Source organism: Mycobacterium sp. NGS24 (assembly GCF_059813065.1).
In genome coordinates this window covers 1-57,671 of the sequence record NZ_JCALDW010000014.1, presented here as the reverse complement: position 1 = coordinate 57,671, position 57,671 = coordinate 1, and the positions used below count along the sequence as shown (strand labels likewise).

The following is a 57,671-nucleotide window of genomic DNA, read 5'->3' as shown; positions in this document are numbered from 1 at the left end:
CCACCGGATCTGGCCCAAGGACCACCCCAAGAAACTGGTGCGCAGTAAGGTCCCGATCACCGCGGCGATCGGCCCGCCGCTGTGGCCAATGGGCAGTGTCGATGAATACAACGCCACGCTGCGGCAGGCGATGGAGTCGATGCTGTACTGGGTGCAAGAGCAGTATCCGCACCCCGAAGGCGAGTACTGGGTGCCGCGGCGCCTCGGCGGCAGTGCGCCGACCCCGGACGAATCGAAAGAATTCCGCATCGCCGAACTGGCCGAGCGCGCACAGAAGCGCGAACAGAGCGGTGCGGCGTCGAAGAAGCGCAAAGAAGGCGGACCACGCTGACGACACCCGGATCCCCTTGCTGAACCCACCCCGGCTCATCGGGTGCGACGTCGACGGCACCCTGTTCAACGAGGACGAGACCCTCACCCCCCGCACCCGTGCCGCGGTGCAGGCCGCAGTTGCCGGCGGCGCCCACTTCGTGTTGGCGACAGGTCGTCCCCCGCGCTGGATCAGGCCGGTCGTCGAGGCCCTCGGTTTCGCGCCGACCGCCGTGTGCGCCAACGGCGCCGTCATCTACGACCCCGAACACGATCGGGTTATCTCGGCACGCACGCTGTCCGTCGAGACGCTGGCGGCGCTGGCCGACATCACCCGACGGGTGATACCCGGAGCCGGGCTCGCGGTCGAGCGGATCGGCGAACGCGCACACGACTCCGCGACCCCGCAGTTCATCAGCTCACCGGGTTACGAGCACGCGTGGCTCAACCCGGACAACACCGAGGTCTCGTTCGAGGACCTGCTCAGCGCGCCCGCGGTCAAGCTGCTGATCCGCAAGGCCGGCGCGTCCAGCGCGGAGATGGCGGCCGCGCTGGCCGGGCACGTCGGCGACGAAGGTGACCTGACGTATTCCACCAACAACGGTCTGCTCGAGGTGGTGCCGCGCGGCATCAGCAAGGCCACCGGCCTGGCCGCGGTGGCCGAGCCGCTGGGAATCAGCGTCGCGGACGCGATCGCCTTCGGCGACATGCCCAACGACGTACCGATGCTGCTGCGGGCAGGCCGGGGTATCGCCATGGGAAACGCGCATCCGGAAGCGCTGGCCGCGGCCGACGAAGTCACCGCGCCCAACACCGACGACGGTGTCGCCCGCGTGCTGGAACGTTGGTGGTCTTGATTTCCGCTGCGATGTGGGAGACTGCCCGCGTGGTCGCGATTCGGGGACCGGAGGGCAGCTAGTGGGGTCAGAGGCAGACCCACCGGACGGCGGTGGGTCCGAAGAACGCGAATCCGGTCCGCTCGGACCCGACGAGCCGAACCCGCAGCCGCCGCCAAAGCTGCTGCCGCACGGGAAGATTGATCCGCCTGCGGCGGGTAAGCCGCCAGGGCCGCCGAAGTTGATGCCGAATACCCCGCCGAGCCCCCCGGACGGGCCGCGCAAGAGCGCCTTCGGTGCGAACCGTCCGGCCAAGCCGCCGCGGGAGCGGCCCGCCATGCCGCCGAAACCCGTCGGCGGCATGCACTTCCAGGACGCGGCCACCGCGAAGCCCCGACCACCGACCCCGGCGGAACTGCGGGCCCGCCAGAAATACGAAGACCAGCAGCGCGACGCGGAACAGGCACGGCTGGCGGCCGAGGCTAAGCGCAAGCGGCAGAAGCGCATTCTGATGGGTTCCGCGGCCGCCGTCGGGGTGGTGGGACTCGTCGCGGGTGTCGGTTACTGGCTACTGACGCCGGATCACGTTACAGCTCAATGTGTTCAGGACGATCCGAGCGGTCAGCCCGTGATCGTCCCGGACAGTTATTGCACCGGTCACACCGCCGGCCTGAACGGCTTCTTCTTCTGGGGTGGCCACCAGTACCGCTACTACTACGGCAGCTCGGGTTCGGTCGGCCAGCGGCCCACCGGTGGGACCACCAGCATTCCGAAGGGGGCGCACGTCACCACCAAGTCGGGCAGCACAATTCAGCGTGGCGGAATCGGTGGCAGCGGCGGCAAGGCCGGGAGCGGTGGTTCGTGAAGCGCGGCAGGACGCAGCCGCGCCCGAACTGGCAGCAGACCGTGCAATCGCAGGGCCTGGTCTATGGGACGCCGGCGCGGGACGCGGGAGGTGCCGACCGGCCGTACTGGGACGAGTCGGTCTACTACGAATTCGAGATGGACGAGATCCTGGCACTGGAAGCCGATGTCGAACTGCTGCATTCGATGTGCCTGAATGCCGTCGAGCAAGTGGTGCTGATGGAGCGGTACTCGGATTTCGGCCTGCCGGAATGGAGTTGGCCGCATGTGGCCGAGTCGTGGCGTCGTTCCGACCCACATGTCTACGGCCGCTTCGATTTACGATACGACGGACGACGGCCGGCGGTGCTGCTCGAATACAACGCCGATACGCCCACCACGCTGCTCGAAGCGGCGATCGTGCAATGGTATTGGCTCAAAGACAAATTCCCCCAGGATGACCAGTGGAATTCCTTGCATGAACAACTGGTCGACCGCTGGAAGACAGTCCGGGATCTGTTGCCCAGCAACGAATTACACTTCGCCTGGTCCGGTGTCGAGGCCACCGGAGAGGACCAGATCACCACAACCTACATGATGGAGACAGCGGCCGAAGCCGGCTTCCAGGCGGTCGGGCTGCTGGTTGAGGACGTGGGCTGGGATTCGGCGCTGGAACGGTTCGTGGACTTGGCGGAGGATCCGATCCGGGCCATCTTCAAGCTGCATCCCTGGGAGTGGGTGCTCGACGACCAATTCGGCAAGCACGTGGTGTCCAGCCTGCCGCAGACGATGTGGATAGAGCCGTTGTGGAAGACCCTGTTGTCGAACAAGGCGATTCTGGCGGTGCTGTGGGAAATGTATCCGGGGCACCCGAACCTGTTGCCCGCCTACCTCGATGATCCGCACGAGCTCACCGAGTATGTGCGCAAGCCCAAGCTGGGTCGGGAGGGCGCCAACGTCACCGTCGTCGGCGCCGGGATGGAGACCGCCACCGGCGGCTTCTACGGCGAAGAGGGCTTCGTCTACCAGTTGCTGGACCCGCTACCGGAATTCGACGACATGCGGCCCGCGCTGGGCGCGTGGGTCGTCGGTGACACCTCGGCGGGGCTCGGCATCCGGGAGACCGCCGGCCTGATCACCGACGACGGCGCGGCCTTCGTCCCCCACCGAATCCCTCTGAAGTGAACGGAGATCACCGATGACGACAAGCGTTGTGGCGTTGCCGCATTCGGACTACTGGAGCTGGCTCGGTAGTGGTGCCGCGGCCATCATCCTGTACTCGATCCTCGGGTTGGTGCTGATGATCATCGGGTTCTACGCGATCGATCTGACCACGCCGGGGCCGCTGCGCAAGATGGTCAATGCGGGAAAGCCCAACGCGATCATCGTGTCGGCGGCCGGCATGGTCAGCATGGCATTCATTGTGGTGGTGGCGATCTACTCGTCGTCGGGCAATCTGGCGGGAGGTCTGCTCGCCTCGGCGGTCTTCGGGCTCGTCGGAATCACGGCGCAGGTGGTGATGATGCGCATCGCGGCCCTGGTGATCGGCATCGACATGCACGGCTTGTTCTACGACGACGCGTTCAGTTACGACGCGTTGATGGTCGCCGCCGCGCAGTTCGCACTCGGCATTGTGGTGTCGGTGGCGATTATCTAGGACGGTGTGATGGCCAGGGCGAGTTGCTGGGGCGCGTAGTTCACCAGCAGCGGTATGAGGCCGGAGAACGGTGTGCCGAAAATGGTGACTGGAATGGTGGTCCCCGGAATGGTCAGCAGAGGCGTCGGGATATCGGGCACATTGATGGACGCAGTGACCGGATGGGGCGGAACGAGTAGCCCGTCGGACGGCAAGTGCAGCACGACGCTCACGTCGATGCCGAGCAGCGGTATCGGGACGTTGATCGTTGTATCAATAGCCGTGTGGCCGTTGAGGAAGCCGTTCAAGGCCGTTGCCGGCGCATCGAACAGCGTGGCTGCCGCCCCGAGATAATCGCCCGCTGCCAGTGCCTGCGCGAAAGTCTCTGCGCTGGTCGCTACCGCATTCAGCGTCGCCAGCGGTGCACCTGCCGCGGCGTAGGTAGCGACGAGCGGCAATCCGAAGAATGCTTCAAGCGTTGATGCGGGCAGGTTCAGTAGATGCAACTCCGCTTCGGCCGAGATGCTCGGGACGGTCAGCGTATTGATCACGTTGGTGATGTTCTGCGCCACTTGCCGCGGAATGGACGGCGGGATCAGATCGGTCAGGTACTGCGCCTCTTGTCCGGGAATGTTCATGATGGTGAACAGATCCCCGAGCGGACCGAGCAGCGTGGGATGCAACGTCGCAGTGATGTCGGGAACAGTGCCGCCGATCACGACCTGGCCGGGGGCGACACCCGTGACCAGTAGCCCCAAGGCGGCCTTGCCGAAGTCGCTCACCGCACCGGTGAAGTTGCCTGCCAACAAACTCTGCGTCGCAACCCCCAAGCCCGATACGAAGTTCGGCAAGCCCGTGACGAGCCCGGTGATCCCGCTGATGCCCGCACTGACGAACGTCTGAGCGAACCCGGTCTGTACCGCGATGAACTGCTGGAGGAAGGCCGCCGGGTTGAACGACAGTGCCTGCCGAATGGCGGCCTCGATGGCCGCCGGCAGATTCGGCAGGTTGGCCGGGAAGTTCGCAATGGCAGCCGCGATCTGCTGGGCATAGCCCTGCTGGTTGGCGAGGAACTGCCGCAGGAACGGGAACGGGTTCGCGGCCCATGCACTACCCAGGGACTGCAGGTTGGTGACCGTATTGGTGAACAGTTGCGCATAGGCCCCGCCCGGAGCTGCAGCGGCACCACCGGCCAGCAGCGACTGGAACGGCACATTGACCGCACCGGCCAAAGTCTGTTCGGCATTGGCGATTTCGGCGCTGAGGTATGCGGCCGAGCTGGTGTTCAGCAACCGCACGAAGTCCGCATGGAAGGCCGCCGCCTGGCTGTGGACGGCCTGGAACTCTTGGCCGAAGCTGCCGAACAGGGCCGAGACGGCGGCCGAAATCTCGTCGGACGCCGCGGCGGCAACCTCGGCAGTGGGGCCGGCGGCGGCCGCGGTTGCTGCCTGCAGACTGGAGCGGAGGTCAGCAAGACTGTCGGACGCTGCGACCATCAAGTCCGGCACTGTGTACACGACTGACATCAGGCTTCCTCCCGCAGACCACTCGCGCTCGTTGAACGGAGCCTATGTCGCGGCGCCTGCCTACGGTGCGAATTCGCGATACCTCAGCGTTGTAGGCGCAACGGCACCGACACCGGACCTCGAAGCGACGGGGTGGTGCACCACCGCACCGGTCCGGCCAACTCCAGCCCGTCGACCTCGTCGAGCAGGCAGTCGATGGCGGTGACGGCTTCGAGCCGGGCGAGATGTGCGCCCAGGCAGAAGTGCAGACCGTGGCCGAATGCCAGATGCCCCGTCGTGTTGCGATGAAGGTCGAATCGGTCGGGGTCCGCGAACTTCTCCGGATCCCGATTGGCTGAAGCGTAGAACAGCAATGTCCTTGCGCCTCTGGGTATTAACGTGTCGCCCACCTGATAGTCGACGGTGGCGGTTCTGGTCACCCACTGCACCGGCGATCCCCACCGCGCTGTCTCCTCCACGGCGGCTGGTAGCAGGCTGCGATCTGCTTTCAATTCGGCGAACAGGTCTGGTTCTTCGGCCAGCCTCACGAGCAGCATGCCGAGCAGGTTGGTCGTCGTTTCGTTGCCGGCCACCAGCAGGACCAGCACGTAGAGGAACGCCTCCTGTTCGGACAGCTGACCGGCGGCCGTCGCCGCCTGCAGGAGGGTCATCAAATCTTCAGCGGGTTGCGTTGCCCGACTGCGCATTTCGGTGGCAGAGAAGCAGCGCAGCCGCAGATAGGCCTGCATCGCCGATCCCATCAAGCGCACGATCTCCGACAGACTCTGGGGACCGAAGATCTGTGCGAACTTTTCCGAGACCGCCCGAAATCCGGGCCATTGCTCCCGCGGGATGCCCAGGATTCTGGCGATCACGTTGATCGGCATCGGAACCGTCAGTGCCGGAACCAGATTGACGGTTCGTCCCGCATTCAGGCCGGCGACCGCCTCATTCGCCAACGCACGGATCTCGGCCGTCCAGGTCTGAACGGCACGTTTGCTGAATAAGGGCGCGACGACGTGCCGCAGTCGGGTGTGATCCGGGGGGTTGCTGAAGATCACCATGTTGGCTACGAACGAGCGCAACATGATGCCATCCCGCGACGAGAAGATGTCACTGCGCCGCACCGCGGAGTGCACGTCGTCATAACGCCCGAGCATCCAGACGCCGAGCCGCTCGTTGACGACAACAGGATGCTCGCGCAGACGCGCCAGTGCAGGGTACGGGTCGGCGATGTTCGCCGGCAGGGTTGGATCGAACGAGGTGCGCGGCACCGCGGCAGGCGCTGAATTCGGCCGCGGTCGCCGCAGGTCCCGGTATCCACCGGTGGCGACGGGACGCCACAGATCGCCGACGGAACTGTACGCAGCCGACACGAGGGCGCGCGGGCTAGGTCTGAGGAGATCGGTTGCCACAACGACGACGTTATGCCCAGCTCAACAGTGCGGGAAGGCCCGAACCGGACAAGTATTTGATATTTTCAGACACGTGGCGACCTCGTCGGCGAACTGGGATGTCGCCCTGGCCTCCGCTACGGGGCGGCACGTTCTGGAAACCGCACGACGGCACGGACTTGTCCCGGCCGTCTGTCTGGCGGGTACCGGACTCACCGCTGCGGACCTCGCCGATCCGGCAGCCGAGGTGTACGCCTCCCAGGAGCTGACGATGATCCGCAATCTGATTGCGCGATTGGGTGACCAACCCGGTCTCGGCATGGAAACCGGAATGCAGTACAACTTGGCCGACACCGGCATCTTCGGCTTTGCGTTGATGGCCAGTCCGACCTTCGGGGACGCGATCGACGTCGCGTGCCGCTACGCCGCCCTCACGGATACCTATCTGCGCCTGGTTGCCCCGGCGGTCGATGACGTCGAGGCGGTCCTCGTCTTCGATGACGCGCGGGTGCCCCGGGACGTTCGGCGATTCATGCTGGAGCGGGACTTCGCGATCATGTTGCGGCTGTTGCCACTTCTGCTGGGCGTCAACCACCCGCCCTTCACCGTGCGAGTGGAGTTCGCGGACCTGCAGTTGCCGGTCGAGACGGTGCAACTCGACAAGCTGACCGTAATGGTGGAGAACACCTCGCGCAGTGCCTTGGTGATGCCGGCGGCCCTCATCGATCTGCCGATGCCAGCGGCCGACGCGCAGACCGCGGCGATCTGCATCCGGCAGTGTGAGGACCTGCTGAACCGGCGTCGTGTCCGCACCGGGGTTTCCGCGGCCGTCCGCACGCGAATCATTCAGGACTCCAGGGCAATTCCGCCGATGAGTGCCGTCGCGAAGGATCTGTGCATCACCGAGCGAACCCTGCATCGTCGGTTGGCCGCGGAAGGTACGAGTTACCGCGCGCTGCTCGACGAGGTCCGTGCCGCGTTGTCGACTGAATTGCTCCGGTCTGGGCTGACGGTCGGGGAGACCGCACGCCGCCTCGGCTATGCCGAGACGGCCGCATTCACCCGCGCCCATACCCGGTGGTGTGGGCATCCGCCTAGTCGGCATAGGTGAAATCGGCTGCGCTGCTTGCTCTTGGCCAGTTGTTGTCGGTGCCCCTCCATAGAATGCGGGGTATGTCGGGCAGTACGTGTACGGAGATCGTCGAGGCTCTCGACGGTCTCGAATCGTTCGCGGATCGACTGTGTGAGTTGACCTTTGAGGCGCCAGGTACCACGGAGCTGTTGGTGACCCGGGAGCGCCTGGAGCGCATCACCCGAAAGTTGCGGGTGCCCGGGCATGCCGTCATCAACCAGTTGGCGGTGGTGGCCACCAACGCTGAACTCGGCGGCACGCTGGGTCAGGCGTTGTCCAACCGGCTGCGGGTCAGCAAGTCTGAAGCCAATCGGATGATCAACCAAGCTGCGGATCTGGGTCCGCGCCGGGCGCTGACCGGTGAACCCTTGGGGCCGGCGCTGCCCGAGGTTGCCACCGCCGAACGTAAAGGGCTGATCGGGACCGAACAGGTGGAGATCATTCAGAAGTTCTTCACCAAACTGCCCACTAGCGTCGATGCCGCCGCGCGCACCGAAGCCGAATACAAACTGGTGGTGATCGCCACGGGGTTTCGCCCCGACCAACTGACCGACTACGCCCGCGTCTACAAAGACTGCCTCAAACCCGACGGCGACTTCATGCCCGACGAGCCCGAACGCGCTCGCAAACGCGGCATCACTCTCGGCCGCCAACAAGCCGATGGAATGTCGAAGATCAGCGGCATGATCACCCCGGAATGCCGTGCCACCCTGGAACCGGTTTTGGCCAAACTCGGCGCTCCGGGAATGTGCAACCCCGACGACGCGTCCCCGATCATCGAAGGCCGAGCCTCTGAAGAGGCGGTGGGCCGCGACGCCCGCAACCGCGACCAGCGCTACCACGACGCCCTGCAGACCGCGGCGCGGATCTTGCTGGAGTCCAAGACCTTAGGTCAACATCACGGTCTGCCGACCAGCATCGTGATCACCACCACGCTGGCCGAGTTGGAGGCCGGCGCCGGACGCGCCCTGACCGCCGGGGGCACCCTGCTACCGATGGCCGACGTGATCCGCTTGGCCTCGCACGCACACAACTATCTCGCGGTGTTCGATAAGGACAAGACCCTGGCGCTCTACCACGGCAAGCGCCTGGCCTCCCCGGAACAACGCCTGGTGCTGCTCGCTAAAGACCGCGGCTGCACCGCACCCGGCTGCACCGTGCCCGGATATTGGACCCAAGTCCACCATGTCGAATCATGGCTGGAAACCCGACGCACCGAAATCGACAATCTCACGCTGGCCTGTGGGCCGCACAACAGGATGGTCGAACTACTCAACTACTACACCTGCAAAAACAAACTCGGCGACACCGAATGGCACCCACCCGAACACCTCGACTACGGCCAACCCCGCACCAACTGCATGCATCATGCCGAACGAAAACCTGACCCTGAAGACGCGGAAAAACCTACCCGCGCAGAGACTTCGGCGGAATCGTGGAAGTCACCAAGGAGGCTGCATCGATGGTAAGCGGTCGGTAACCCAGCGTCGGCAACCGCGCTGTCATCGTCGCGACAAGATCGTCCTGAACGGGCCCGGACAAGCCGGTCAGGAATGCCCACTCGTGTTCGACGCTGCCGAAATAGACCACTGTGCCGAACGTTTCGTGGAACCGCCGCCAGGACTGCCGCAGCGTCTCGTCGCGCCACAGCGTCGGACAGCCGGCCTGACCGACGACGACACGGCCGATCTCGCGACACCGCTGCAGGAAGCTCTGCTCGTACAACCGATTGTGCTGGGCGGGTTCGGCGTGCTCGTCCGGAAGGTCGATCACCACAATGTCGTACGGCTCGGTGACGTGCTCCACGAAGTCCCAGCCGTCCCGGTAGTAAACGGCGATCGGGCCCAGTCCTCGCTCTGCCCTGCGCAATTCGTCCACCGAGTAGCCGTAGGGTAGGTGCTGCGCGCATAGCCGGACCGCCGCACGGTCGATATCGACGTGGTCGACCTGGGTAGCACCGGCGGCGACGGCCAGCTGGCTCACCACCCCCTCGCCGGAACCCACGACAAGCACCCGATCGATCTTGTCGGCCAGCAACAGCGCCGGCACCAGGAGCGCCTCGTGATAGACCAGCTGACTGAATTCGGTGCTCTGCCGGTCACCGTCGCTGAACAACGCGATGCCCTGCCGGGTGCGGCCGATCACCAGATGCTGATAGTCGGTGTGTACGTCGCAGACGACGCCGGACAGCTGCCAGTGGCGAGTCAGCCCGGGCGCCAGTGGCTCCACGATCGTCTGGCCCACCTCAGTAGCGGCGCCGAAATAGGTTGGCAACGGCGAGAATCCGTTGAAGTTCACCGATGCATAACTGGCGGTGTACGCACCGGCGTGCTCGATGCGGACCCGATCACCCGGCTCGAGCGTGACCGGTAGCGGACAGCGCTGGTAGAGCACGTCGTCGCCGTCGCACGTCGGGCCCGCGACCACGGCATCCTCGACCGGGTCGCCGTCACGCACGGTGCGGAACCGGTAGCGGATGTACTCGTTCTCGGTTTCGGCGAGTCCGCCGTAGCGGCCGACGTCCAGATACACCCAGCGCCGTCCGTCGGTACCGGTGCGCACCGACACCACCTCGCATTCGAGGGTGCCGGCGGTGCCGACGATTCCACGCCCCGGTTCCACGACGAGTTGTACTGCACGCGAACCGAAGTGTCGTTGCACCGCCGATCTGATGCCGAGCGCGACAGCCTCGAGCGAGGGTGCCTGCGCCAGGTAACCGATGGGAAACCCGCCGCCCACATTGATTGTCGTGAGACCGGGGACTTCATCGAATAACTGAGCAGCACAAGCAATCCCAAGTTCCCACGCGCCGACGTCGAGTTGTTGTGAACCAACATGGAAGCAGACACCCCGAGCCGCCAACCCCAGTTCACCGGCGCGATGCAGCAAGTCAGACGCGGCATCCGGCGCACACCCGAACTTGTCACCGAATGGCGTCACTGACGGCGGAAAGACCGGCGCGATACGGCATTCCACCTCCGCGCCGGGCGCGTGCTCGGCGATCGTCACCAGATCGGTTGCGGTGTCGAACGCGAACCGACGGACCCCGCGCGCGTGTGCGCGGGCCACCGCGGCCGACTTCTTGATCGTGTTCCCGAACGCCAGCCGCGCACCCTCGATTCCGGCTGTGATGCAGGCGTCGATCTCCCCCGTGGAGGCGACGTCGAACCCGGCGCCCTGGCCGGCCAGTGCCCGCAGAATCGGTGCGGCGGGATTGGCTTTGACGGCGTAGCGAATCTGCGCATCGGGCAACGCCACCCGAAGCGCCCGGAAGTTGTCGCGTACCCGATCCAGATCGATCGTCAGGTACGGGGTCTCGGGCACCCGGTCAGACTAGTTGGGCGGATGGGCGGGCAGGGAGAAGTGTTCCGGTGGAACGTTCGGACCGCTCGGCGGTTGCGTCGAGAGCGGCGTGGTGATCCCGTCCATCACTTGGGTGATGTTGCCGGTGAGGCGCTCGAAGTTGAGCGTTCCGTGCTGGAAGTTCTGCGTGATCTGCAGCGGTTCGTGAATCTCGGCGCTGGTGGGCAGACCGAGCGGCCCGCGCTCGTAACTCTGCGCCGCCCATGCGTCGTAGAGGGCGCCGGTGACCGGCTGCACGCCGGTGGCGGCCGACCAGTACATCGCGCCCTTGACGAAGGTGGCGAACCGCGATCCGCCGGCCCCGTCGTCCTCCGGTGATGTCGGGGCGCCCAGCACGCTGCTCGTGCCGCCCATCTGCTGCCAGCGCTGGTAGATCGCGCCACCCTCCAGAGCCTTGATCAACTCCTCGGGCGGATCGTTGAAATGTGCTGCAATGTCGCGGATCTCGTCCATCAATGCATACGCCGCATTGCCGGGGCAGTCGGTATTCCCGACGTCGCGATGGGTGAAGACGGCAGGCAGTTTCGCCACCGCGCCGGCCGGAAAGACGGTGTAGGAGCCGCCTTCTGATTCGAGGTCCACCGTGCCCTTGGGGTCGACTTCAGCCATGCTCAACCGCCAGCCGAGCAGTCGGCCCACGGTGCGCAGCTGGATCGGGGTGGGTGCCACGTCGTCGAAGTTGCCGATCATCGCCACGCCCCAGGTCTCGCGATTGAAACCGCCGGTGTGGAATCCTTCGACCGCCTTGGTGAGGCCGCCGGCACTGCCCTCGAACACCTGACCGTACTTGTCGACGAGTGCGTTGTACGCGATGTCGCACCAGCCCAGGGTTTTGCTGTGGTAGGTGTAGATCGCCTTGACGATGCCGGCCGATTCCAGCGGCGAATAGTCGTTGCTACCGGCGGTGTGGTGCACTACTCCGGCCCGGACCGCGCGGTCGTATTGCGGGCTGCCGCAGCGCAACGATTCGTCGGCGCCCCACTGGGCACGGCTGATGATGGGCGGCGCCTGGCCCGGCATCAGCACTCCCGCCGGGGGATTCCAGTGCTGCTCGGCGGGCGCCTGCGGCGGCGAGATGAGGACCGCGGTGATGTTCTGCCCGAACGGTTGTTCCTTGGTGACCGGCCGGTAGCCCAGCCCGGTTCGGTCGGCGGGCGCCGGCGGCGCCTGAGTCACCGGTGCGTCGACCGGCCTGGTGACGGCGATCTGCACGGCGGTGGTGGTGCCGACGAAGACCGGGTCGGTGCTGCGCGGGTCGTCGGCCGAACCCGATCCGGCGGGCGCCGCAGTCTGGTACTCCGTTTGATACCACGGCCCCCAGGACCCGTCGGCTCGCCTCGCCCGCACCCGGGCGGACGTGCCCGCCAGGTCGCCGGTGAAGGCGACCATGGCGAACGGCACGTCCTGGGTGAGTTCGCGGACCGTCACCCCGCCGCCGAGCCCGATCAACGGTTGCTCGGCCAGCCGGGTGTCCGCGGCGGGTGGTTCGACGGGAGATCGGGTGGGCATCCCGAGCAAGACCCAGGACACGATGACGACCGTCGCCGCGAATGCGGTGACAAGCATGGTCGGTGCGTGACTGCGGGCCACCAGGCGATGTTACGTGTGTGACGAATGTTTCTACTGAGGCGACACGGCTTTACCCGCCAGAAACTGTCGACGACACCGCAGAGGATTGGGTGGGACTCTGCGGTGTCGTCTGGTGACAGGTTCGGACGGTTGTTACACCGGTGGTACGGCGGCGGCCGCTGCCGGGATGGCGCCGGGCACCGCTGCTACCGCGCCAGGCACGGCAGCCGCTGCACCGGGCACGGCCGCCGCGGCACCGGGTATCGCGGATGCGGCGCCTGGTATCGCCGATGCCGCCCCCGGAATCGCAGACGCGGCACCGGGAATAGCGGCAGCGGCGGGAATGCCGGGAATCGAGGGAAGTGCGGGTGTGGCGCCGGCGGCCGCCGGCGCGCCAGCGGCGCCGCCCTGAACACCCTGCATGATGGCCGGCATGATCAGGCCCTTGAGCAGGTCGATGGCTTGGCTGGCACCCAGCTGGTTGGCCGCCTGCATCAGGTCGCTGACCAGTCCGCCGCCTCCGCTGCTGCCGGTGGCCGCCGGGCTGACCGGCGAGAGGCCGGTCCCACCGCCGCCGCCGCCGAGGCCCGAGGTGTCGCCCAGGATCGGATAGGTGCCGTCGGCGCCGGGGTCCAACCCGACCGGTGCCGCGATCGGCACCTCACCGGTGCCGGCGGCGGTGGCCGGGCTCAGACCGGTCGTGCCGGACAGTCCCGGTGCCACCCCGGTCGGGCTGGTCAGCCCCGGGTCACTCAGTGCCGGGTTGGCGCCCGCTCCGGTTGCACCGAGGGTCGGTGCCAAACCGGTGGCCGGTGACAACGAGGTGCCCGGCAATCCGGGTGTGGTCGGTGACAGGCCCGGGCTCAGGCCGGTGCCACCGAGGCTGGGACTGGCCAGACCGGGCGTGGTGCCCAGCCCGCTGCTGGCGGAGGTGCCGCCCAGCGCAGGAACCGGCGGCAGGTTGACCCCGAACTGCGAGAGTCCCTGCGACAGCGCCGATATCAGCTCGCTGGGCAGGTCGGCGACGCTGGCTGCGCGCTTGAACTCGTGGTGTTCCACCGGTGTGGTGGTGGCGGTCGATTCGTAGACAAGGAAGTACGCGCACGGACTCGCGACCGCCAGGGCGGCGACTGCGCTCATGGCTGTCGAGAGCTTGCGTCGGCGTCGGTTCGGCACGGAAGTCTCCTCAATGTGATCGGGGTGCAGGCATGAAACCCGCACCACTGATGGTACGAGTGAGATTGATGTGACTCGTGTGACGAGACCTAATCGTGAGGTGAGTGGTTCACAGGTGTGACGTTCAACCGACGGCTCGCCGTGCGGCGCGGCCGTACCTGGGAAAACCCGCGCCTGCAGGACCCGCCAAAGCAAGTTTCGGCGGCACGGTCGGATACCCTAGGCAACCGATGACTTCTCCTTTCGGTCGCTACGACCTCTTCGTCGTCGGCTCCGGATTTTTCGGCCTGACGATCGCCGAGCGCGTGGCCACCCAACTCGACAAGCGGGTTCTCGTCGTTGAGCGGCGCTCGCACATCGGCGGCAACGCCTATTCCGAACCCGAGCCGCAGACCGGAATCGAGGTGCACAAATACGGTGCGCACCTGTTCCACACCTCCAACAAGAAGGTGTGGGACTACGTGCGGCAGTTCACCGAGTTCACCGACTACCGGCACCGGGTGTTCGCGATGCACAACGGGCAGGCCTATCAGTTCCCGATGGGGCTCGGCCTGGTCTCGCAGTTCTTCGGGCGTTACTTCACCCCGCAGCAAGCGCGTGAGCTGATCGCCGAGCAGGCGTCCGAGATAGCCACCGCCGACGCGCAGAACCTGGAAGAGAAGGCCATCTCGCTGATCGGCCGGCCGCTCTACGAGGCGTTCGTCAAGGGCTACACCGCAAAGCAGTGGCAGACCGACCCCAAAGAGCTGCCAGCGGCCAACATCACCCGGCTGCCGGTGCGCTACACCTTCGACAACCGGTACTTCAGCGATACCTACGAAGGTCTGCCGGTCCACGGTTACACCGCATGGCTGCAGAACATGGCCGTCGACGAGCGGGTCGAGGTGGGGCTGGACACCGACTGGTTCGACGTGCGCGACGAGTTGCGCGCGGCCAGCCCCGACGCGCCCGTGGTCTACACCGGGCCGCTGGACCGCTACTTCGACTATGCCGAGGGCCGGTTGGGCTGGCGCACCCTGGATTTCGAGCTGGAAGTGCTGCCGATCGGCGACTTCCAGGGCACCCCGGTGATGAATTACAACGACCCCGAAGTTCCCTACACCCGCATCCACGAGTTCCGCCACTTCCACGCCGAGCGCGATTACCCGACCGACAAGACGGTGATCATGCGGGAGTACTCCAGGTTCGCCGAAGACGACGACGAGCCCTACTATCCGATCAACACCGAGGCCGACCGCGCCCTGTTGGCCGCCTATCGGACCAGGGCGAAGTCCGAGACCGCAGCAGCGAAGGTGCTGTTCGGCGGACGCTTGGGCACCTACCAGTATCTGGATATGCATATGGCCATCGCCAGCGCTCTGAGCATGTACGACAACGTCCTCGCGCCGCACCTGCGCGACGGCGCACCCCTGGAGGGAGCGTCGGTATGAGTGCCGCCAGCCTGCTGTCCCGCATCATCCTGCCGCGCCCGGGGGAGCCCCTCGACGTGCGCAAGCTGTACCTGGAGGAATCCACCACCAACGCGCGGCGCGCCCACGCGACCAGCCGCACCTCGCTGCAGATCGGCCCGGAGTCCGAGGTGTCGTTCGCGACCTACTTCAACGCCTTTCCGGCCAGCTACTGGCGGCGCTGGTCTGTCTGCGAAACCGTGGTGCTGCGCGTCGAACTGACCGGCGCCGGCCGCGTCGACCTCTACCGCACCAAGGCCACCGGGGCGCGCATCTTCATCGAAGGACACCCGTTCGCCGGCACTGAGGACACCCCCGCGCTGCTGGAGATCGAGGTGGCGCTCAAGCCGTTCGAGGACGGCGGCTGGATCTGGTTCGACATCACCACCGACACCGCGGTGACGCTATTGAGCGGCGGTTGGCACGCCGCGACGCAGGCGCCGGGAATCGCCAACGTCGCCGTCGGGATCCCGACGTTCAACCGGCCCTCCGACTGTGTCAACGCGCTGCGCGAACTCACCTCTGATCCGTTGGTGGACGAGGTGATCGGCGCGGTGATCGTGCCGGATCAGGGCACCCGCAAAGTCCGTGACCACCCGGACTTCCCCGCCGCCGCGCAGCGCCTCGGCAGCCGGCTGTCCATCCACGATCAGCCGAACCTGGGCGGCTCCGGCGGTTACAGCCGGGTGATGTACGAGGCACTGAAAAACACCGACTGCCAACAGATCCTGTTCATGGACGACGACATCCGCATCGAGCCGGACTCGATCCTACGGATCCTGGCGATGAACCGGTTCGCCAAGGCGCCGATGCTGGTGGGCGGTCAGATGCTCAACCTGCAGGAGCCCTCACACCTGCACATCATGGGCGAGGTGGTGGATCGGACGAACTTCATGTGGACCGCCGCGCCGCACACCGAGTACGACCACGACTTCGCCGAATACCCGCTCAACGACGACGAGGACAAGAGCAAACTGCTGCACCGTCGCATCGACGTCGACTACAACGGCTGGTGGACGTGCATGATCCCGCGTCAGGTCGCTGAGGAACTGGGTCAGCCGCTGCCGCTGTTCATCAAATGGGACGACGCCGACTACGGGCTGCGTGCCGCCGAGCACGGCTATCCCACCGTCACGCTGCCCGGTGCGGCGATCTGGCACATGGCGTGGAGCGACAAGGACGACGCCATCGACTGGCAGGCCTACTTCCATCTGCGCAACCGGCTGGTGGTCGCCGCGATGCACTGGGACGGCGACGTGTCCGGTCTGATCCGCAGCCACCTCAAGGCGACGCTGAAACATCTTGCCTGCCTTGAATATTCGACGGTCGCGATCCAGAACAGGGCCATCGACGACTTCCTGGCCGGGCCCGAACACATCTTCTCCATCCTGGAATCCGGGCTGCCGGAAGTGCATCGCCTGCGCAAGGAGTATCCCGACGCGGTGGTGCTGCCGGCGGCCACCGAGTTGCCCCCGGCGATGTACCGCACCGCGGCGATGAAGCCGCCGGTGAACCCGGTGACCATCGGCTACCGGCTGACCCGCGGGATCCTGCACAACCTGAAAGCCGCCGACCCCCAGACCCATCGGCGTCCGCAGTACAACGTGCCCACCCAGGACGCGCGCTGGTTCCGGTTGTGCACGGTCGACGGGGTCACCGTCACCACCGCGGACGGGTGCGGCGTGGTCTACCGGCAGCGGGACCGGGCCAAGATGTTCTCGCTGCTGCGGCAGTCGCTGCGCCGCCAACGTCGGTTGGCTCGCCGGTTCGACGAGATGCGGCGGGTGTACCGGGACGCGTTGCCGGTGCTGTCCAGCAAGCAGAAGTGGGAGTCGGTGCTGTTCCCGATGTCGGACGCGGCCGCGCACCATGGCTGAAGCCCTGCCGCCAGGGGAGCCGCCGTCCGGCGAGATCGCCGCCATGGTGGCCGTCCAGTCGATGCTGGCGCAGCGACCCGGAGTGCTCGGCACGGCGCGCGCGCTGTCGTATTTCGGTGAACACAGCCTGGGTTGGCTGATCGTGTCGGTGCTCGGCGCTTTCCTGTCGCCGCGCCGGCGCCGGGAGTGGCTGGTTGCCGGGGCAGGCGCATTCGCCGCACATGCGGCGGCCGTAGTGGTCAAGCGGGTGGTGCGGCGTCAACGACCGCGGCATCCGGCCGTCGCGGTCAACGTCGGCACCCCCAGCAACCTCAGCTTCCCGTCGGCGCACGCCACCTCGACGACGGCGGCGGCAATCCTGCTGGCCCGGGCCGCGGGTCTGCCGGCGGCGGTGGTGAGCGTGGCCCTGGTGGCGCCCATGGCGCTGTCCCGAATACTGCTGGGCGTGCACTATCCCAGCGACGTGGCCGTCGGCGTGGCACTGGGCGCCGGCGTTGCCGCGACGGCCGTCCGGCTGGACAGCGCGGCGCAACAGAGGTGGCTGTGATGAGCAAAGACGTAGCCGACGAAACCAGCGAGCAGACCAAGGTGGCCGGACCGCCGGGCAACCTGGTCACCGGAGTGATCAAGGCGATCCGCCCGCGGCAGTGGGTGAAGAACGTGCTGGTGCTCGCGGCGCCGCTGGCGGCGGCGGGCCGGGGCCAGCGCTACGACTGGGCGGACATCGGCAGCAAGGTCGGGGTGGCCTTCGTGGTGTTCAGCCTGGCCGCTTCGGCGGTGTACCTGGTCAACGACGTGCGCGACGTCGAAGCCGACCGCGAACACCCCACTAAGCGGTACCGGCCGATCGCGGCCGGGGTGGTGCCCGAATGGCTGGCCTACGCGTTGGCGGTGGTGTTGGGCGCCGCATCCCTGGGCATCTCGTACTGGTTGACCCCGAACCTCGCTGTGGTGATGGCGATCTACCTCGCCATGCAGCTGGCCTACTGCTTCGGCCTCAAACACCAGGCGGTGCTCGACGTCTGCATCGTGTCGTCGGCGTACCTGATCCGGGCCATCGCCGGGGGCGCGGCCACCAACACCCATCTGTCGCAATGGTTTCTGCTGACCGCCGCCTTCGGGTCGCTGTTCATGGTGGCCGGCAAGCGTTACGCCGAACTGCAACTGGCCGAACGCACCGGGGCGCAGATCCGCAAGTCGCTGGAGAGGTACACCAGTACCTACCTGCGGTTCGTCTGGACGCTCTCGGCCACCGCAGTGGTGCTCTGCTACGGCTTGTGGGCGTTCGAGCGGGACGGCGACAAGGGCTCCTGGTACGCGGTGTCGATGATCCCGTTCACGATCGCGATCCTGCGTTACGCCGTGGACGTCGACGGCGGTCTGGCCGGGGAACCCGAGGACATCGCGTTGCGCGACCGGGTGCTGCAACTGCTGGCGCTGGCGTGGATCGCAACAGTGGGTGCTGCTGTTGCTTTCGGCTAGTCAACGTTTCCGGGCCATCCAGGCCGCAGCGCGGCAGACGGGAGAGCTCCGTCGGCCTGCGGTCCGTCGGGTCAGGTGGCCGGTGTTCCCCTACACCGTCACGGTGCGGGTCAGCCTGTGGATCAGCGTCGCGGTCGTCGCGGTGTTGTTCGGTTGGGGGGCCTGGCAGCGCCGCTGGATCGCCGATGACGGGCTCATCGTGTTGCGCACGGTGCGAAACCTGTTGGCCGGCAACGGGCCGGTGTTCAACATGGGCGAGCGGGTGGAGGCCAACACCTCCACGGTCTGGACCTACCTGCTCTACCTGCTGAGCTGGGTGGGCGGGCCGCTGCGGTTGGAGTACGTCGCGCTGGCCGCGGCGCTGACCCTGTCGGTGCTCGGGGTGGTGCTGCTGATGCTGGGGACGGCCCGGTTGTACGCGCCGAGCCTGCGGGGTCGCCAGGCGATCCTGCTGCCGGCCGGGGCGCTGGTCTACATCGCGGTGCCACCGGCCCGTGACTTCGCCACCTCCGGTCTGGAGAACGGGCTGGTGCTGGCATACCTGGGCCTGCTGTGGTGGATGATGGTTTGCTGGGCTCAACCGCTGCGGGTCCGCCCGCAGAGCCGGGCCTTCATCCTGGCGCTGGCCGTGGTCGCGGGGTGCAGCGTGCTGGTGCGACCGGAGTTGGCACTGATCGGCGGGGCGGCGCTGATCATGATGCTGATCGCGGCCCGCAACTGGCGTCGCCGGGCCCTGATCGTCATCGCCGGCGGCCTGCTGCCGGTGGGCTACCAGATCTTCCGGATGGGGTACTACGCACTACTGGTGCCCGGGACCGCGCTCGCCAAGGATGCCGGCGGCGACAAATGGTCCCAGGGCATGATCTATCTGGACAATTTCAACCAGCCCTACCTGCTCTGGCTGCCGCTGCTGCTGCTGGTCCCGCTCGCTGTCGTGCTGGCGGCCGCGCGCCGGCGGCCGTCGTTCTTGCGGCCCACGCTGGCGCCGGACTACGGCCGGGTCGCCCGGGCGGTGCAGAGCCCGACGGCTGTGGTGATCTTCATCGTCGTCAGCGGCCTGCTGCAGGGGTTCTACTGGATCCGCCAGGGTGGCGACTTCATGCACGCCAGAGTGCTGCTGACGCCGTTGTTCTGTTTGCTGGCTCCGGTCGCGGTGATACCGGTGGTGATCCCGGACGGCAAGGATTACAGCCGGGAGACCGGGTACTGGCTGGCCGGGGTGGTCAGCGTGCTGTGGCTGGGCGTGGCGGGATGGTCGCTGTGGGCGGCGAACTCGCCGGGCATGGGCGACGACGCCACCCACGTGACCTACTCCGGCATCGTCGACGAGCGTCGCTTCTACGCCCAGGCCACCGGTCGTGCGCACCCGTTGACCGCGGCCGACTACCTGGACTACCCGCGGATGGCCGCCGTGCTGGTGGCGCTGAACAACACCCCGGAGGGGGCATTGCTGCTGCCGTCGGGCAACTACACGCAGTGGGACCTGGTGCCGATGATTCCGCCGGGCAGCGCCCCGGGCATCCCGGCGACCCAGAAACCGCAGCACGCGGTGTTCTTCACCAACCTGGGCATGCTGGGCATGAACGTGGGACTCGACGTCCGGGTGCTCGACCAGATCGGACTGGCGAACCCGTTGGCCGCGCACACCGAGCGGTTGAAGCACGGCAGGATCGGTCACGACAAGAATTTGTTCCCCGATTGGGTGGTGGCCGACGGGCCGTGGGTGAAGTGGCCGCCGGGGATCCCGGGCTACCTCAGCCGGCAGTGGGTGGCCGAGGCGGAGGCGGCGCTGCGCTGTCCGGCCACCCAGGCGGTGTTGAACTCGGTCCGCGCACCGATGAGTGTGCGCCGGTTCGCGTCCAACGTGCTGCACGCCTACGAGTTCACCAAGTACCGCATCGATCGGATCCCGCTGAACGAACTGATCAAGTGCGGGCTCGAGGTGCCGCAGGTGCCGCCCGATCCACCCCGTGATTGACCGCGGTAGTAGAGGTCACCGAGAATTTTTTTCGCCCACCCCCACTCCGGCGGCCGGCGCCCCGGGCCCGAACCCGACAGCTAAATCGAATCAGAGCCGTTACCAGCACGCACTCGACAGTTGGCACACGGGTGAACCCCGCTGTCCGACGCGGATTCAGTGGCGTCAAGGAGGTCAAAACCGCACCGAAAGGGGCCGGCGGCGGCGTCCCGGAGGAGAGCGTCTCCCGCAACGTGTGGTTGACTACAGAAGCACTGCAGCGCCGCGTGCGTGCAGTCTGACCCAATTCGGGACGCGCCCCCAAGCACATCGATGCGTAAGGACGTGCCACAAGGATGAGGATGAGGAAAGCAAGGATGAAGCTTGTTGACAAGTTTCGTGGCGCCGTGACAGGTATGCCGCGCCGACTCGCGGTGGGTGCTGTCGGCGCCGCCATGCTGGCGAGTCTGGTCGGTTTCGTTGGCGGCTCGGCGACTGCGAGTGCGTTCTCGCGGCCCGGCCTGCCGGTGGAATACCTGCAGGTGCCCTCGGCGGCCATGGGCCGCGACGTCAAGATCCAGTTCCAGAGCGGTGGCGCCAACGCCCCGGCGCTGTACCTGCTCGACGGCATGCGCGCCCAGGAAGACTTCAACGGCTGGGACATCAACACCCCGGCGTTCGAGTGGTACCTGCAGTCCGGCCTGGCGGTCGTCATGCCGGTCGGCGGACAGTCCAGCTTCTACTCAGACTGGTACAAGCCGGCCTGCGGTAAGGCCGGTTGCACCACCTACAAGTGGGAGACCTTCCTGACCAGCGAGCTGCCCGCTTACCTCGCCGCCAACAAGCAGGTCAAGCCGACCGGTAGCGCTGCGGTGGGTCTGTCGATGGCTGGTTCGTCCGCGTTGATCCTGGCCGCCTACCACCCGAACCAGTTCATCTACGCCGGCTCGCTGTCGGCGCTGCTGGACCCGTCGCAGGGGATGGGCCCGTCGCTGATCGGCCTGGCCATGGGTGACGCCGGTGGCTACAAGAAGGACGACATGTGGGGTCCCACGAGCGACCCGGCCTGGGCGCGCAACGACCCGACGCTGCAGGTGGGCAAGCTGGTGGCCAACAACACCCGCATCTGGATCTACTGCGGTAACGGCAAGCCGTCCGAGCTGGGTGGCGACAACCTGCCCGCCAAGTTCCTCGAGGGCTTCGTCCGCGACAGCAACATCAAATTCCAGACGGCCTACAACGGCGCCGGCGGTCACAACGCGGTGTTCAACTTCGACGCCAACGGCACGCACGACTGGCCGTACTGGGGTGCGCAGCTGAACGCGATGAAGGGCGACCTCCAGTCGACGCTGGGGGCCACCCCCGGAGCGGGTCCGGCCACTGCGGCCCCCGCCCCCACCGCGGGCACCTAAACCGCGCTGATCGAAACGCAACTGACGGCGGCGACCCACCCGGGTCGCCGCCGTTGGTCGTTGGCCAGTCAGCGCCCCTTTATCCGATCGATACCGGTGTGGTTAGCTACCTTGCGGGCTGTCTGGCTGTCGCGTACTCGATGGAGGTGGACATGAGGGGTCTGTCGGTGCTGCTGAGGCTGCTCTGCGTTGCCGTGTTGGCAATCGCATTCGGCGGTCTGACGGCAGGAGGGGCACTGGGCCCGGTGGGCCCGGCCACGGCTGCCCCCTACGAGACCCTGATGGTGCCGTCGGCGGCGATGGGCCGCGACATCCCGGTGGCGTTCCTGGCCGGTGGACCGCACGCGGTGTACCTGCTGGACGCCGCCGACGCCCACCCCGACGTCAGCAACTGGGTCACCGCGGGCAACGCGATGAACACCCTGGCCGGCAAGGGCATCTCGGTGGCGGCCCCGGCCGGTGGCGCGTTCAGCATGTACACCAACTGGGAGCAGGACGGCAGCAAGCAGTGGGACACCTTCCTGTCCAGTGAGCTGCCGGACTGGCTGGCCGCCAACAAAGGCCTGGCGCCCGGCGGACACGGCGTGGTGGGCGCGTCTCAGGGCGGGTACGCCGCGATGGCGCTGGCGGCCTTCCACCCCGATCGCTTCGGCTTCGCCGGCTCGCTGTCCGGGTTCCTCTACCCGTCGGAGACCTTCACCAACGGCGCGATCCTGGCCGGGTTGCAGCAATTCGGTGGCGTGGACGGCAACGGCATGTGGGGAGCCCCGCAGCTGGGTCGGTGGAAGTGGCACGACCCGTGGGTGCACGAGGCGCTGCTCGCCGCGAACAACACCCGCGTGTGGGTCTGGAGTCCGACCATGGGCGGCGCCAGCAACCCCGCAGCTATGCTCGGCGCCCAGGATGCAGCGATGGGCAACAGCCGGTCTTTCTACCAGCACTACCGCGAGGTCGGCGGCCACAACGGGCACTTCGACTTCCCGGGCGGCGGCGACAACGGATGGGGCTCCTGGGCGGGCCAGCTGGGCGCCATGTCCGGCGACATCGTCGGCGCCATTCGCTGACGATCTTCGGGCCGTAGGGCAGCCGGTACCGTGTAGGGAGCGCGGCGGAGGGCGGTCGTTCCGCACGCCGCGCGGGTGACTGGTAGGGCGCGACGCTGCGCATGCCGCGCGCAGACTCACCCAGCCCCGACCCGGACTCTGTTAGCAGGAGAACATGGCCAAGAACGCTGCCCGCCGCCGCCGACACCGCCGCCTTGCCTGGTTGGCGGCGGGTTCGATGGCATTGGTGGTGGCGCTGGTCATCGTGGCCGGGGTGATGCTGCTGCGTCATCGGGACACCGCGCCCAGCGCCGTCCCGCCCGGCGTGCTGCCGACCGGTCCGACGACCTCCCAGCACCGCAAACCCCGGCCCGCCACGCAGGACGCGTCGTGCCCCGACGTGCAGCTGGTGTCGGTGCCGGGCACCTGGGAATCGTGGCCGACCGATGACCCGCTGAACCCGGTGCAGTTTCCGCGGGCGTTGCTGCTCAACGTGACCGGCCCGATCAGCCAGCAGCTCCCGGCCGGCCGGGTGCAGGCGTACACCGTCCCGTACACGGCGCAGTTCCGCAATCCGCTCAGCAACGACGGTCAGATGACCTACAACGACAGCCGCGCCGAAGGCACCCGCGCGACGGTCAAGGCGCTGACCGACATGAACAACAGATGCCCGCTGACCAGTTATGTGTTGATCGGCTTCTCGCAGGGCGCGGTGATTGCCGGCGACGTGGCCGGCGACATCGGCAACGGGCTGGGACCCGTCGACGAGGACCTGGTCCTGGGTGTGACGTTGATCGCCGACGGCCGGCGTCAGGGTGATGTTGGCAACAACATTCCGCCCACCCCACCGGGGGTGGGCGCCGAGGTCACCCTGCACGAGGTCCCGGTGCTGGCCGGGCTCGGCCTGACCATGACCGGTGCGCGGCCCGGCGGCTTCGGTGCACTCAACGCCCGGACCAATGAGATCTGCGCTCAGGGCGATCTGATCTGCGCGGCGCCGAAGGAGGCGTTCAGCCCGGCCAACCTCCCGACCACGCTGAATACGCTGGCTGGCGGCGCCGGGCAGCCCGTCCACGCGATGTACGCCACCACCGATTTCTGGAGTTCCGACGGTCTGTCGGCCACCCAGTGGACGTTGAATTGGGCGCAGGGTGTGCTGGACAAAGCACCCCATCCCAAGCACGGCTGACCGGTCCCGCACGGCGGGCAGTTAGACACACTCTCTAGTGCGGCGGCACCGAGCAGGATAAGGCGTACCTTGTGATTTGGTCAGCTGTGCGCCGCCCCTTAACATTAAGAGAAAATTAAGAGCATGTGGTTGACCCGATCGGGTCAGAGTTGGCAACGACGAGCGCCCAAGCGCCAGTCGGTGCCGGCCCGCGCGCGTAGCGATAGTCGGCGTAGTTGGCCGAGAACAGTTCGTCGGCTTGGCCGACCTTAGAAGGTTTTCGACAGGAGAGTGCGGCATGGCGTACCACAACCCCTTCGTGGTGAACGGCAAGATCAGGTTCCCCCAGAACACCAACCTGGTTCGGCACGTCGAGAAGTGGGCCAAAGTGCGCGGCGACAAGCTCGCGTACCGCTTCCTGGACTACTCCACCGAGCGCGACGGCGTCGAACGCGACATCTTGTGGTCGGAGTTCAGTGCCCGTAACCGTGCCGTCGGGGCCCGGCTGCAACAGGTCACCCAGCCCGGTGACCGCATCGCCATCCTCTGCCCGCAGAACCTGGACTATCTGATCGCGTTCTTCGGCGCGCTGTACTCGGGCCGCATCGCGGTACCGCTGTTCGACCCGGCCGAGCCCGGGCACGTCGGCCGGTTGCACGCGGTGCTGGACGACTGCACCCCCTCGACCATCCTCACCACCACCGACGCCGCCGAAGGAGTGCGCAAGTTCATTCGGGCCCGGTCGGCCAAGGAACGGCCCCGCGTCATCGCCGTCGATGCGGTGCCGAACGAGGTCGCCGCCACCTGGCAGGAGACCGAGGCCGACGAGACCACCATCGCGTACCTGCAGTACACCTCCGGTTCCACCCGCACCCCGACCGGTGTGCAGATCACCCACCTGAACCTGCCGACCAACGTGCTGCAGACGCTGGTCGCCCTGGAAGGCGAAGAAGGCGACCGCGGTCTGAGCTGGCTGCCGTTCTTCCACGACATGGGCTTGATCACCGCGCTGTGCGCGCCGGTGCTGGGGCAGAGCTTCACCTTCATGACGCCGGCCGCATTCGTGCGGCGTCCCGGCCGCTGGATCCGCGAACTCGCCCGCAAGCCCGGTGAGACCGGCGGTGTTTTCTCGGCCGCACCGAACTTCGCGTTCGAGCACGCCGCGGTCCGCGGGCTGCCGAAGGAAGGCGAACCGCCGCTGGACCTGAGCAACGTCAAGGCGATCCTGAACGGCAGCGAACCGGTGTCGCCGGCGTCGATGCGCAAGTTCTACGACGCCTTCCGGCCGTACGGATTGCCCGAGACCGCCGTCAAACCCTCCTACGGCCTGGCCGAGGCGACGCTGTTCGTCTCCACCACCCCCAGCGACGAGCCGCCGACGATCATCCACGTCGACCGTGACGAGCTGAACAACCAGCGCTTCGTCGAGGTGTCTCCCGACGCTCCCAGCGCCGTCGCCCAGGTGTCCGCGGGCAAGGTCGGCGTCGACGAGTGGGCGGTGATCGTCGACACCGACACCGCCAGTGAGCTGCCGGACGGCCAGATCGGCGAGATCTGGCTGCACGGCCAGAACCTGGGCATCGGCTACTGGAACAAGGAAGCCGAGACCACCGAGACGTTCAAGAACATCCTGAAGTCGCGGATCAGCCAGTCCCACGCCGAGGGCGCCGCCGACGACGGGCTCTGGGTACGCACCGGTGACTACGGCACCTACCACAACGGGCACCTCTATATCGCGGGCCGGATCAAGGACCTGGTCATCATCGACGGCCGCAACCACTACCCGCAGGACCTCGAGTACTCCGCGCAGGAGGCCAGCAAGGCGTTGCGGACCGGCTACGTGGCCGCGTTCTCCGTCCCCGCCAACCAGCTGCCACAGAAAGTGTTCGACGACCCGCACACCGGCCTGACCGCCGACCCCGAGGACACCTCCGAGCAGCTGGTGATCGTCGCGGAGCGTGCCGCCGGGACGCACAAGCTCGACTACCAGCCCATCGCCGACGACATCCGGGCGGCCATCGCGGTGCGCCACGGCGTGACCGTGCGTGACCTGCTGCTGGTATCGGCCGGAACCATCCCCCGAACCTCGAGCGGCAAGATCGGTCGCCGCGCGTGCCGCACCGCCTACCTGGACGGCAGCCTGCGCAGCGGCGTCGGATCGCCGACGGCGTTCGCCACCTCCGACTGAAGGTAGCCATGTCTGATCTGAACGAGTCTCAGGAGAACACGCCTGCCGCAGGAATGACCGTCCCCGAAATGCGCCGCTGGTTGCGCGAATGGGTGGGCAGGGCCGTCGGGAAGTCTCCCGACGACATCGACGAGTCGGTGCCGATGGTGGAGCTGGGGCTGGCCTCGCGCGACGCCGTGGCCATGGCCGCCGACATCGAAGACCTGACCGGTGTCACTTTGTCGGTCGCGGTCGCATTCCAGCACCCCACTATCGAGTCGCTGGCGACCCGGATCATCGAAGGCGAGCCCGAGACCGCTGACCAGGGCGGCGACGACGCGGACTGGACGCGTAACGGACCCGCCGAGCGCGTCGACATCGCGATCGTGGGTCTGGCCACCCGGCTGCCCGGCGACATGAACTCGCCCGACGAGACCTGGGCGGCGCTGATGGAGGGCCGCGACGCCATCACCGACCTGCCCGAGGGCCGCTGGTCGGAGTTCCTGGAGGAGCCTCGGCTGGCCGAGCGCATCGGCAAGGCGCGCACCCGCGGCGGCTACCTCAAGGACATCAAGGGCTTTGACTCCGAATTCTTCGCCGTCGCCAAGACCGAAGCCGACAACATCGACCCGCAGCAGCGGATGGCGCTGGAACTGACCTGGGAGGCGCTCGAGCACGCCCGCATCCCGGCGTCCAGCCTGCGCGGCGAGTCCGTCGGCGTGTACGTCGGCGTCTCCAACAACGACTACGGCTTCCTGGCCATCTCGGACCCGACCGTCGCCCACCCCTACGCGATCACCGGTAACTCGAGTGCGATCATCGCCAACCGGGTGTCGTACTTCTACGACTTCCGCGGCCCCTCGGTCAGCGTCGACACCGCCTGCTCGAGTTCGCTGGTGGCCATGCACCAGGGCGTGCAGGCGCTGCGCAACGGTGAAGCGGACGTCGTCGTCGCCGGAGGCGTCAACGCACTGATCACCCCGGCGGTGACGCTCGGCTTCGACGAGATCGGCGCGGTGCTGGCGCCCGACGGCAAGATCAAGTCGTTCTCCGCCGACGCCGACGGTTACACCCGGTCCGAGGGCGGCGGCATGCTGGTGCTCAAGCGGGTCGACGACGCCCGCCGCGACGGTGACCAGATCCTGGCCGTCATCGCCGGCAGCGCGGTCAACCACGACGGCCGGTCCAACGGTCTGATCGCGCCGAACCAGGACGCGCAGGCAGACGTGCTGCGCCGCGCATACAAGGACGCGGGCATCGATCCGCGCACCGTCGACTACATCGAGGCGCACGGCACCGGCACCATCCTGGGCGACCCCATCGAGGCCGAGGCGCTGGGCCGGATCGTCGGCCGGGGACGTCCGGCGGACCGTCCGGCCCTGTTGGGTGCGATCAAAACCAATGTGGGACACCTGGAGTCGGCGGCCGGTGCGGCCAGCATGGCCAAGGTCGTGCTCGCGTTGCAGCACGACAAACTGCCGCCGTCGATCAACTTCGCCGGTCCCAGCCCGTACATCGACTTCGACGGGATGCGGTTGAAGTTCGTCGACACCGCGACCGACTGGCCGCGGTACGGCGGGTATGCCCTGGCCGGGGTGTCCAGCTTCGGCTTCGGCGGCGCCAACGCGCACCTGGTGGTGCGCGAAGTCCTGCCCCGCGACGTGATGGAACGGGAGTCGCGCGAGCCGGAGCCGGCCGCGCCCCAGGTTCCCGTCGTCTCCGCCGGCGGCGACCTCGCCGAAGGTGAGGGTCACGCGCTGCGTTTCGACGAGTTCGGCGAGATCATCTCCGACGAAACGTCGGCCGCCGAGGTGGAGTACGAACTGCCGGGCATCACCGAGGAAGCGCTGGCGCTCAAGGCGGCCGCGCTGGAAGAGCTTGCGGCACAAGACCTTCCGGAGCCGCTCTATCCACTGGTGGTGTCGGCGTTCCTGACCTCGCGCAAGAAGGCGGCCGCCGCCGAACTGGCCGACTGGATGGAATCGCCCGAGGGCCAGGCGTCGTCGCTGGAGTCCATCGGTCGTGCGCTGTCGCGGCGCAACCACGGGCGGTCCCGGGCTGTGGTGCTGGCCCGCAACCACGACGAGGCGATCCAGGGCATGCGCGCGGTCGCCGAAGGCAAACAGAAGCCGAATGTGTTCAGCGCCGACGGGCCGGTGACCAACGGTCCGGTGTGGGCGATGGCCGGTTTCGGTGCGCAGCACCGCAAGATGGCCAAGAGCCTGTACCTGCGCAACGAGGTGTTCGCCCAGTGGATCGAGAAGGTCGACGCACTGATCCAGGACGAGCGGGGTTACTCGGTGCTCGAGTTGATCCTGGACGACTCGCACGAGTACGGCATCGAGACCAGCAACGTCACCATCTTCGCGATCCAGATCGCGCTGGGTGAGCTGCTCAAGCACCACGGCGCCAAGCCCGCCGCAGTGGTGGGCCAGTCGCTGGGCGAGCCCGCGTCGGCCTACTTCGCCGGCGGTCTGTCGCTGGCGGATGCCACCCGGGTGATCTGTTCGCGCTCGCATCTGATGGGCGAGGGCGAGGCGATGCTGTTCGGCGAGTACATCCGGTTCATGGCGATCGTCGAATACTCCGCCGACGAGCTCAAGACGGTGTTTGCCGACTTCCCCGGCCTGGAGGTGTGCGTCTACGCCGCCCCCAGCCAGACCGTGATCGGCGGCCCGCCCGAGCAGATCGACGAGATCGTCGCCCGGGCGGAAGCCGAGGGCCGGTTCGCCCGCAAGCTGCAGACCAAGGGTGCGGGCCATACCTCCCAGATGGATCCGCTGCTCGGTGAGTTCGCCGCGGAGCTGCAGGGCATCACGCCGATGTCGCCGACCGTCGGCATCTTCTCCACCGTGCACGAGGGCACCTTCCTCAAGCCCGGCGGTGAACCCGTGCACGACGTCGCGTACTGGATGAAGGGGATGCGGCACTCGGTGTACTTCACCCACGGTATCCGCAACGCCGTGGACAGCGGGTTCACCACCTTCCTGGAACTGGCCCCCAACCCGGTCGCGCTGATGCAGATCGGGCTGACCACCGCCGCGGCGGGTCTGCACGACGCCCAGCTGATCGCGACGCTGGCCCGCAAGCAGGACGAGGTCGAGTCGATGATCTCGGCCATGGCCCAGCTCTACGTGTACGGCCACGACCTGGACGTGCGCACCCTGTTCCCGCGGCCGGCCGGGCCCGCCGGACCCGACGACTTCGCCAACATCCCCCCGACGCGGTTCAAGCGCAAGGAACACTGGCTGGACGCGCACTTCGCCGGCGACAGTTCGGTGCTGATGCCGGGCAACCACGTCGCGCTGCCCGACGGTCGGCACGTCTGGGAGTACGCGCCGCGCGACACGACGGATCTGGCCGCGCTGGTGCGATCCGCCGCGACGGCGGTGCTGCCGGATGCGCAACTGACCGCCTCGGAGCAGCGTGCGGTACCCGGTCCGGGTGCCCGGTTGGTGACGACGTTGACCCGCCATCCCGGCGGTGCCGCGGTGCAGGTGCACGCCCGGATCGACGAGTCGTTCACGCTGGTCTACGACGCGTTGGTGACCCGCGGCGGTGCGCAGTCGGTACTGCCCGCGGCGGTCGGCGCGGGCACGGCCGTGGTGGCCGCCGAGACCGCGGTCCCGGAGGCGCCGGCCGACGAGGACGCCGAGACGCTGACGGACAGCCTGACCAACCGGTACCTGCCGTCGACCGTGGGCCGGTGGTCGCCGGATTCCGGGGAGACCATCGCCGAACGCCTGGGCACCATCGTGGCGGCGGCCATGGGTTACGAGCCCGAGGACCTGCCGTGGGAGGTGCCGCTGATCGAGCTCGGCCTGGACTCGCTGATGGCGGTGCGGATCAAGAACCGCGTCGAGTACGACTTCGACCTGCCGCCGATCCAGCTGACGGCGGTGCGCGACGCCAACCTGTACAACGTCGAGAAGCTGATCGAGTACGCGATCGAGCACCGCGAAGAGGTCGCGGCGCTGCACGAGCATCAGAAGTCGCAGACGGCCGAGGAGATCGCCCGGGCGCAGGCCGAGATGCTCAGCGGCGCGACGCCGATGTCGGTGACGGCGCCCGCGCCGGATCCGCAGGCCGAGCCCGAGACGCAGGCCGAGCCCGCAACCCCGGCCGAGCCCGCGCCCCAGGCCGAGCCCGCGACCCAGGCCGAGGCCGCATCGGTCCCGCCGCCGTCGGATGTGCCCATCCCGCCGCCCCCGACCGACCCATCGGGACCGAAGGGTGCGAACGTGGCCGCGGTGTCGGAGGCGCTGAGCCAGGAAGCCGTCGCCAAAGCACTGAACTCCGACGTGCCGCCGCGCGACGCCGCCGAGCGGGTCACCTTCGCCACGTGGGCGATCGTCACCGGCAAGTCCGCGGGCGGCATCTTCAACCCGCTGCCCAAGCTCGACGAGGACAAAGCGGCCAAGATGGCGCAGCGACTGTCCGAGCGGGCCGAAGGCCCGATCACCGTCGAGGACGTGCTGAGCTCGGCGAACATCGAAGAGCTCGCCGACAAGGTGCGTAACTACCTCGAGGCCGGGGTCATCGACGGCTTCGTGCGCACCCTGCGCGCGCGGCCCGAGGGCAGCTCCACCCCGCCGGTGTTCGTCTTCCACCCGGCCGGAGGTTCCACCGTGGTCTACGAGCCGCTGCTGAACCGGCTACCTCCCGACACCCCCATGTACGGGTTCGAGCGCGTCGAAGGGTCCATCGAAGAGCGTGCCGCGCAGTACGTGCCGAAGCTGATCGAGATGCAGGGCGACGGGCCCTACATTCTGGTCGGCTGGTCGCTGGGCGGGGTGCTGGCCTACGCGTGCGCGATCGGGCTCAAACGGGCGGGCAAGGACGTCCGGTTCGTGGGCCTGATCGACGCGGTGCGCGCCGGTGAGGAGATCCCGCAGACCAAGGAAGAGGTCCGCAAGCGCTGGGACCGCTACGCCAAATTCGCCGAGAAGACGTTCAACGTCACCATCCCGGCGATCCCTTACGAGCACCTCGAGGAACTCGACGACGACGGCCAGGTGCGGTTCGTGCTCGAAGCCATCAGCCAGAGCGGCGTGCAGATCCCGGCCGGGATCATCGAGCACCAGCGCACGTCGTACCTGGACAACCGCGCGATCGACACCGCGGAGATCCAGCCTTTCGACGGCCACGTCACGCTCTACATGGCCGATCGTTACCATGACGACGCGATCATGTTCGAGCCGCGGTATGCCGTCCGCAAACCAGACGGCGGCTGGGGCGAGTTCGTTTCCGACCTCGAGGTCGTGCCGATCGGTGGCGAGCACATTCAGGCCATCGACGAACCGATCATCGCCAAGGTGGGCGAGCACATGAGTCGCGCCCTGAAAGAGATCTGACGAGATCCAGCCGGACGAGCAAGGTAGGCGCGTAGTGACGGGTACAGAACCGACTCCGGTGATACACACGACCGCAGAGAAGTTGGCGGAACTGCACCAACGGCTGGAGCTGGCCAAGGAACCCGGCGGCGAGCAGGCCGTGGCCAAGCGGGACAAGAAGGGCATCCCCAGCGCCCGCGCCCGGGTGCATGCCCTGGTCGATCCGGGGACGTTCTTCGAGATCGGCGCGCTGTGCAAGACCCCGGGCGATCCCAACGCCCTGTACGGCGACGGTGTGGTCACCGGACACGCGCTGATCGACGGTCGCCCGGTCGGGGTGTTCTCGCACGACCAGACCGTGTTCCAGGGCACGGTCGGGGAGATGTTCGGCCGCAAGGTCGCCCGGCTGATGGAGTGGTGCGCGATGGTCGGCTGCCCGATCATCGGGATCCAGGACTCCGGCGGCGCCCGGATCCAGGATGCGGTCACCTCGCTGGCCTGGTACGCCGAGCTCGGCCAGCGGCATGAGGCGCTGTCCGGGGTGGTGCCGCAGATCTCCCTCATCTTCGGCAAATGCGCTGGGGGAGCGGTCTATTCGCCCATCCAGGACGACCTGCTGGTCTCGGTGCGCGACCAGGGCTACTTCTTCGTGACCGGGCCGGACGTGATCCGCGAAGTGACCGGGGAGGACGTCACCCTCGACGAGCTCGGCGGCTCCGACGCGCAGGCCCGGTACGGCAACATTCACCAGGTCGTGAACTCCGAGGCCGAGGCGTTCCAGTATGTGCGGGAGTTCCTGTCGTTCCTGCCGTCCAACTGCTTCGACAATCCTCCGGTGATCAATCCCGGGCTGGAACCGGAGGTCACCTCGACCGACCTCGAGCTCGACGCGATCGTGCCGGACTCGGACAACATGGCCTACGACATGCACGAGATCCTGCTGCGGATCTTCGACGACGGCGACTTCCTGGACGTCGCGGCCCAGCACGGGCCGGCCATCATCACCGGGTTCGCCCGGGTGGACGGTCGCCCGATCGGCGTGATCGCCAACCAGCCCATGCACCTGTCCGGCGCGATCGACAACGAGGCCTCGGACAAGGCGGCGCGGTTCATCCGGTTCTGTGACTCCTTCCAGCTGCCGCTGGTGTTCGTGGTGGACACCCCCGGTTTCCTGCCCGGCGCCGAGGAGGAGAAGCGGGGCATCATCAAGCGCGGCGGCCGGTTCCTGTACTCCGTGGTGGAGGCCGACGTGCCGAAGGTGACCATCACGATCCGCAAGTCCTACGGCGGCGCGTACGCGGTGATGGGCTCGCGGCAGCTGACCGCCGACTTCAACTACGCCTGGCCCACCGCGCGCATCGCGGTGATCGGCGCCGAGGGCGCCGCGCAGTTGCTGATGAAGCGCTTCCCCGACCCCACCACGCCCGAGGCGCAGCAGATCAAGAAGGACTTCATCGAGGGCTACAACCTCAACATGGCGATTCCGTGGACGGCGGCCGAACGCGGCTTCATCGATGCGGTGATCGACCCGCACCAGACGCGGCTGTTGCTGCGCCGGTCGCTACATCTGTTGCGGGACAAGCAGAATTGGGCGCGGCTGGCGCGCAAGCACGGCCTGATCCCGATCTAGTGGGTCGATCAGCCCGATGAACGCGCGCCGTTGATGTGCAGCGACACCCAGTCGACAACCTCGCGCACTGTCTCGATGGGGGCATCGGGTTCTTCCAGCGGGGTCTGCAGGTGGTTCTCCAGCGTGGCAACGAGTTCCATCTTGCGGGGCGAGTCGTAGCCCAGATCGTCGACGAGGTGCGAATCGATCGTCACCGGCGCCAGGCGGTCCGGGGCCAGCGATGCCACCACCGAAATGATCTGTTGTTCCAGCACACTCATAGCGGTACGACCTCTCCGAACATTTCCCGGGCGGCGACGTGGCGGATCTTGCCCGACGGTGTCTTGGGTACCCGGCCCTTGCCGACCAGCAGCACCGTGGGGCTCAAACCCGTTGCGCCGCGCACTCGTTGAGTGATCTGCCGACGAATGTTCTGACAGATGTCCTCGGGGTAGTCCGCGACGGTCTCGGCGACGATCCGGATCTCCTCCCGCCGGTCGGGCAGCGTCACGCCGAACGCGACGACGCCGCCGCGCCGGACGCCGTCGGCCGATGCGGTGAGACGCTCGATGTCGGCGGGAAAGATGTTGCGTCCGGCGACGATGATGACGTTCTTGAGCCGGCCGCACACCACGATCTGACCGTCCTCGGTCAGGTAGCCGAGATCACCGGTGTGGAACCAGCCGTCGTCGTCCACCGCGGCGACTTCACCGGCCACGGTGAGATAGTGCCGCGTGACGGACTCGCTGCGGATCGCGATCTCGCCCATCTCGCGCGGTTGCCGCGCGGTCCCGGCCGCGCCGGCGATCCGGACCTCCATACCGCTGATCGGTGGTCCCAGCACCGCCAGTCGCTTGGTCGCGGTGTCACCGGCATCCGCCGGTACGGCCAGCCCACGATTCTCCAGCTCTTCGGAGGACACCGTGTCGTAGGACAGCGGTTCGTCGACCGGCGAAAATGACACCGCCACTGTGGCTTCGGCGAGCCCGTAGGCTGCTCCGACCGCCGAGGCGGGCATGCCGAAGCGTCCCGCTTGCCGCGCGAACTCCACCATGGTCTCGGGGTCGATCGGTTCCGCCCCGGTGACGACGCAGCGCAGGCTGCTCAAATCGTAGGTACCGTCCGGAACGGCGTTCAGTCGGCGACTGGCGATGAGGTAGGCGAAGTTCGGTGCCGCAGTGACGGTGGCCCGCTGCTCGCTCGCGACCCGTAGCCAGTTCAACGGCGATCTCACAAACTCGGTCGGCGGCAGGATGACGGCGTGGGTGCCGAAGAACATCGGCGCCAGCAGGTAGGCGATCAGACCCATGTCGTGCGACAGCGGCAGCCAGCTCACGGTGGTGTCGGACTGTGCATCCAACTTCACCTCAGCCACCATCGACGCGATATTCGCGTACAGGTTGCGATGGGTGATGGCAACAGCTTTCGGTTCACCGGTGGAACCGGAGGTGAGCTGGTAGAGGCCGATGTCGTCCTCGCCGGGTAGGCCGTCTTCGTCGCGGAATTCGAAATCCGGCCATTGCGGCGGTATCTCGACCACCCGGAAGCCCGCCGCACGCAGCGTCGCGGCAGCCATGCCGAAAGGTTCGCCGACGAGCACGCACTGGGAGTCGAGCATGCTCAAGGCACGTTCCATACCGGCGTGCCAGTCGGCGAGGCCGGCTTGGGAAGTCGGCTGCTGCAGCATGGTCACCGCTGCGCCGAGTCGCCAGACGCCCTGCAGGATGGCGGCGACGTCGAGCGGGTCGGCAGCCAGCACGCTGACCCTGCTGCCGTGCGTCACCCCTGCGGCGGCCAGCATGCCCGCCACGTTGCCTGCCGTGCGATGGATATCGCGCCAGCTCGTGAACCTCAGATCGGTCACGGTGCCGGAACGCAATCCAGTTGTGGAATGTGCTGCCACCACACCGATCTGGTCGGTGAATCTGCTCATGTCGGCTCCAGGTTCCTAACTCGTGGCGCCGAGTACCGCCGCGGCGATGACAGCTACCGCCTGGTCGATCTGAGCGGGCGAGTGCGCCGCCGACACGCTGCAGCGCAGCAGGCTGTCGTTTTCGCCCACGGCCGGGGCGACCGCGAGCGCACAGAAGAGGCCGTTGTCGTACACCTCGTTCCACGCCGCGATGGCGTGGTCCTCGCGACCGATCCAGACCGAGACGTGTGGCGCCACCGCCTGCGACCCGTCCGACAACGTGATGCTGCTGCCCGCCGACAGGCCGTGCGACATCAGGCCGTCGCGCAGCCGACGGGCGTTGGCCAGGACAGCCTCGGCGCGCTGGGCGCCTTCCGGGCTGCGAATGATCTCCACTGCGGCCAGGCTCGCCGCCAGTGCAGCCGGGGCGGCTGTGGCGGTGAATGTGTGTGAGCTGGAGTGCAATCGGAGGAAATCGATCAGGTCGCGTGAGCCGGCAATGAAACCACCGGTGGACGAGATCGCCTTCGACATGCTGCCCATCACCACGTCGACGTCTGCCAGGCAGCCGTACTCCTCGGCGATGCCGGTGCGCCGTGGCCCGAAGACACCGAGGCTGTGCGCTTCGTCGACGAAAAGTCCGACGTTGTACCGGTCGGCCAGGGCGACGAGTTCTGCCATCGGCGCCACATCGCCACGCATGGAGTACAAGCCGTCGATCGCGATCATCTTCGTTCCGCCGCGGTCCGCGGTGCGAATGAGGTTCTTCTCCAGCGAACCCAGGTCGTTGTGGTCGAAGAACCGGGAACTGGCTCCGGACAAGCGGATACCGGCATGAATAGAGGTGTGCGCCTCACTGTCCGGATACACCAGATCGGTGGCACCGACCAGCGCGGTGATCGCACCGACGTTGGCCAGAAAGCCGCTGTTGTAGACAAGCGCCGCTTCGGTGCCGTACCAGTCGGCCAGCACTTCTTCCAGCTCGACCTTGACGCCCAGCGTGCCGCAGAAGGGCGGGGCACCGCCGCACGAGGAGCCGTACTTCACCGTCGCCCGATTCGCGGCTTCGATCAAGCGGGGGTCACCGCCCAGGCCCAGCGCATTGTTCGAGCCGAGCATGATCCGGGACTTTCCCCCGATGGTGGACGTGGCACCCGGGGTGGATTCCATCAGCCGAAAGAACGGCAGCCTATTACCTGCTTCGTAGGACCGCATACTGGCCAATCGGCTATCTCGTTCGGCGCGCGGATGAATACCGAGTCGCGAACTCTGACGCTCGTGGCCGGCACGCAAGCGGTCCGGGGCCGCGGCGGCAGACCCGACGTTGCCGGTCACGACCAGTGCCCGGTGTCGGGCAGCCGTCCACCGCCGAAACCCGCACCGTCGAAGCCGGTTTGGGGGAAACCGAACCTGAGACGCCTACTCCTGTATGCCACTCACCCATCCAATCTGGTCGGTTGGATTGCCGTCCGTGCAAGCATGAAGGACTGTACGAGCTTCAGCATGGATTCGTATCTCTTTCGCCGAGAAACAAATGATTTAGGTCCCTGCGCCAATGCGCAACATTTCACGGTTGTTTTGCGTATAAAGGATCGTCCGGAGTCGTGATTCGTCCGCGCAGCGCACGAGTGGTTACGTGTAGTTATCGATAGGGGCCTCGATGATCCGCTTCCTCCGACGCATGTGGATACCGATCGTTGTGGTGCTGGTGGCGGTCGCCGGGACGGCCACGGTCCTTCGGTTGCACGGTGTTTTCGGGTCGCAGCACCGCGTCTCGAAAGCCGGCGACGTCGACGCAATCGTCGAGTTCAACCAGAAGCACGTGCTGTATGAAATCCTCGGCCCGACAGGGCGAACCGTGACGGTCAACTATCTGGATGCCAGCGGCCACTCACATGAGGTCGACGACGCGACGCTGCCGTGGTCGTTGCCGATCGTGACCACCTTGACCGCGGTGGTGGCCAATGTGGTTGCGCAGGGGGACAGTGACAACCTCGGTTGTCGCATCACGGTCAATGGTCAGATTCGAGATCAACAGATGGTCTCCGCTCATCACGCTCAGGCCAGTTGCCTGGTGAAATCGGCGTGAGCGACGACGGTTCGCCCGCCCGACTGGATGCCTTCGCGCGGATCCTTCGCCGGTTTGCCGTGCCGGTGGTGTTGTTCTGGATCGCCCTGACCGCTGTCGCCAACGTCGTGGCACCCGAGTTGCAGGAGCTGTCCAAGACGGAGTCGGTGTCGCTGAATCCCCCCGACGCACCGTCGATGATCGCCATGAAGCGCATCGGCAGGGATTTCCGCCAATTCGATTCCGACGCAACCGCTATGGTCGTGATCGAGGGCCAGCAGAAGCTGGGCGACGAAGCGCACCGGTTCTACGACCGGTTGATTGCCAGACTGTCGCAGGACCGTGTTCACGTCGAGCACATCGACAACTTCTGGGCCGACCGGCTGACTGCCGCGGGTTCGCAGAGCGTCGACGGCAAAGCCGCCTATGCGCAGCTGTATCTGGCCGGCGATATCGGTGGATCGCGGGCCCGGGATTCCATCCTGGCCGTCCGCGAAATCGTGGACGGCCTACCGCCGCCGCCGGGGCTGCGGGCTTACGTGACAGGTCCGGCTCCGCTGTCGGTCGATCTGGACGCGTACGGAGACCGCAGCCTGCGGAAGATCACCATCGCGACCGTCGTGGTCATCGCGATCATGCTGCTGCTGGTCTACCGTTCCATTTCCACCGTCGTGCTGATACTCGCGACGGTCGGCATCGAACTGGCGGCGGTCACCGGCGTCATTGCTGTGCTGGCCAGCAATAAATTCTTCGCCCTCACCACGTTCGCGACCAGTCTGCTCATCCCGGTGGCGATCGCCGCCGCCACCGACTACGTCATCTTCCTGGTCGGGCGCTATCAGGAGGCCAGGGCTGCCGGCGCGGACCGAGAAGCGGCCTATCACAGCATGTTTCGCGGGACTGTCTACGTGATCTTGGGATCGGGCACCACGGTCGCCGGAGCACTGTTCTGCCTGAGCCTGGCCAGGCTGCCCTACTTTCAGAGCCTCGGATGGCCTTGCTCGATCGGGCTGCTGGTAGCGGTGGTGGCGTCGTTGACGCTGGCTCCCGCCGTGGTCTGGATAGCCAGCCGCTTCGGGGCATTCGAATCCAGAACGACGAACCGGACCCGCTGGTGGCGCCGGGTGGGCACCATCGTGGTCCGCTGGCCCGGGCCGGTTCTGGTGGCGACGGTGCTGATGTTGATGGTCGGACTGCTCGCGCTGCCGAAATACGAGACCAACTACAACGACCGCTATTACATCCCCGGGGCGGCGCCGTCCAGTGTCGGCTACCGCGCGGCGGACCGCCATTTCGCGCAGGCACGCATGGAACCGGAGGTCCTCATGATCGAAGCCGATCACGACCTCCGGAATCCCACTGACATGCTGATTTTGGACAGGATCGCCAAGAACGTCTTTCACCTGCCCGGTATCGCTCGCGTGCAAAGCATCACCCGGCCGCTGGGCGGACCGATCGACCACACCTCGATCCCGTTCCAGATCGGCATGGAAAGCGCGATGACGCAGCAGAACCTGAAGGGGCTCAAAGACCGGGTGGCCGACATGACCAAGTTGACCGATGCGATGCAGCAGATGATCGAGATCACTGAGCGCACCGAAAGCTTGCAGCGCCAGCTTGCCGACACCACCCACGAGATGAACCTGCGCAGCCAGCGGATGCGGGCAACCGCCAACGAATTGCGCGACCGGCTCGCCGATTTCGATGACGTATGGCGGCCGGTGCGCAACTATTTCTATTGGGACCGACACTGTTTCAACATCCCGGTGTGCTCGTCGCTGCGCTCTCTCTACGACGCCACCGACGGCGTCGACAAGCTCACCGAAGACCTCGGGAGCTTCGCCGACAGTCTCGCGCAATTCGACACTCTCCAGCCGCAGCTGCTGAGCCAGGTCGCTCCGATGATCGCGACCATGCGACTGGTCAAAGGCCTTGCGCAAACTCTGACGAGCAGCTTCTCCGGGATGGTCACCCAGATGGAGAAGATGGCGCGAAACGGAACCGTGATGGGCGAGGCATTCGATAACGCCAAGAACGACGACTCGTTCTATCTGCCGCCGGAGGCCTTCGAAAACCCGGACTTCCAGCGCGGTCTGACCCTGTTCCTGTCGCCCGACGGTGACGCGGCGCGGTTCGTCATCACCCACCAGGGTGACCCCGCAACGGCTGTGGGCATCTCACACATCGACCCGATCATGCAGGCCGCGACCGAAGCTGTGAAGGGAACTCCCTTGGCCGAGGCCGACTTCTACCTGGCCGGCACCGCCTCCACCTACAAGGACATCCGGGACGGCTCGACCTACGACCTGCTCATCGTCGTGGTGGCGTCGCTGTGCCTGATCTTCATCATCATGCTGGCCATCACCAAGAGCGTCGTGGCCGCCGCGGTCATCATCGGCACGGTCACGCTCTCGCTGGCCTCATCGTGTGGACTTTCTGTCCTTGTCTGGCAACACATCCTGCACATGCCGCTCAACTGGTTCGTTCTTGCGATGGCCGTGATCGTCATGCTCGCGGTCGGCTCCGATTACAACCTGTTACTGGTGGCGCGCTTCCAGGAAGAAATCGGTGCCGGCATCAACACGGGCATCATCAGATCGATGGCCGGCACCGGCCGGGTCGTCACCACCGCCGGACTGGTGTTCGCGGTGACCATGGGCGCGATGGTGAGCAGCGATCTGCGCGTCATCGGGCAGATCGGCACCACAATCATGATCGGGCTGCTGTCGGACATCCTCATCGTCCGGTCGTTCATGACGCCGGCTATCGCGGCGCTGCTGGGCCGGTGGTTCTGGTGGCCGCAGGTGGTCCGCTCCCGAGCGGTTCAGACCCGGCGCGCGCCCTCGCCCTCGCCTTCGCCCTCGCCCGAGCAGCAGCCAGTGGGTGCTGTGCTGCCCAGCTGAGCGACATGCCGGACCCGGCAACGGCTCAGCGTGCCAGGGCGCCGTCCACCAGTTCGTCGAAGCGGTCCTGCGCTTCGTCGGTGTCGGCGTCGAGGCCACGCAGCGGCCCTCGATCGGCCAGGTAGCGCTGCGCGTACAACCGCGCCACCAGTGCCTTGCGCTCGGCGCCGCGGGTCTCCCGTTCCCAGGCCGCCTGCTCGGTGAGCAGCGCACCCGCGTACACGTCACCCATGAACTGCGCGAGCGGGAACAGTCGCGCCTCGGCCACCGGCGCGTCCAACTTCTCCCACGCCGTGATCGCGCCGTCCAGGTCGTCGATCCGCTCGGCAACCAGACCGGTCGTCGCATCGTCGTCGGACACCCTCACCGCGTCGCGCAGCCGCGTCAGCAGGGCTTCGTGGGCGCGGGTCTGCACGATCCCGCGCCGCACGTCCAGGCACAGGATGTTGTCCGGGCCCTCCCAGATGGTGTTGACCTGCGCGTCGCGCAAAAGCCTTGCCACCGGCCAGGTTTCGATGTAGCCGTTGCCGCCGTGGATTTCGATGGCATCCGAGGCGGCGGTGATGCCCAGCCGACTGACTTTCAGTTTGGTGACCGGTACCGCGATGCGCTGCCGGATGCGGCGGGGCTGGCGGTGATTGGCGGCGCCGATGCCGTCGAACACCAGCGCCTGAGCGGCTTCGACATCGACGATCAGTTCGGCGAGTTTGCGGCGCATCAGCGGCTTGTCGATCAGCGGGCCGCCGAAGGCGTGGCGCTGCGTGGCGTAGCACAGGGATTCGACCAGGGCGCGACGCGCGTTGCCGAGCGCGAACAGTGCGATGCCGAGGCGGGCCGCGTTGGTCAACTCCATCATCCGGCCGAGGCCCCTGCCGTCGGACGGGCCGGCGTGGTCGGCGGGTTCCCCGGACAGGAGGAAGGCCTCGGCGTCGACGAACTCGACCTCGCCCGAAGCCACCGACCGGGTGCCGAGTTTGTCCTTCAGTCGCCGCACCCGGACCCCGTTGCGGGAACCGTCCCGACGGGTGCGCAGCACCAGGAAGTTGGCGACGCCCCGGCTGGAGTCGGGTGCGCCGTCGGGCTTGGCCAGCACCACGAACGCCTCGCCGGCACAGTTCGACGCGAACCACTTGAAACCGTTCAGCAGCCAGGCGTCACCGGCCCGGCGGGCGGTGGCCTCCAGCGCGCCCAGATCCGAGCCGCCGGTGCGTTCGGTGAGCAGCTGCGCGGTTTCGCCGGCCCACTCACCGGAGTCGAACTTGGCCAGCACATGATCGCGCACATCCGGTGGCGCGTAGGCGGCCACCAACGACTGCACCATCCCGCCGCCGGTGCCCAGCGCGCAACCCATGCCGATGTCGGCCTGGTCGAGCAAGTAGTTGGCGGCAAACATCGGCAGCGACGAATTGAACCCCGCCCCACGCGAGGCCGTGCGCAGTGCCCGTTGGGCATCCAGCACCGCCCGCTTGGACTGCAGGAACGATTCGGGCATGACCACCCGGCTGACGTCGTGGCCCCACCGGTCGTAACGTTCCAGCCGCGGCGGGTTGCGGTCGGTTTCGTCGGCCCAGCGGGTCACCGGGCCGCCCATCAGCGCGCCGATGCTCGCCAGGTGTGGCTCGGCGATCGCCAGTTCGTCCGGCGTGAGGTAGTACGCCATGGTGAACTGCAGCGTGGGGTCGGTCAGATACCAGTTGAGTCCGGTTGCCCCGCTGTAGTTTTCGGTCCGATACCGCTGCGACTTCTCCGGTGTCCAGAACGGCAGCCGGTCCACGGCCTCGAGGTCGTATTCGGTCATGCCGCGACCGTATTACAGAAACTCGCCGGCGCCGCCTACACGGGTGACACGAACTCGCTGGTGTAGAACTCGCCTGGTATCTGATCGTGCGGATTCGCCGTCTCGACGATGACCCACACGCCGGTGGTGCCGGGTCGCAGGGGAGCGGTGATGGTCACGTGCCCCTGACCCGATGCGTCGGTGTCCAGACCGGCGAATGTGGTGCCGGGGTCGCCCGGACCGCAGGTAGCCGACGACGGTCTCGGCGCCTGGATCAGGCCGACGTCGAAATGTGTGCCCGGAGCGGTCGCGATCACCATGTCGATATCGGCGACCGTGGTGGACCCGGAGGTTTTGAAGTTGGCGACGCCGTGCCCGAGTATTGTCTTCGGCCTGATCAAGGCGGTCGAGATGAGGCTGAAATCGCAATTACGCAGGTCAGGGTTAAGTGGTACGCGTGAGGCGGCCGACGCCGTTCCTGTCCCCAGCGACACGAGCGAAGCGCCCAGAATCGTTATTGTCGCGGCGGAAAAACCCAACCGGTTCAGTATGCGCAATTTGCCACCACCATGTCGTACCCGATGAGCCCGATCCAGGACTTATCTATTGACCAGATTCGTCCAGTTCAATCCTGCAATTTCTGGCGGTTCGGCGCAATTGTGGCAGCGGTCCTGATTTTCCGGCGTCGCACATATCCAATTCAGTGGGATCTCAACGTTTTTCGAGCAAAATCAGGGCGCTGAACTGCGGCTTCGATAGGTAAACGGTCCCTGGAATTTGCTTTACAAAACTAACTTAATGTGGCTTTTTTGCCGGGTCCGTCAATTTAACGATTTTCGGACAGGACCAGATAATCGGTAAGGACATTCCCCACCGTCATGGCGCCCAGGGCGGTGGGATGTAGCGGCACCGCCCGATTCCGGGTCACGTAACCCTCGACGTATCGTTCGGCCGGCACTGCGCACATGTCGTGCCCGGCCGAAAGTTGACGGGTGTCGAAATATTCAATTCTTTTCTCCGCCGCGAGGCGTCGTTGCCGGTCGCCGAGTTCGTCGATTTTGGCCTGCAGATAGTTGGCGTCGTGCGGCAGGATGGGCTGTTCGGGATAACAACCACCGGCCCGCATCAACAGCCCGTATCCGACGAGGATGATCCGCGCTCGGGGCGCCTGGGTCCGCACCGCGTCGATCATCGCCGCCCATACCGGTATCTGGGCGTTGATCAGACCGGAGATGCGGTCGACGTCGCCGACGACGAACTTGCCGGTACACGGACTCGGATTCGCGCCGGTCGCCTCGCAGGATTCCGCGTCGCCCGCCAGTCCGACGTCGTTGGCGCCCACCGTGATCGTGATCAGTTCCGTATCGGGGGCGACGGCATCGAGCTGACGGTCGACCGGACCCTGGGCGGTCTGCTGGGACCGGCTGTAGATGTCGTCGGTCGTCGCCCCGCTGCAGGTGACGTCGCGAAATGTGGCGGCACGCAGCCGTCGCGCCAACACGGCTGGGTAATTGTTGGTCGATTTGTGGCAGCGCAGCGGTGCGGCCTGCTCCGGCACGCCGGGCGCCGCCGCGAACGAGTCGCCCAAAGCCACGTACCGCGACCGTGCGGCCGAACCGGGGCCGGCCGGCGGCGGCGGGGCGCAACCCAGGCACACGCAGCCCACCAGTGCGGCGATGACCAGGCGAGCGGACCACATGCAGCCCAGTGTTACATCCGGACCCGATCAACACCCCTGGTGTAATGACCGGGTGCGCTACGGGATATCGAGGCGGCGGTTCGGTGTCGCGGCGGGCGTCATGGCCGCCGGCAGCGTCGCAGCGTGCGGGTCCGATCAGGACGAGCCGACGGCCACACCGTCCACGCCACCGCCGCCCGGCGGCGCCGAGGTCTCGGCCCGATCATTGGGTTACACCGTCACCGTGAACAAGCCCGGCGGCGCACCCGGCTACCTGTTCTTCGTCGCCGGCACCACGGCCGCTGACCCGGGCGCCCGAGCCGGCCGCACCGTGGTGCTCGTCGTCGCCGATCGCAGCGGGAAGGTGGTCTGGCACCGTGAACTGCCGCCCGACCAGACCGCGGGCAACCTACGGGTGCAGACCTGGCGGGGGCGGCCGGTGCTCACCTGGTGGCAGGGCACCCGAGTCGGCAGCCACGGTGCCGGCGTCAACTACATCGCCGACGAGCACTACAACGTAATCGACACTCTCACCCCCGGCGGAGACCTCGCGTCGGACATTCACGAATTTCGGCTCACCCCGGACGGCCATGCCCTGATCAGCTGCTACCAGGAGGTGACCACCGACCTCACCGCCATCGGCGGTCCCAAAGACGGCAGGATCTACAACTGCGTCGCCGCAGTGGTCGACGTGGCGTCCAAGCGGACGCTGTTCCGGTGGGACGCGCTCAGCCGCGTGCCGGTGGCCGATTCACCCGCCAAATACACCGCCGGCCAAGTGCTGGACCCCTACCACCTGAACTCGATCGCGCTGGATCCCGCGGGCAACCTGCTGCTCAGCATGCGGGCGCTGTCCACCGTATTCAACGTCGACCCGCGCACCGGGGCGATCAACTGGCAACTCGGCGGCAAGCACTCGAGTTTCGAACTCGGCGACGGTGTCGAGTTCGCCTTCCAGCACGACGCCGAGATGCCGGACGCGGAGACGCTGACCTTGTTCGACAACCACTTCGAAGGTAGCCGCGCCCAACCCGGCGGGGGATCGGTCCCGAGCAGCCTCAAGTGGATCCACCTGGACTTCACCGCGCGCAAAGCCAGCCTGATCCGCGCCCAGCCACACCCCGGCAACCTCAGCGCCGGCGCCATGGGCAACCTGCAGCAACTGCCCGGCGGCAACACCTTCTCCGGTTGGGGTACCGCCGGACACCTCGCCGAGTTCGGGCCGACCGGGGAGCTGATCTACGACGCCACGCTGCTGGATGGCACCTATCGCGCCTTCCTCGACGTCTGGGTGGGCGACCCCGTCGGCCCGCCGCAGTTGATCTTCACCGACAGCGGCGTCCGCGCCAGCTGGAACGGCGCCACCGGGGTGGCGCGGTGGCGACTGCTGCACGGGCGGCTGAGTGACGCGATGATGGAGGTGGCCACCGTGGACTGGACCGGCTACGACACACCGATTCCAATAGGCGCCAAGGCTGACGGGTATTACCGGCTGCAGGCGCTGGACGCGGCCGGCGCCGTCGTCGGCGAGTCGCCGCCGCTCCCGCGGGGACGTTAGGCGCGTTGGTCTGGCGCTGAGCCTGAATGCACGGCGCCGAGCCTGAATTCACGGTGCCGACACGCGGACGGCGCATGACCTGAGTACAGGGCTCGGTGGATCAGTCCGGGCTACGGCTTGATCCGGATCTGTCCCGGCGACCACAACCCGCTGCGCGTCGCCTCCCCCAGATCCAGCCGTGCCGGCGGCGCGTCGACCAAAGTGTCGAACTTGCGCAGCGACCCCCAGTCCCGCGCCCAGTCCCGGGACAGGTACGTAGCCATCACGTGCGCGTTGAGCAGCAGGTCGGTGATGCCGAGCAGGCCGCCGTTGGTGCCGTCCTCCCAGGTGTCGGTGTCCAGCTTCTTGGCGTTGTAGTCCGGGGTGATGCGGAACCGCGGGATCTCGGTGACGCCGTTGGTGTGCAGCATCGGCTGCTGGCAGGGGAACGCCAGCCCGACCGCCCAGTCCAGCAGCACCGGCTGCGTTGAGCCGACGTATTCCTGCAGGGAGCGCAGTTCGGGCACCCGCGGCGGAGTGATGGCGATCCAGTCCTCCGGGGTCAGTGACAGGTCCTCGGCCACCACCCGCACCGCGATGGCGTCGGCGGGCATCTTGTCGCGGGCGAACCGCAGGTTGCGCCACGCCTTGGGCTGCTCCCCGTACAGGTCGTCGGGCACCAGTCGCCCGGCCGGGACCAGCGGGCCGGCGCCGGGACGGGCGTACTCCAGCACCACCGTCTGGCCGGTGGTGTAGTGGTGCAGCACGCTGTTGCCGGTGATCTTGCCCGCCGCGGTGATCACCACCAGCGGATGACCATCATCGGGTCTGGGTAGCGAGTACCACGCCGAAGCGAGTTTGCTCTGCTGTTGGGCGCCGGTGGTGTAGGTGCCGGCCAGCGGCACCTGCGCCGGATTGAGTTGGTAGGGCAACGGCACCGTCGAACCATTGATGCCGGGGGTCTTGAGCTTGGTGGGCGCGTCCCAGTCATGGTCGGTGCCGGGCTGGTTGGGCTTCATCACCACCGCCTCGGCGACGGTGTGTTCAGGCACCCCGTTCGGCGAGAAGCCGACGGGATCGGTGCCACCCAGCGGACCCAACGGTCCGTAGTCGCCGGGTAGCGGCGTCATGAAACCGTCGTTGGGATTCGGCTCGACGAGTACGTCGTCGGCCAGTCCGCAGCCGCCGGTGAAGGCACGCAGGTTGGACCAGCCGTTGGAGTACGTGGGGTACTGGCGCACGATCCCGATGCCCATCGACGCGACGAACACCAGCACCATGAAGCCGGCTGCCAGGGACACCGGAGCGGTGGTGAGCAACCGGGCCAGCTTGCCCTCGCCGCTGCTGCGGGGCGCGAAATGCAGCCAAGCCGCGTACACCGCGGCCAGCGCGAACAGCACGAAAAACATTGTGCTGACGGTGATTCCGGCGATCTTGGGCATGGTGCTGTTGAACGGCACGCCGTAGCTGGACACATACCACCACCCGTTGGTGGTGGCGAAGGACAGGGCCACCACAAACAACACCGCAGCCAGGAAAGCCATCCGGTTACGCGACCAGCGCAGCACCGTTGGCGACACCAGCACCGTCGTCAACCCGGCCATCGCGGCACCCACCGCAGCGAACAGGCCGAAGTGATGCACCCACTTGGTGGGGGCGAACATCAGGAAGAACATGGTGCCGAAAATGACGCCCATCAGCCGCCAGGCCGGCCCGCGGGCCACACCGGGAATCCGCTTGCGGCGCAACATGATAAATACCCCGGTGAACAGACACAGCGCGGCGATCAGGAACCCGAACCGACGCGACAGCGACCCGTCCACCGTCGGCAGGAACAGGTAGTAGTAGCGCAGGTTTTCGGTGTACCAGGCCTGGCTCGGTCCGATCTTGCTGCGAACCCTGGTGGCTTCCAACACCGTTGACAGCGTCTGGTCGGCGAACACCACCGTCAGGATGATGGTGCCGGCGGCCAGCATCGGCGCCAGCAGCGGCAGGGTGCCGCCGACCATGCGCCGGCGTTTGGCCAGGATCCGCAGGATCGGCCGGCCACCGGCCACCAGTGCGGCTACCGCGATCAGCCCGGTGGGTTGCACACCCAGGGTGAACGCCGCGGTGATGATGGCCAGCGCCGCCGGGGTCAACCGGCTGTAGCGCATCGACCGCTCGATCAGCACATAGGTGACCAGCGAGCCGAGTGCGATGATGCCCTCCGGCCGCAGGCCGTTGTTGAACGGCATCCACGCGGTCAGCAGCACCATCGCTGCGGCCCAGTTGGCGGGTTTGCTGGCCGCCACCGCCGGACCGAGCCTGGGCAGCACTTCGCGGGACAGCAGCAGCCAGCACACCAGCCCGGCGAACAGGTCGGGCAGCCGCATCCAGATGCTGGCGTCGCTGACGTGGGTCATCAGCGCCAACAGGTTGTAGTACCAGCCGAACGGGTCTTCCGGACTGCCGAACCAGCGGAAGTAGTTGGACATGTAACCGGCCCGGTCGGCGACGCGGGCCATGCCCAGGATGTAGCCGTCGTCCGAGGAGTTGGCCCCGATCACGTGCCACAGCAGGAACGCGAAGATCATCACGCCGTCGAGCAGAGTGAACGTGCGCCAGCTCGCCGGTATCCAGCGCCGCATCCGGTGGCCGTCCAGCTGGTCGAGGCGCCACAGCGCGATCAGCGCGACCATGGTGGCCACGATGGCGCCGACCATCGCCAGCAGCTTCAAGGTGGTCGGGGTGGTGGAGAACCGGGTGTCGATGGTCGCCGAGAGTTTCAGCTGCGGCGGCGCCGGCCCGATGAGGTCGGTGAACACCCCGACGATCTGCGGGCGCAGGTTCGGGTCGGGGAAACCGCCGCGCAGCGGCCCGCCACCGGGATCTTTGAGCCCGATGAACTGGGCGAAGGTGCCGGCGTGCGTGGAGGAGATGTCGATGCGCTCGCAGTTGGGGGAACGCATCAGCTCGCGCGGCACCGACAGGATCACCACGTTGCGGTCGGTGACGTCCACCCGCTTGGCGCTGACCACCACGAACAGCGCGTTGAGGTTGGCGTCCTTACCCTGCTTGGGCGCGGTGCCCAGGATCACGCCGCCCTCAGCTGGCATGTCGCGTTCGATGCTGCACGGCACCGAGGCTTTGAAGTCGACCGGTGTCAGTGAGATCAGCGGTGCGGTGACGCTGTTCAGTTGACCGTTCTGCGGCCAGTTGAGCATCGCGGTGGTCTGCACCACCGGCAGCAGCGGTGTCGCGACGGACAACACGAACCCGATCAGCCCGGCGATGGTCGCCACCCACCGGGTCGCTTTCACGTGGCTCGCGCCCGGGTCTGCGCCGGGGTTCGCGGCGGTCATGGCAGCGCCCTGATGGGTCCCTGCCGGCTCCAGCCGGGGACGGTGACCACACCTTGGTCGACGACGGCATCCGGCGCCCGGTCCGGCGGGACCAGCCGGTGGAACTGCTCCACCGATCCCCAGTCGCGATACCAGTCACCGCTCAGGTACGTCGAGATCGTCGACGTCCACTGCAGCGCCTGGGTGAACATGAACGGCCCGCCGGTCTGGGCGGACTGCCACAGGTTCGACGACACCGCGGTCTGTTTGTGGTCGGGCAGGATCCGGTAATCCGGGAGTTCGGCGATGCCGAGATGTTCGGAGAACGGCCGCTGGCAGGGGAAGTTGGCGGCGGTCGCGATGTCCATCAGCACCGGCCGCTGCGAACCGATCAGCTGCTGTAGGGGCTGCAGTTCCGGCACCCGGGGCGGGGTGAACGCGAACCACTGTTCGGAGCTCAGGTTCGGGTCGTAGGCCACGATGCGCGCCAGGTTCGCCTCCGGCGGGGCCCAGGCGAACGGGAAGCGCAGGTTACGCCAGGCCGGTTGCGGCCCGAGATCGATGGGGAACACCTCACCGAGTGGAGCGATGTTGCCGTCGGGTTTGGCCACACCCCACTGCAGTTTCAGCGACTGGCCGTACATGAAGTCGCCGTCCTCCTTGTAAGACCAGATGGCCCCGGCGGCCGAGACCACCACCAGCGGCCGGTCCGGCCTGCGTGCCGGCAGCTGGTACCAGGCTGAGGTGGCGCGCGCGGCCAGGTTGTTCTCGCCGTAGCTGCCCATCACCGGGGTGGTCGCGGGGTTCAGCCCGAACGGGAGCGCGGCGTGGGAGCCGTTGACGCCGACGGGTCCCTTGCCGCCGGCGGTGCCCGCCAAGTCGGTGATGGCCGCGTTGGGTTTGTTGGGGGAGGCGTCGGAATTGACCACCCCGGGCTTGCTGACCACGGGGTCGGATTGCAGATTCTCGCCCACGCCGTCGGGTTTGAAGCCGAACGGGTTGAGCCCGCCCAGCGGACCGTCCGGCCCGAACTGCTGGTTCGGCGCGGGCTGCAGCATGCCGGCGTTGGAGTCGGGTTCGGCCAGCACGTCGTCGGCCATCGCGCAGCTGCTGCTCGACTCCGAGGCCCGCAGGTTGGCTTTGGCCGTGGTGTAGAGCGGATAGCGGAACACCGCGCCCTTGGCCATCGAACCGACCTCACCCAGCACCATGATCACCGCCACCACCAGCAGCGGTGTGGAGGCCAGCACCCGGTTGCGCCGGTTGTTCTTGACCTCGGTGTGTCCGGCTGAGACTTTCCGGAAGTCCATCCGGAAGTGGTACCAGGCGCCCAGCAGGCCGGTGAGAATCGACAACGTCAGGAACATCGACGTCACCGGGTGGCTGGCCACGACCGGTTGAATGTCGTACCACGGCACGCCGTAGTTGCCGACGTAGAACCAGCCGTTGATGCCCGACGTAGCCCACGCCAGCACGAACAGCAGCGCGGTGACGTACAGGGCCAGGTTGCGGCGGCTGTGCAGGCCGATCCGGGCCACGCTGAAGCTGGTGACCGCACCCAGCGCGCCGGCCAGCCCGGCGAAGACGCCGAATTGGATCGCCCACTTGGTCGGGGTGAACGTCAGCAGCAGCAGGCCGATCGCCGTGCTGCCGATCAGTCGCCAGGCCGGTCCGGAGGCCAGTCCGGGCACCCGGCCGCGCCGCAGCAGCACGAACAACATCCCGAACATGCACAGCAGCAGGATCAACGCGGCGAACCGGCGCGCCATCGAACCGTCGGCGTTGCTCTCCACGGTGAGGAAGTAGTAGCGCAGGAAGTCCTGGTACCAGGCGATCGTCGGCCCGACCGTGTACTTGATCCGGGCGGACTCGGCCACCGTGGCCAACGTCTGCGACCGGAACACCAGCACGGTGATCAGCGACAACGCCGCCGCCAGCACTGCCAGCGGGGCCAGCACGCCGTCGACGGCGCGGCGCCGGCGAATGGTCTGCGCGATGGCGCGGGCTCCGGTCAGCAGCGGTGCGACCGCGATCAACCCCTGGGGGGCCAGCGTCACCGTGAACACCGCGACGATGATGGCCACCGCGGCCGCCGCCAGGCGGGCCAGGCCGATCGACCGTTCCACCATCATCCAGGTGATCAGCACACCCAGGGCGATCAGCGGCTCGGGCCGCAAGCCGTTGTTGAACGGCAACCACGCGGCGATGAACACCGCGCCCGCGGTCCACACCGCGACCCGGTTGGCGGCTAGTCCGCCGGCGCCCGGCCCGAGCCGGCGCAACACGCAGTGGCTGATGATCAGCCAGCAGGCGATGCCGGCCAGGGTGGCGGGCAGCCGCATCCAGACCCCCGCCGTGCTCACCTGCGTCATCGTGGACAGCACGCTCAGATACCAGTCGAACGGCGCGTCCGTCGTCCCGAAGTAGCGGTAGTAGTTGGCGACGTAACCGGCCTTCGGCGCCACCCGGGCCAGGGTCAGGTTGTAGCCGTCGTCGGAGGTGATGGCACCGATCAGATGCCAGCCGAGCAGCGTCGCGATCACCCCGGCATCGGCGATCCAGGTGGCCAGCCCGACCCGCCCGGTCCGGGGCCGCTGCCCGCGTGGGCGGTAGCGCGCCAACCAGGCGACCGACGAGCGCCAATGCCGTACCGAATCGCCGCGGCCGAGCCGGTCCAGCGCGCCCAGCGCGCCGATGGCTACCAGGACGGCCAGCACTCCCAACACCATCGCGACGGTTTTCAGCGCGGTGGGCGCCAGGATGAACCGGGTGTCGACGTCCACTCGGGCCGACAAACCGGGCTGGGGCGGCACTTTCAGGTCGGTGAAGATACCGCCCACCTGCGGCTTCTTCTCCGGGGGCAGCTTGCCCGCCGCGTTGGGGATTCCGACGAAGTCCGCGCCCGCGCCGCCGGCGTCGGCCCAGACATGCAGCACTTGGCAGCCGCCGGCGGCGATGGCCGCCCGCGGCGCCACGGCGGCCACGGTGTCGCGAAACGCGACGACGACGGTGTCCTTGTTGGCCCGGACGAACAGGCCGTGCTTGCCGGTCTGGAAGCCGTCCGCCGGCAAGGTGGACAACACCAGCCCGCCGTCAGCGGGCAGGGTGGCCATCGCCGAGCAGGGGATGGAGATGTCGAGTGCCCGAGGTGCGCCGGAGACCAGCGGCGCCGTGATCTGGCTGATGTTGCCGTCCTGGGTGCCCTGCGGCCACCGGATGGTCGCGGTGGTCTGCCGCACCGGCAGCAGCGGGACCAGCAGGCACAACAGCAGACCGGTGACCCCGGCGACGACGGCGATCAACCTGGCGATCCGGTGGGATCGCTCATTACCGTCGGGGGACACGAGGCTCGATCGTAGGCGACGCCGGTCAGTGCGTTGAGGATGCAGGGCCGCTGGGGGGCTCTGTGCCTGACGCCAATGCGGCCTCGTCGTCGACGGCTAACCGCTAGTCTTCGGTTACCGGCAGAGCACCCTGGGGGACGACGTGGGCAGGAGCGAATACCGTTTCGCCACGCGTGCGCTGCGTGAAGGACGCTTGATGAGGCCGTTCCGAGCGGCCGCCGCGGCGTGCTGCTTCTGTCTGGCCGGTCTGGTCGTGGCGGTTCAGTTCGTGCCGAGCGGTCCCGCGGGGCCGCTCGCCAGCTGGGTGCAACTCGGTATCGCCTGCACCGGTGTCGCCTACGGCGTGGTGTGGCTGCTCGGCCACTGGCCGAGATACCGGCAGGCGCTGGCCTTCGCGATGTGGGGGGACGTGGCGATTGCCGTTGCGGCCGCGACCATGGCGACGCCCGAATCGCGCCTGTGCGCCACGCTGTATCTGGGTCTGATCGCTGTCTTCGCCGCGTTCCTGCTGGGTACGGCTGCGCTCTTATGGCATTGCGGATTCGCCACCGGGGTGATCGGGGGGATCACCGTTTGGGCGGTGATCGTCGACGACGCCGACGCCTTCGGCCTGTTCGTCTACTACATGCCCGCGCTGACCTGGGTGGTCGTTGTGCCCCTGACCGGCGTGGTGTTGATCGAAGGTGGTCGCCGGGCGATCCGCCGCACGGCGCGCTCAGCGCACTACGATCCGCTGACCAGGCTGCGCAACAGACGCGGACTGAATGCCTCGTTCGAGGTCGCGGTTCGACGACAGCCGCCGGGCGCCACGGTGGCCGTCGCGGTGTGTGACATCGACCGGTTCAAAGCCCTCAACGACGCGCACGGCCACTCGGTCGGCGATGCCGCCCTGATCGCGTTGGCTCTGAAGCTGCGGTCGATCGCACGAGCCGAGGAGATCACCGCACGGATCGGCGGCGACGAGCTGGTACTCGTCGTTTTCGGAAACGAGACCGACGACATGGCTGCGCTGTTGCACCGGCTCGACGCTATGACGTTCACCCGGATCGACGCGGTCTCCCTGAGCGCGAGCGTCGGCGTCGCGGCGCACGCGGCCGCCCAGGATCCGTACTTCTCCCTCGATGATCTGCTGCGGAAAGCCGACGCAGCCATGTACGAAGCGAAGCGGTCCGGCGGCGGAAGCCTGCACCTGCACCGTGCGGACCAGCCGAAGCCGTCCGACGCCGCCGACAGCGCGAGGGCGTGACCGCGGTCAGCTCTTGCGCAGCGGCGCCGGATCCCACAGGCCGCTGCGGGTGACCGTGCCGAGTTCGAGGCGGGCGGGCACGGCGTCGGGGTAGAACGGCGACAGCCGCTGCAGCGCGCCCCAGTCCCGGAACCAGTCGTCCTTGAGATAGCTGGCCACCGTGGTCGCGCGGGCCAGCAGTTCGGTGATTCCCAGCGGGCCGCCGCCGAGGTGATCCATCACCGGGGAGTTGGCTTCGGCGCCGAACCGGTCGGGCAGGATGCGCCACTTGGGCGCCTCGACGACGCCGTTCTGGTGGCCGAACGGCCGCTGGCACGGGAACGCCAGCCCGACCAGCCAGTCCAGGAACACCGGATCGTTGGGGCCCACCACGTCCTGCAGCGTGCGCAGCTTCGGGACCCGGGGTGGGGTCAGGCCGATCCAGTGCTGCGGGGCCAGGTCGTCGTCGTCGGCCACCAGGCGGATCTGCGTGGCGGAGTCGGGGATCGCGGACAACGGCGTACGCAGGTTGCGCCAGGCCGGGACCGCGCCCACATCCGCGAATCCCATTGAGCCACCGTGCTTTCCGGCGGCAGCCTGTTCATCGGTGGCCCACTGCACCTGGACCTCGCGCGGGTCGAACCGGCCGGCCGCCGTGACCACCAGCAGCGGCGTCTTGCTGCGCTGATCCTTCGGTGGCAGCCGGTACCAGCCCGAGCGCAACGTGGCGGGCACCTGGATTCCGGAGCGCCAACTGCCCAGCACCGGGACGCGGGCCGGTTCCAAGTTGAACGGCAGGCTCGCCCGGGAACCGTTGATGCCCGGCGCGGCGGTGGTGCCGCCCTCGGTGCCGGGGTCGCTGCCGGTGACCACACCGTCGTCGCTGGCGAAATTACGGTCGCCCGGCCGTTCCATCACCGGGTCGGCAGAGACGTCGGCGGGAATTCCGTTGGGCGTGAAGGCTTCCGACAGACCCGCACCCAGCGCGTCGGCGACCGGCGCACTCACCGGTTCCAGCATCCCGGCCACGGGGTCCAGTTCCACCAGTACGTCTTCGGCCAATCCGCAGGTGCGGCCGGTCAGCGCCTGCAGATTGGAGCGGCCCACCGTCCAGGCCGGGTACTGCGAGATCATCGCCGAGGTGAGCGAGGCGACTTCCATCAACACCAGCAACCACGTCGCAACTGCCAACGGGGACTGCAGGATTCGCGAAATCGGAGCGCCGACGCGGGTCTGCTGGAATTTGCCGGGCCGGTCGTCGTCGGTGGTTTTGAAGTGGAACCACGCGGCGATGAGCAACACCACCACGGTGAGTTCCAGCAGCGCGGTGGTCAGCGACCAGCGCCACTTCGGGAACGAATTCGACCACGGCACACCGAAGTTCGACACATACCACCAGCCGTTGACGCTGGCGAACGACATGGCCATCACGAAGATCACCACGGCCGCGAACATGGTGCGGTTACGCCGAGACCGCATCGCCGCGCCGGTCACCGCCACCGCGGCCAGCGCGCCCAGCGAACCGGCCAGCCCGGCGAACACCCCGAAGTGGTGTGTCCACTTGGTGGGGGTGAACATCATCGCCAGGAACGAGATGATGGTGATGCCGATGATGCGGCGGCTCGGGCCGGCCGCGGTGCCGGGGATGCGGCCCTTGCGCAGCGACATCGCCACCGCGATCGCCAGCGCGACCAGCAGCGCCAGCACCGCGAAACGGCGCGCCACCGAACCGTCCGGGCTGGGCATGAACAACCGCTCGTAGCGGATGTGCTCGTCGAACCATTTCAGGCTCGGCCCCACCGCCTGCTTGAGCAGGCTGGCCTGCATCTCGCTGGCCAGCGTCTGATCGCGGAAGATCAGGATCACGGTGACGGTGGTGGCGGCCAGGATCGGCGTCACCAGCGGCAGGATCCCGAACTGCTTGGAGCGCCGGTGCAGGATGGTGCGCAGCGGGCCGATCGCCACCAGCAGCGCACCGATGGAGGCGATACCGGTCGGTCCGGAGAACAACGTCAACGCGCCGATGATGCACGCCATCGCCACCGGCAGCAGCCGGCTGGTCGCCACCGCGCGTTCCACCGAGCACCAGGTCAGCAGGATGCCCAGGGCGATGATCGGCTCGGGCCGCAGGCCGTTGTCCAGCGGCAGCCACACCACCAGGAACATCCCGGCCGCCGTCCACGCCGCGGCCCGGCTCTTCTTGACGGCGTGACCCAGTCGGGGGATGACTTCCCGGCTGATCACCCACCAGCAGGTCAGCGCCATCACCAGGACCGGCAGCCGCATCCAGATGCTGGCCGTGGTGACGTGCGCCCAGATCGCCAGCAGGTCGTAGTACCAGCCGAACGGCGCCTCGGGCGTGCCGAACCAGCGGTAGTAGTTCGCCATGTAGCCGGCGTGTTCGGACACCCGGGCCATGGTCAGGATGTAGCCGTCGTCGGAGGTGTTCGCGCCGACGAAGTGCCACCACCCCAGCACCGCGATGACCAGCACGTCCAGCCCGCCGACCGACCACCACCGCGACGGCAGGAACCGGCGGTGGCGGGTGCCGTCGGCGGTGTCCAGAATGTGCAGCGCGATCAGCGAGGCCGCGGTCATCAGCAGCCCCAGGACCATCGCGGCCATCTTCAGCGTCGTCGGGCTGGTGCTGTAGCGGCTGTCGACGGTCGCCGAGAAGCTCAGACCCGGTGGCGCCGGCCCGGACAGGTCGGTGAACACCCCCACGATCTGCGGCCGGAAGTCGTACCCGCTCTTCTCGCCGCGCAGCGGCTGGCCGGGATGCTCGGTCGTCGGACCCTGCTTGAGTCCCACGAATTCGCCGATGACCCGGTCCGCGTGCGCGGTGAACGTCATGCGCTGGCAGGACGGTCCCAGCACCTCGCTCATCGGGGCGGTGACCACCGGCACGTTGCGCACGATCAGCACCAGGTCGTCGTTGACGCGTTGCAGCAGCAGCCCCCGGTCGATGGCTTTGGGGGCCTGTTTGGGCACTGTGGACAGCAGGACCGTCTTGCCGGCGTTCTGCGGACCGGCCAGCCCGGCGGCGGCCTGGCAGGGCACGGTGATGTTCAGGTCGGTGGCCACGTAACTGATCAGCGGCGCATCGACGCTGCCGAAGGTGCCGTTCTGCGGCCAGTTGAGCTGGGCGGTGGTCTGCTTGACCGGTAGCAGCGGCGTTGCCAGGGCCAGGGCGGTTCCCAGCAGACCCGCGACGACGGCGACGAGCCGAGCGATTCGGTAGTTTGCTCCCGGTTCGCTCACGGAGGTAGATGCTAGTTGTTGAGCGGCGGTGGGTGCCGTGTCGGTCGCCATCAGCCGCTCGGCCTGCGGACGGCCACCACGAACGGGCCGATGGTCTCGACGGCGAAGCGCGGGTCGCTGAACAGCGCCGCTTTGAAGTCCACGGTGTAGCGACGGACGTTGGGCTGGTTGGGGTAGACGTCCTCGGCCAGGCGAAGCGTGTAGGTGTTGCCGGCGCCGCGGCGCATCAGGAAGACGGTCGGTGGTGGCCAGGGCAGCGTGTCCAGTGCCCGGATCAACTCGTCCGCAGTCTTGAGCTGGGACCAGCTTTCGATCGCGCCGGCCCGCTTGTCGAACTGCGCCAGCGGATTCGCATAGTGCGACGTCAGACCCTGGAAGCCCCAGTAGGGATAGAACGACAGGAAGCTGTAATCGGCGGTGAGCACCACGGTCTGATCGCGCGGTTTGCCGGTCACGTGCTGGATGGCGGCGTCGACGGCCGCGTAGTACTTCTCCGCGCCGGGCGGGCGCCGGTCGCCGCGCTGGCCGTCGCCGCCGGTGTCGGTGTAGGCGATGGTCAGGTCGGGCCGCAGCACGTCGGGAATGTCCTGGCTGAAGGCGATGGCCCCGGTGAGCCCGATCGCCGCGGCGACCGGGAACCACGCGCGACGGCGCCTGGTCAGCGCGTGCACGCCGTCGATGAATCCGAAGACTCCGGCCGCGACCAACAGCACCGACAGGGTGGGCTGCAGCCGGAACGAGAGCAGGGTGGTCCGCGCCAGGGTGGTCAGCATCGACAGCAGCGACCACAGGTAAACCGCCAGCACGCCGATGGCCAGCCCGCCGGCCCGCACCGAGCTGCGGGCCCGGATCACCAGCCACAGCGTGCCCAGCAGGCACATCGCGCCCAGCAGCGAGAACTGCAGCATCGGGAAGGTCAGCTGGGCGCCGTCGGCCGGCAGGTAGTGCTGGGCGCTGCCGGTGTTGCTGACCGGGTCGCGCAGCGCGCGCGACAGGAAGGGCAGCCAGGTGATGGATCCGATCACCGCCGCGATCACCGCCATGACGGCCAGTCGGTACAGCGGGTCCAGGGCGGCTCTCTTGTCGGTGCGCCATCGCGCAGCGGCCAGGCCGAGCGCCATCAGCGTTACCGCGAATGCGGTGTAGCCGAACAGCAGGGTGTACCAGGTGGCGGTGAAGCCGAGGAACAATCCGGCGCCGACGACCGCCGCCCAGCCCGCTGTCCCGCCGAGCGTCACGCCAGCGTGGCTTTCGCCGTCGAGCGTCACGCCAGCGTGGCTCCCGTCGACTGTCCCGCCGGCTGTCCCGCCGAGCGTCACGCCAGCGTGGCTTTCGTCGTCGAGCGTCACGCCAGCGTGGCTCCCGTCGACTGTCCCGCCGGCTG

Annotated in this window: 37 protein-coding genes (1 of these 37 running past the window's edge); 22 read left to right on the top strand and 15 right to left on the bottom strand. The window is 67.3% G+C overall.

The window, feature by feature from the left end:
- The 5 genes from AC5Y6Y_RS17980 to AC5Y6Y_RS17960 all read left to right on the top strand — a co-directional run.
- Positions 1 to 331, top strand: the 3' portion of a protein-coding gene (locus AC5Y6Y_RS17980; protein ID WP_463826200.1) for a lysophospholipid acyltransferase family protein. It extends 455 nt beyond the left edge of the window; only the last 331 of its 786 coding nucleotides appear in the window; its start codon lies beyond the left edge, outside the window; its stop codon occupies positions 329 to 331.
- Between the two features lie 16 nt (positions 332 to 347).
- A complete protein-coding gene (locus tag AC5Y6Y_RS17975; RefSeq protein ID WP_473138654.1) occupies positions 348 to 1,166 on the top strand; it encodes an HAD family hydrolase in 819 nt (272 codons plus the stop codon).
- Between the two features lie 61 nt (positions 1,167 to 1,227).
- Entirely contained in the window at positions 1,228 to 2,010 is a 783-nt protein-coding gene (locus tag AC5Y6Y_RS17970) for a hypothetical protein (RefSeq protein WP_473138653.1), read from the top strand.
- Positions 2,007 to 3,173 carry a glutathionylspermidine synthase family protein gene (locus AC5Y6Y_RS17965; protein WP_463826197.1) on the top strand — a complete coding sequence of 389 codons (1,167 nt, stop codon included), beginning with the start codon at positions 2,007 to 2,009 and terminating at the stop codon, positions 3,171 to 3,173. Before AC5Y6Y_RS17970 ends, AC5Y6Y_RS17965 begins: the two co-directional genes overlap by 4 nt.
- A gap of 13 nt (positions 3,174 to 3,186) precedes the next feature.
- The gene (locus tag AC5Y6Y_RS17960) at positions 3,187 to 3,645 is read left to right on the top strand and encodes a DUF350 domain-containing protein (protein ID WP_463826196.1); all 459 of its coding nucleotides are present in this window, start codon (positions 3,187 to 3,189) and stop codon (positions 3,643 to 3,645) included.
- On the opposite strand, the gene AC5Y6Y_RS17955 is transcribed toward AC5Y6Y_RS17960, so the two are convergent.
- Both AC5Y6Y_RS17955 and AC5Y6Y_RS17950 read right to left on the bottom strand, forming a co-directional pair.
- Positions 3,642 to 5,150: a PE family protein gene (locus tag AC5Y6Y_RS17955; protein WP_473138652.1), complete on the bottom strand. Its 1,509-nt coding sequence runs from the start codon at positions 5,148 to 5,150 to the stop codon at positions 3,642 to 3,644. The genes AC5Y6Y_RS17960 and AC5Y6Y_RS17955 overlap by 4 nt on opposite strands.
- Positions 5,151 to 5,233: 83 nt before the next feature.
- Positions 5,234 to 6,505, bottom strand: coding sequence for a cytochrome P450 (locus tag AC5Y6Y_RS17950; RefSeq protein ID WP_473138651.1), 1,272 nt, complete (start codon positions 6,503 to 6,505; stop codon positions 5,234 to 5,236).
- A 112-nt stretch (positions 6,506 to 6,617) separates the two neighbouring features.
- Between AC5Y6Y_RS17950 and AC5Y6Y_RS17945 the strand changes: the two genes are divergently transcribed.
- Together AC5Y6Y_RS17945 and AC5Y6Y_RS17940 are read left to right on the top strand one after the other, a co-directional pair.
- Positions 6,618 to 7,634 (top strand): AraC family transcriptional regulator, encoded by a 1,017-nt coding sequence (locus tag AC5Y6Y_RS17945; RefSeq protein ID WP_473138650.1) that lies wholly within the window; start codon positions 6,618 to 6,620, stop codon positions 7,632 to 7,634.
- 62 nt (positions 7,635 to 7,696) lie between these two features.
- Positions 7,697 to 9,124 carry an HNH endonuclease signature motif containing protein gene (locus tag AC5Y6Y_RS17940; protein ID WP_473138649.1) on the top strand — a complete coding sequence of 476 codons (1,428 nt, stop codon included), beginning with the start codon at positions 7,697 to 7,699 and terminating at the stop codon, positions 9,122 to 9,124.
- Here the strand turns inward: AC5Y6Y_RS17940 and AC5Y6Y_RS17935 are convergent.
- The 3 genes from AC5Y6Y_RS17935 to AC5Y6Y_RS17925 form a co-directional block, all read right to left on the bottom strand.
- On the bottom strand, positions 9,063 to 10,979 hold the full coding sequence (locus tag AC5Y6Y_RS17935; protein WP_473138648.1) for a spermine/spermidine synthase domain-containing protein: 1,917 nt from the start codon (positions 10,977 to 10,979) through the stop codon (positions 9,063 to 9,065). The genes AC5Y6Y_RS17940 and AC5Y6Y_RS17935 overlap by 62 nt on opposite strands.
- A gap of 9 nt (positions 10,980 to 10,988) precedes the next feature.
- Positions 10,989 to 12,584 carry an N-acetylmuramoyl-L-alanine amidase gene (locus AC5Y6Y_RS17930; protein ID WP_473138926.1) on the bottom strand — a complete coding sequence of 532 codons (1,596 nt, stop codon included), beginning with the start codon at positions 12,582 to 12,584 and terminating at the stop codon, positions 10,989 to 10,991.
- Between the two features lie 156 nt (positions 12,585 to 12,740).
- The gene (locus AC5Y6Y_RS17925) at positions 12,741 to 13,763 is read right to left on the bottom strand and encodes a hypothetical protein (RefSeq protein WP_473138647.1); all 1,023 of its coding nucleotides are present in this window, start codon (positions 13,761 to 13,763) and stop codon (positions 12,741 to 12,743) included.
- A gap of 230 nt (positions 13,764 to 13,993) precedes the next feature.
- Between AC5Y6Y_RS17925 and glf the strand changes: the two genes are divergently transcribed.
- From glf to AC5Y6Y_RS17870, 11 genes are all read left to right on the top strand, one after another.
- A complete protein-coding gene (gene glf, locus AC5Y6Y_RS17920) occupies positions 13,994 to 15,193 on the top strand; it encodes a UDP-galactopyranose mutase (RefSeq protein ID WP_473138646.1) in 1,200 nt (399 codons plus the stop codon).
- Positions 15,190 to 17,088 (top strand): glycosyltransferase, encoded by a 1,899-nt coding sequence (locus tag AC5Y6Y_RS17915; RefSeq protein ID WP_463826189.1) that lies wholly within the window; start codon positions 15,190 to 15,192, stop codon positions 17,086 to 17,088. The genes glf and AC5Y6Y_RS17915 overlap by 4 nt, the downstream gene beginning before the upstream one ends.
- On the top strand, positions 17,081 to 17,635 hold the full coding sequence (locus tag AC5Y6Y_RS17910; RefSeq protein ID WP_473138645.1) for a phosphatase PAP2 family protein: 555 nt from the start codon (positions 17,081 to 17,083) through the stop codon (positions 17,633 to 17,635). Before AC5Y6Y_RS17915 ends, AC5Y6Y_RS17910 begins: the two co-directional genes overlap by 8 nt.
- Positions 17,635 to 18,570, top strand: a complete 936-nt coding sequence (locus AC5Y6Y_RS17905; protein WP_463826187.1) for a decaprenyl-phosphate phosphoribosyltransferase — start codon at positions 17,635 to 17,637, stop codon at positions 18,568 to 18,570. Before AC5Y6Y_RS17910 ends, AC5Y6Y_RS17905 begins: the two co-directional genes overlap by 1 nt.
- On the top strand, positions 18,557 to 20,548 hold the full coding sequence (gene aftB / locus AC5Y6Y_RS17900) for a terminal beta-(1->2)-arabinofuranosyltransferase (protein WP_473138644.1): 1,992 nt from the start codon (positions 18,557 to 18,559) through the stop codon (positions 20,546 to 20,548). The genes AC5Y6Y_RS17905 and aftB overlap by 14 nt, the downstream gene beginning before the upstream one ends.
- A 356-nt stretch (positions 20,549 to 20,904) precedes the next feature.
- The gene (locus AC5Y6Y_RS17895; protein WP_463826185.1) at positions 20,905 to 21,939 is read left to right on the top strand and encodes an esterase family protein; all 1,035 of its coding nucleotides are present in this window, start codon (positions 20,905 to 20,907) and stop codon (positions 21,937 to 21,939) included.
- Between the two features lie 152 nt (positions 21,940 to 22,091).
- The gene (locus AC5Y6Y_RS17890) at positions 22,092 to 23,003 is read left to right on the top strand and encodes an esterase family protein (protein WP_463826184.1); all 912 of its coding nucleotides are present in this window, start codon (positions 22,092 to 22,094) and stop codon (positions 23,001 to 23,003) included.
- Positions 23,004 to 23,157: 154 nt separating this feature from the next.
- A complete protein-coding gene (culp6, locus tag AC5Y6Y_RS17885) occupies positions 23,158 to 24,171 on the top strand; it encodes a carboxylesterase Culp6 (protein WP_473138643.1) in 1,014 nt (337 codons plus the stop codon).
- Between the two features lie 277 nt (positions 24,172 to 24,448).
- On the top strand, positions 24,449 to 26,338 hold the full coding sequence (fadD32, locus tag AC5Y6Y_RS17880) for a long-chain-fatty-acid--AMP ligase FadD32 (protein ID WP_463826182.1): 1,890 nt from the start codon (positions 24,449 to 24,451) through the stop codon (positions 26,336 to 26,338).
- Between the two features lie 8 nt (positions 26,339 to 26,346).
- Positions 26,347 to 31,671: a polyketide synthase Pks13 gene (gene pks13, locus AC5Y6Y_RS17875; RefSeq protein WP_473138642.1), complete on the top strand. Its 5,325-nt coding sequence runs from the start codon at positions 26,347 to 26,349 to the stop codon at positions 31,669 to 31,671.
- A gap of 34 nt (positions 31,672 to 31,705) precedes the next feature.
- Positions 31,706 to 33,280 carry an acyl-CoA carboxylase subunit beta gene (locus AC5Y6Y_RS17870; RefSeq protein ID WP_463826180.1) on the top strand — a complete coding sequence of 525 codons (1,575 nt, stop codon included), beginning with the start codon at positions 31,706 to 31,708 and terminating at the stop codon, positions 33,278 to 33,280.
- A gap of 8 nt (positions 33,281 to 33,288) precedes the next feature.
- Here AC5Y6Y_RS17870 and AC5Y6Y_RS17865 read toward each other — a convergent pair whose 3' ends face one another.
- Genes AC5Y6Y_RS17865 through AC5Y6Y_RS17855 form a run of 3 tightly spaced genes read right to left on the bottom strand, consistent with a single transcriptional unit; the run spans position 33,289 to position 36,506 of the window.
- Positions 33,289 to 33,540, bottom strand: coding sequence for an acyl carrier protein (locus AC5Y6Y_RS17865; protein ID WP_463826179.1), 252 nt, complete (start codon positions 33,538 to 33,540; stop codon positions 33,289 to 33,291).
- Entirely contained in the window at positions 33,537 to 35,192 is a 1,656-nt protein-coding gene (locus AC5Y6Y_RS17860) for a fatty acyl-AMP ligase (RefSeq protein ID WP_473138641.1), read from the bottom strand. The genes AC5Y6Y_RS17865 and AC5Y6Y_RS17860 overlap by 4 nt, the downstream gene beginning before the upstream one ends.
- A gap of 15 nt (positions 35,193 to 35,207) precedes the next feature.
- Positions 35,208 to 36,506 carry an aminotransferase class I/II-fold pyridoxal phosphate-dependent enzyme gene (locus tag AC5Y6Y_RS17855; protein ID WP_473138640.1) on the bottom strand — a complete coding sequence of 433 codons (1,299 nt, stop codon included), beginning with the start codon at positions 36,504 to 36,506 and terminating at the stop codon, positions 35,208 to 35,210.
- A gap of 325 nt (positions 36,507 to 36,831) precedes the next feature.
- Here AC5Y6Y_RS17855 and AC5Y6Y_RS17850 point away from each other — a divergent pair, with 325 nt between their 5' ends.
- The gene (locus tag AC5Y6Y_RS17850; RefSeq protein ID WP_473138639.1) at positions 36,832 to 37,260 is read left to right on the top strand and encodes an MmpS family transport accessory protein; all 429 of its coding nucleotides are present in this window, start codon (positions 36,832 to 36,834) and stop codon (positions 37,258 to 37,260) included.
- Positions 37,257 to 40,142: an MMPL/RND family transporter gene (locus AC5Y6Y_RS17845; protein WP_499930128.1), complete on the top strand. Its 2,886-nt coding sequence runs from the start codon at positions 37,257 to 37,259 to the stop codon at positions 40,140 to 40,142. The genes AC5Y6Y_RS17850 and AC5Y6Y_RS17845 overlap by 4 nt, the downstream gene beginning before the upstream one ends.
- Before the next feature lie 25 nt (positions 40,143 to 40,167).
- Here the strand turns inward: AC5Y6Y_RS17845 and AC5Y6Y_RS17840 are convergent, their stop codons facing one another.
- The 3 genes from AC5Y6Y_RS17840 to AC5Y6Y_RS17830 all read right to left on the bottom strand — a co-directional run bounded on the left by AC5Y6Y_RS17840 (position 40,168) and on the right by AC5Y6Y_RS17830 (position 43,618).
- Positions 40,168 to 41,940 carry an acyl-CoA dehydrogenase family protein gene (locus AC5Y6Y_RS17840; RefSeq protein WP_473138637.1) on the bottom strand — a complete coding sequence of 591 codons (1,773 nt, stop codon included), beginning with the start codon at positions 41,938 to 41,940 and terminating at the stop codon, positions 40,168 to 40,170.
- 35 nt (positions 41,941 to 41,975) lie between these two features.
- Positions 41,976 to 42,320 carry a hypothetical protein gene (locus tag AC5Y6Y_RS17835; protein ID WP_463826174.1) on the bottom strand — a complete coding sequence of 115 codons (345 nt, stop codon included), beginning with the start codon at positions 42,318 to 42,320 and terminating at the stop codon, positions 41,976 to 41,978.
- Positions 42,321 to 42,745: 425 nt separating this feature from the next.
- Positions 42,746 to 43,618 (bottom strand): SGNH/GDSL hydrolase family protein, encoded by an 873-nt coding sequence (locus AC5Y6Y_RS17830; RefSeq protein ID WP_463826173.1) that lies wholly within the window; start codon positions 43,616 to 43,618, stop codon positions 42,746 to 42,748.
- A gap of 100 nt (positions 43,619 to 43,718) precedes the next feature.
- On the opposite strand from AC5Y6Y_RS17830, the gene AC5Y6Y_RS17825 reads away from it, so the two are divergent.
- Positions 43,719 to 45,155 (top strand): arylsulfotransferase family protein, encoded by a 1,437-nt coding sequence (locus AC5Y6Y_RS17825; RefSeq protein ID WP_473138636.1) that lies wholly within the window; start codon positions 43,719 to 43,721, stop codon positions 45,153 to 45,155.
- A gap of 110 nt (positions 45,156 to 45,265) precedes the next feature.
- Here AC5Y6Y_RS17825 and embB read toward each other — a convergent pair whose 3' ends face one another.
- A complete protein-coding gene (gene embB / locus AC5Y6Y_RS17820; RefSeq protein WP_473138635.1) occupies positions 45,266 to 48,478 on the bottom strand; it encodes an arabinosyltransferase EmbB in 3,213 nt (1,070 codons plus the stop codon).
- Positions 48,475 to 51,801: an arabinosyltransferase domain-containing protein gene (locus AC5Y6Y_RS17815; protein ID WP_499930127.1), complete on the bottom strand. Its 3,327-nt coding sequence runs from the start codon at positions 51,799 to 51,801 to the stop codon at positions 48,475 to 48,477. The genes embB and AC5Y6Y_RS17815 overlap by 4 nt, the downstream gene beginning before the upstream one ends.
- Before the next feature lie 196 nt (positions 51,802 to 51,997).
- Here AC5Y6Y_RS17815 and AC5Y6Y_RS17810 point away from each other — a divergent pair, with 196 nt between their 5' ends.
- Positions 51,998 to 53,047, top strand: coding sequence for a GGDEF domain-containing protein (locus AC5Y6Y_RS17810; RefSeq protein ID WP_463826169.1), 1,050 nt, complete (start codon positions 51,998 to 52,000; stop codon positions 53,045 to 53,047).
- A 6-nt stretch (positions 53,048 to 53,053) separates the two neighbouring features.
- Here the strand turns inward: AC5Y6Y_RS17810 and AC5Y6Y_RS17805 are convergent, their stop codons facing one another.
- Both AC5Y6Y_RS17805 and AC5Y6Y_RS17800 read right to left on the bottom strand, forming a co-directional pair.
- Positions 53,054 to 56,338, bottom strand: coding sequence for an arabinosyltransferase domain-containing protein (locus tag AC5Y6Y_RS17805; RefSeq protein ID WP_473138634.1), 3,285 nt, complete (start codon positions 56,336 to 56,338; stop codon positions 53,054 to 53,056).
- On the bottom strand, positions 56,338 to 57,671 hold a 1,334-nt coding region (locus AC5Y6Y_RS17800), incomplete at its 5' end, for an arabinofuranosyltransferase (protein WP_499930126.1). The genes AC5Y6Y_RS17800 and AC5Y6Y_RS17805, both read right to left, overlap by 1 nt.

Bases quoted from the DNA above. Each gene is read 5' to 3' on its own strand.
- AC5Y6Y_RS17960 (WP_463826196.1), top strand. From the start codon at position 3,187: ATGACGACAAGCGTTGTGGCGTTGCCGCATTCGGACTACTGGAGCTGG.
- AC5Y6Y_RS17955 (WP_473138652.1), bottom strand. From the start codon at position 5,150: ATGTCAGTCGTGTACACAGTGCCGGACTTGATGGTCGCAGCGTCCGAC.
- AC5Y6Y_RS17940 (WP_473138649.1), top strand. From the start codon at position 7,697: ATGTCGGGCAGTACGTGTACGGAGATCGTCGAGGCTCTCGACGGTCTC.
- AC5Y6Y_RS17930 (WP_473138926.1), bottom strand. From the start codon at position 12,584: ATGCTTGTCACCGCATTCGCGGCGACGGTCGTCATCGTGTCCTGGGTC.
- glf (WP_473138646.1), top strand. From the start codon at position 13,994: ATGACTTCTCCTTTCGGTCGCTACGACCTCTTCGTCGTCGGCTCCGGA.
- AC5Y6Y_RS17915 (WP_463826189.1), top strand. From the start codon at position 15,190: ATGAGTGCCGCCAGCCTGCTGTCCCGCATCATCCTGCCGCGCCCGGGG.
- AC5Y6Y_RS17910 (WP_473138645.1), top strand. From the start codon at position 17,081: ATGGCTGAAGCCCTGCCGCCAGGGGAGCCGCCGTCCGGCGAGATCGCC.
- AC5Y6Y_RS17905 (WP_463826187.1), top strand. From the start codon at position 17,635: ATGAGCAAAGACGTAGCCGACGAAACCAGCGAGCAGACCAAGGTGGCC.
- AC5Y6Y_RS17895 (WP_463826185.1), top strand. From the start codon at position 20,905: ATGAAGCTTGTTGACAAGTTTCGTGGCGCCGTGACAGGTATGCCGCGC.
- AC5Y6Y_RS17890 (WP_463826184.1), top strand. From the start codon at position 22,092: ATGAGGGGTCTGTCGGTGCTGCTGAGGCTGCTCTGCGTTGCCGTGTTG.
- culp6 (WP_473138643.1), top strand. From the start codon at position 23,158: ATGGCCAAGAACGCTGCCCGCCGCCGCCGACACCGCCGCCTTGCCTGG.
- fadD32 (WP_463826182.1), top strand. From the start codon at position 24,449: ATGGCGTACCACAACCCCTTCGTGGTGAACGGCAAGATCAGGTTCCCC.
- pks13 (WP_473138642.1), top strand. From the start codon at position 26,347: ATGTCTGATCTGAACGAGTCTCAGGAGAACACGCCTGCCGCAGGAATG.
- AC5Y6Y_RS17865 (WP_463826179.1), bottom strand. From the start codon at position 33,540: ATGAGTGTGCTGGAACAACAGATCATTTCGGTGGTGGCATCGCTGGCC.
- AC5Y6Y_RS17860 (WP_473138641.1), bottom strand. From the start codon at position 35,192: ATGAGCAGATTCACCGACCAGATCGGTGTGGTGGCAGCACATTCCACA.
- AC5Y6Y_RS17850 (WP_473138639.1), top strand. From the start codon at position 36,832: ATGATCCGCTTCCTCCGACGCATGTGGATACCGATCGTTGTGGTGCTG.
- AC5Y6Y_RS17840 (WP_473138637.1), bottom strand. From the start codon at position 41,940: ATGACCGAATACGACCTCGAGGCCGTGGACCGGCTGCCGTTCTGGACA.
- AC5Y6Y_RS17830 (WP_463826173.1), bottom strand. From the start codon at position 43,618: ATGTGGTCCGCTCGCCTGGTCATCGCCGCACTGGTGGGCTGCGTGTGC.
- AC5Y6Y_RS17825 (WP_473138636.1), top strand. From the start codon at position 43,719: ATGGCCGCCGGCAGCGTCGCAGCGTGCGGGTCCGATCAGGACGAGCCG.
- embB (WP_473138635.1), bottom strand. From the start codon at position 48,478: ATGACCGCCGCGAACCCCGGCGCAGACCCGGGCGCGAGCCACGTGAAA.
- AC5Y6Y_RS17810 (WP_463826169.1), top strand. From the start codon at position 51,998: ATGAGGCCGTTCCGAGCGGCCGCCGCGGCGTGCTGCTTCTGTCTGGCC.
- AC5Y6Y_RS17805 (WP_473138634.1), bottom strand. From the start codon at position 56,338: ATGGCGACCGACACGGCACCCACCGCCGCTCAACAACTAGCATCTACC.